We start from the raw sequence: 54,954 nt of genomic DNA, 5'->3' as shown, positions 1-54,954 counted from the left end.
CCGAACGTCTCGGTCGTCGACTTCAAGTTTGTGGCCAAGAAGGCAACGACGGTCGGCGAAATCAACGAAGCCATCAAGGCTGCGTCGAACGGCAAGCTGAAGGGCATCCTCGGCTACACCGACGAGCCGCTGGTTTCTCGCGACTTCAACCATGACAGCCATTCGTCGATCTTCGCGACCGACCAGACTAAGGTCATGGAAGGCAACTTCGTGCGCGTATTGTCCTGGTACGACAACGAATGGGGCTTCTCCAGCCGCATGTCCGATACGGCCGTCGCACTTGCCAAACTGATCTGATCATGGTCTTCCGCCCTCTCCTTCCGACGACAGTGCGCTGGCGTCCGATCGAGGGAGACGGGCTGGAGCACCTGACGATAGCCCCAATTAACGACACGGCCACTGGCGCGACCATTCGCGCCAGTGGCGTTATTGTAGGAGGTCGCGGCGGGTTGCCCTACGGCGTCTTCTACCGCATCGACTGCGCCGCCGACTGGGCCGTTCTATCCTTTAGCGTCGAAACGACGGATGGCCGACGCCTTGCCCTGCTCTCCGACGGCAAGGGTCGCTGGCGCACCGAAGACGGCCGTGCCTTGCCGCAATTCGACGGATGCATCGACATCGATCTCTATGGTTCGCCCTTCACCAACAGCCTGCCAATCCGCCGGCTCGAGCTGCAGCCGGAAGACGGAACGGCGAAGCTTTCGATGCTCTATATTCCCTTCGACAGTTTCGAGCCTGTGTGCGATGGCCAGCACTACACCTGCATCGTGCCGGAAAAGCTCTATCGCTACGCAGCGCAGGACCGAGCCTTCACCGTGGACCTGCCCGTCGACGCCGATGGTCTCGTGATCGACTATCCGATCTACTTCAGGCGCGTCGACGTCTGATTAGGAGTAGATGCCGACCCGCGCATCGTCGTAAAAACATTTCGAATCTTTTCGTACCCTGCCCTGCTATGGTCCAGATTTACCAATAAATTTTGAGCAGGAAATCTCCCAGGGTATTCCAAGCCGCTTTGCCGTTCTGGCGAGGCGCATCACACCATGACGTTGCAATCGTCGGAGCAGGTTCAATTTCAAGACCCTGCTCGCACGATACCGTGTTTGCCAATCGCTGCGGCGCAACGCCATAATGGATGACGGAGGGATTTCTTATATCCCGGGCCTCTGGTCCGGGCAGCGGCGCACGGAAGAGGGGAATGAAAAGGTGGAGGCATTTTACGTCATCGTGCTGGTCAGCACGGTCCTGGTCCTGATAGCGGCTTTCTCGAGCCTCATCGCCTTCCGTTTCGGCGCACCCTTGCTGCTGCTGTTCCTGATGATTGGCCTTGCCGCCGGCACCGATGGTCTCGGCATCGAATTCTCCAACAATTATCTCGCCTATATCCTCGGCTCGCTGGCGCTGGCCATCATCCTCTTCGATTCAGGCTACGGCACGCCGATCCAGGCCTTCAAGCTCGCAGCGGCGCCGGCATTGACCATCGCTTCCGCCGGCGTTCTGGTGACCGCAGGCCTGTTCGGCCTTGCCGCCACCTGGCTGCTCGGCTTCACCTGGCTGCAAGGCCTGCTGCTCGGCTCGATCGTCGCCTCCACCGACGCCGCCGCCGTCTTCTTCCTGCTGCGCATCGGCGGCATCAATATCCGCGACAAGGTGCGCTCGACCTTGGAAGTCGAATCCGGCACCAACGACCCGATGGCCATCTTCCTGACCTTGGCCCTCGTCCAGCTGCTGGCGAGCGGCGAAGGCTATGCCGGCATCAACATCGTCATGCTGGCGACCTTCGTCCAGCAGATGGGGCTCGGCGTCATCCTCGGCCTGCTCGGCGGCATGATGATCGTCCTCATCGTCAGCCGCCTCGATACCGATCGCGGCCTGACGCCGATCTTCGTGCTGGCGCTGGCGCTCCTCGTCTTCTCGTTTACCGGCGCGGTCGGCGGCAGCGGCTTCCTGGCCGTCTATGTCGCCGGCATCTATGCTGGCAATCGCAAGATGCCTGCTTCGGCCTCGATCAAGCGCTTCCAGGACGGCATGACATGGCTGGCGCAGATCATCATGTTCCTCGTGCTTGGCCTGCTCGCCACGCCATCGCAATTTCCCGCCATCGCCATCCCGGCGATCGCATTGGCGCTGTTCCTGATCTTCGTCGCCCGGCCGATCGCCGTCTGGCTCTGCTTGCTCCCCTTCGACTATACCCAGCGCGAGACCGGCTTCGTCGCCTGGGTTGGTCTGCGCGGCGCGGTCTCCATCCTGCTCGCCATCATGCCGATCCTCGGCAATCTCGAGAGGGCGCAGACCTATTTCAACGTCGCTTTCATCGTCGTGCTGGTATCGCTGCTCGTCCAGGGCTGGACGATCAAGCCCATGGCGCGCCGCCTCGCCCTTATCGTTCCCCGGCGCATGGGCGCGATCGACAAGGTCGAGGTCGACCTGCCGGGCGCCGTCAACCACGAGCTGATTTCCTACCGTGTCTTCAAGGACAGCGCGGTTCTGCGCGGCGAGCGTATTCCGCGCTGGGCGATACCTTCGCTCATCGTGCGCGACGGCAAATCCATGCGCTATCAATATGCCGGCCGCCTGCGCGAAAACGATATCGTCTATCTCTTCATCTCGCCCAACTATTCACGCCTGCTCGACCGTCTCTTTGCCAGCCGCGCCCCGGTCGATCCAGATGATGCCGAATTCTTCGGCGCCTTCTCGATCTCACCGTTGCGCCCCGCCGCCGATCTCGACGCGGCCTACGGGCCAGGCCTCCTGAGCGAGCAGGAAAAAGGTCTCACCATCGCCGAACTCATGCGCCAGCGCCTGGGCGGCAAGGCCGACTATGCGGATCGCATCCGCCTCGGCGAGATCATCCTCATAGTCCGCGATCTCGACGAGAACGACCATATCCAGTCTGTCGGCATGTCGCTGGAGGCGGTGGAGCCGCCGGTCATCCTGCCGATCTTCATCAATCTCTACGATATTCTGAAGAGCCTCCGCAGCTATCTGCAGAAGCGCCGCGAGCGCCCGGAAGGAGCGGTTTCAAACGATTCAACCGCCGGCAAAAACGACGCCTGAACGCCTTGCGTCTCCGATCATCCGTAGTATGGTCGGCGCGCTTCACGCCACCAACAATATTGGATCCTCCCCATGGCAGCCTTCAAGACCCTTGACGATCTCAACGACATCACCGGCAAGCGCATTCTCGTGCGCGTTGACCTCAACGTGCCGGTCAAGGATGGTAAAGTCACCGATGCAACCCGCATCGAGCGCGTCGCGCCGACGATCCTCGAACTGTCCGAAAAGGGTGCCAAGGTCATCCTGCTCGCCCATTTCGGCCGCCCGAAGGATGGCCCCTCGCCCGACCTTTCCCTCGGCCTCATCGTGCCGGCCGTCGAGGAAGTTCTCGATCACGCCGTTCTCTTCGCCTCCGACAGCATCGGCGCCCCGGCTGCCGACGCGGTTGCCAAGATGAACAATGGCGACATCCTGCTGCTTGAGAACACCCGCTTCCACAAGGAAGAAGAAAAGAACGACGCGGCCTTCACCAAGGCGCTTGCCGCCAATGGCGACATCTACGTCAACGACGCCTTCTCTGCTGCGCACCGCGCCCACTCCTCGACCGAGGGTCTTGCCCACCTTCTGCCGGCCTATGCCGGCCGCACCATGCAGGCCGAACTCGAAGCCCTGGAAAAGGGCCTCGGCAACCCGGTTCGCCCGGTCGTTGCCATCGTCGGCGGCGCCAAGGTTTCCTCCAAGATCGACCTTTTGATGAACCTCGTGAAGAAGGTCGACGCGCTCGTCATCGGCGGCGGCATGGCCAACACCTTCATCGCCGCCCGCGGCACGAATGTCGGCAAGTCGCTGTGCGAACATGACCTCGCCGCCACTGCCAAGCAGATCATGATCGAGGCCGCCGCCTCCGGTTGCGCCATCGTCCTGCCGGATGACGGCGTCGTCGCCCGCGAATTCAAGGCTGGTGCCGATAATGAGGTCGTCTCCATCGAAGCCATTCCGGCAGATGCCATGGTGCTCGATGTCGGCCCGAAGTCGGTCGAGTCGATCAAGAGCTGGATCGGCCGCGCCACGACGCTGGTCTGGAACGGCCCGCTCGGCGCCTTCGAAATCACCCCCTTCGACGCCGCTACCGTTGCAGTCGCCAAATATGCGGCCGAATGCACCAAAAGCGGCAAGCTGACCTCGGTTGCGGGCGGCGGTGATACGGTGTCCGCGCTCAACCATGCCGGCGTTGCCGATGACTTCAGCTATGTCTCGACCGCAGGCGGCGCCTTCCTCGAATGGATGGAAGGCAAGGTTCTTCCGGGCGTTGCCGTCCTTCAGGCCACCAAGTAAGCAGCTTCGCACAAACGAGTGACAGGAGCCGCGAAGGCGAAGGCTTTCGCGGCTTTCCTGTGAGTGCTAAGATGAGCCCCGAAAGTTTCAAACGGTTGAAATCATTTCAATCGTTTCAATTAGTTAGCCGACCATTTCCCTCCTTCTATACTTCTGTTATCGCCGATCTATATTGATCCTGTCGCCGACTGAAATCGCCTTGGAGAAACAAAATGAGCGAACGAATTGAAGACATTGCCGTAAAGATGGTTGCCGGTGGCAAGGGCCTCCTCGCAGCGGATGAATCCACCGCCACGAATAAGAAGCGCTTCGACACCATCTCTCTCGTATCAACGGAAGAGAGCCGCCGCGACTATCGCGAAATGCTCTTCCGCTCCGACGAAGCGATGAAGAAATACATCTCCGGCGTCATCCTCTATGAGGAAACCCTCTTCCAGAAGGCTGCGAACGGCACGCCCTTCGTCGACGTCATCAGGGCAGCAGACAGCATTCCAGGCATCAAGGTCGATATCGGCGCCAAGCCGCTGGCCGGCTTCCCCGGCGAAACCGTCACCGAAGGCCTCGATGGCCTCGCCGATCGCCTGGCGAAATATTATGACGCCGGCGCCCGCTTCGCCAAGTGGCGCGGCGTGATCGCCATTTCCGACACGCTTCCGACCTTTGGTGCCGTCAAGGCGAATGCCCATGCGCTCGCCCGCTACGCTGCCCTCTGCCAGCAGGCAAAGATCGTCCCGATCGTCGAGCCGGAAGTGCTGATGGATGGCGAACCCGGCACCCAGAGCCTCGACCGCAGTGAAGAAGTCACCCGCTGGACGCTGCAGATCGTCTTCCAGGAACTCGCCGAAGCGCGCATCAAGCTCGAAGGCATGATCCTGAAGCCGAGCATGGTCATCGACGGCAAGAAGGTCCGCAAGGCCTCCGTCGAGCAGGTTGCCGAGCGCACCGTCAAGGTTCTCAAGGAAACCGTGCCTTCGGCCGTTCCCGGCATCGCCTTCCTCTCCGGCGGCCAGACGACCGAAGAAGCAACCGCCCACCTCTCCGCCATCAACTCCGGCTATGACCTGCCCTGGAACGTCACCTTCTCCTATGGCCGCGCCCTGCAGGACAGCGCGCTGAAGGCCTGGGGCGGCAAGCCGGAAAACGTCGCCGCCGGCCAGCGCGCCTTCACCCACCGCGCCGAGATGAATTATCTCGCCGCCAAGGGCAGCTGGACCAAGGACCGCGAACAGGCTGCCTGATTTCAGCTGGCGTTTGAATGAACAAAGCCCCGATCGCCATGCGGTCGGGGCTTTTTGGTTTGATGTTGAAACGAGGTGCGCCATCCTCCAGAGATCGCCTCTGGAACTCGTCAAAATCAGTCAACTGCCTTTTGCTGGAGAACGATTTATCGCCTCGCCGATTCCTCGGCTTATGCATTGAATAGAGGGAAAATTGGTCACGCCATAATTGGAGGATTGCCTGGGTGAGACATGCGTTTCACCGATCTCTGCGCAATGGCGCAGATAGTCGAGCACGACCATGCTGACACCTGGCCTTGGAAACCTGCGGAAATCAAACCTTCCGTCCTCCGTCGGAACACCAAGAAGATGGTCAAAGCCCGCGATGACGCATGAACTGACATCGGCGGCAGTCATTGATCCCGCGGCGGGGTCGACCAATAGAAATCCGCCCTCCGACCAGCCATTTTCTGTGTAGCGATAGACAATGCACCCGTTATCTGTCGGGTGGGCATCCAGCAACATTGCACTGGTGTTACTGCGAAGGCTGTAGCCAGCTAACGCCTTTTGTCTCTCCGCCGCTGTCATATGAAGGAAGTTAGATATTACGACAATCTCGATATCGGCCAGCCCCCAAGCGCGCCGAAACAAGGAAGGACGAGCCAGCTTCAGGTCATTGATCGCTTGATCGCCCAGCGGTTCACCTGTCGCCAATCGTGATACCGGCTGGTTATCGGGGAACAAAGGAATGAGTGTATTCGGATTAAGTCCGTCTACATATTGCTTGGCGGCCATCAGATCAGCACGCGGATAGTCCCGAGGCTGCACCCGAAACCATGGGCGAAGGCCAGCAGTGCCATAAAGGCGATCGCCAACAGCGTCCCAAAGATGCGTATGCTCGTCACTTCTTCTGGTGTGTGATTACGCGCCACGCGATAACTCAGCCGACAAATCAAAGCGCGACGATTGCAGAAGCCGGCGGCATTCGCAACCATCAGCAATTCCCTGACCGACCGAACGGGATGATATTCAACGACCTCCCTAAATCGTCGGCAACATCCCGCCATCGACCCTCAGATTGACGCCGGTTATGTACGCCGCCCGTGGGCTGACGAGGAAGGAAACTGCATCGGCTATCTCCTCCAGGGTTCCCACCCGCCCGACAGGCACTTGGGCGAACATCGGCAGCACGGCCTGTTCGATCGCCTCCCACGAAGCGTCTTGCGCAAGCCCCTGCTCCATGGCGACCTCGCGAAACCGGGCATCCAGCCTGCCGCTATGTATCGTGCCGGGCGATACCGTATTGACCGTGATGCCGTCGGCCGCGACTGCTTTCGCCATCGAGGCGGTCATTGCGTTCATGGCGGCCTTGCACGCGGAATAATCCGGCCGCGAGGCTGGTGGCATCAAACCGGCCAGGCTGGAAATATTGACCACCCGTCCCCACTTGGCCTGCCGCATTCTCGGCAGCAGCAGGGTTGTTACTCTCACCGCAGCAAGAACATTGCGATCGTAGGCGGAGGCCCATGAAGCGGCGCGGCTGTTCGTCCAATCCTCCGCCTCGCCGGATCCGCCGGCATTGTTGATCACGATATCTATCGGGCCGGCAAGCGCCTGTGCCTCATCGACGAACCACCGCACCTCGTCATCGATCGTGAGATCGCCGACGACAGCATAGGCCTGCCCTCCCTCGGCGACGATGTCTCGGGCAACCCGTTCCGTCTGCGTCCTGTCGCGGCCATGGACGATAACCACCGCCTTCTCGCGAGCGAGCCCCCGGGCGATCGCCTCGCCTATGCCCTTGCTGCTACCGGTGACGAGCGCCGTCTTTCCGTCCAGTTTCAAATCCATTGCGCGATACCTATGTTGAAATCGATAGCTCACAAAAGAACAGAACGATGGTCGAGACAATTACGCACTTTAAAGTGCCTGTAGAACGAGAAGAGCGTGCGGTATGCCTTGGTCCCGACGGATCCGTGGCGCATGTCACCAGGGTGCTTCGAATGATCAGCGGGCGCTGGAAACTTCCGATCCTGTTCCGGCTTTTCGCAGAGCCATCGATGCGGACCTCGCAATTGAAACGCGACATGCCGGGCATTTCACAGAAGATGCTGACGCAACACCTGCGAGAGCTGGAGGATGATCGGCTTGTCGCAAGGCGAGACTTCGCCGAGCAGCCACCGCGCGTCGAATACCAGCTGACCGATGCCGGTCGAGCGCTGATGCCGGTCCTGATGGCGGCGCGGGAGTTCTCAATAGGCCATGTCGTCGAAGGCTAGGGCCCACCCGCGTTTGGCCTGACACGAATCGAGCTGATCATCCGAACTTGTCACCGGCACAAGTTCCGGCATTCAGCCATGCCCGGCCTGCGGTTATATCCCTAGCAGTCCTATGACAGCCATCGGGAGCCGCCATGAACACCGTCGCCTATGTCACCGTCGATGTCTTCACCTCGGAGCGCTTCGTCGGCAATCCCTTGGCCGTCATTCCAGATGCGCGCGGCCTCACCGGCGAAACCATGCAGAAGATCGCGGCCGAGTTCGGCTATTCCGAAACGACTTTCGTGCTACCACCGGCAGATCCGGATCACACGGCCCGCGTCCGCATCTTCACGCCGACGGCGGAAATCCCCTTTGCCGGCCATCCCAATGTCGGCACCGCCTTTGCGCTTGGCCAGCAACCGGAGATCTTCGGCAAGCCCGTAGGTGACAGGCTGATCTTCGAAGAGGATGCCGGCCTGGTGAATGTGACATTGCTGCGCAGTGGTGAAGGCGTCACCGGCGCCAGCATACGCGCTCCGGGGCCGCTTACGATTGGCGGGACCGTTGCCGACGAGCTGATTGCCCGCTGCGTTCAGATCGACCCGCGATCAATCCTCCGGGCAACGCATGCGCCGACATTTGTCTCCGTTGGCCTGCCCTTTGCCTTTGCCGAACTGGACGGTCTCGATACCCTAGGCAAGGCTCGCCCGAACGCTGCTGTTTTCGCCGAAGCAGCCACGCGGCATAAGGAAGACAAGACCGGTTTCTCGCTCTTTCTCTACACGCGTTCGGCCGAAAACCCGTGGCATATCCGTGCCCGCATGTTCGCGCCGCTCGACAATGTCATCGAAGACCCGGCTACCGGCAGCGCTTCGGCTGCGCTCGGAGCCTACCTGACCTCGCTGCTCTCGGCCCGCGATGCCGAGATCAGGATCACCATCGAACAAGGCGTGGAGATGGGGCGGCGCAGCCTGATCAATGTCGATGTCAGGAAATCCGCGGGCTTGGTAAACGAAGTCTTGCTCTCGGGAAGCTGCGTCCAAGCCATGCGTGGCGAGGTCCGGCTTTAAGCTGCAAGCGCACTGCACCTGGAAGGCCAAATCGAGGCTCGAAACGCGCTAAAACGTCTCGTTGATGATCAGTGCGATCGTCCAGACGGCAAAGGCGATGATGGCGATCTTCCAGAAATCCGCTCGACGCCTGAGGCCCGGCAGCCCCAATGGCTTGATGATATGCACCGCCATGGCGAGCAACAGCAGCACCGCGATGACTTTTGTCACGCTATTTTTCCCCGTTTGCGCAAGAATGAACATGGCCGCGACCAAAAACCGCTGCACAGTTTTCGCGATCATGCTCTAATCGTCATAGGACGGACATTTTTCCGCGCCAACAGACTGTTTCTACACGCCGATAGCGGCAATCCGGGACACAATCAATAGCGAAGACGGGCAGGAGGGGATTCCTGTCTTATCGGGTCCTCAAGCGGATCCGCATGAAGGTGGGGAGCATGAAAAGAAATATTTTGCCCGTATTGGCCCTGCTGTTCGGCACCCTCTTCCTGTTTACGGGAAACGGCCTGCATAGCCTGCTGCTGCCGATGCGCGGCACGGCGGAAGGCTATGCGACCACGACGCTCGGCCTGCTCGGCACAACCTGGGCGACCGGCTTCGTCCTCGGTTGCCTCACGGCCCCGAAGCTGGTCCGGCGCATCGGCCATGTCCGCGCCTTTTCGGGCTTCATCTCCGTCATCGCCATCATCGCATTGCTGACCGGCATCGTCGTCGACGCAACCTGGTGGGTGGCGCTGCGTGCCGTCACCGGCTTCTGCACCGCCGGCACCTCGATGATCATCGAAAGCTGGCTGAACGAGCGAGCCACCAACGAGAGCCGCGGCGCGATCTTTTCGCTCTATATCGGCATCACGCTGATCGGCGCCGTCGCCGGCCAGATGATGGTGCCGTTTGCCGACATTCACACGCCCATCCTCTTCATGTTCTGCGGCATCTGCTATTGCATCGCCATGCTGCCGACGACGCTGTCGACGGCCGCCTCGCCGCAGCCGCTCAAGGCCGTCAGCCTCGATTTGAAGGCGCTCTATCGAAATTCGCCGGTCGCCTCGCTCGGCATCCTGCTGGTCGGCATCGCCAATGGCGCCTACGGCACGCTCGGCGCCGTCTTCGGCTCCAAGGCTGGCCTTTCGGAGAGCGATATCGCGCTGATGATGAGCTTGACCATTTTTGCCGGCGCCGTGATGCAGCTGCCGGCGGGCCGCCTGTCGGATCGCATCGACCGCCGCTATGTGCTGGCGGGCATGGCTGCCGTCGCGGCTCTCGACGGTCTGCTGCTCTTCCTGCTGAAACCCGCAAGCCCATACTTCCTCATCGGCATGGTGGTTGTCTACGGCGCGGTTGCCAACACGCTCTATCCGATCGCCGTCGCCCATGCCAACGACTTCGCCGCACCCGAGGACTTCGTCAAGGTTTCCGGCGGCCTGCTGCTGCTCTATGGCATCGGCACGATCATCGGCCCGACGCTCGGCGGACCGGTCATGTCCTCCGTCGGCCCCTATTCGCTTTTCTTCCTCACGGCCATCGCCCACGTGCTGATAACGGCCTATTCCATCTTCCGCAGCCGCCGCCGCGCCGCAAGGCCCGCGGGTGATCGCGACGCCTATACGACCATGCCGTCAGCCAACGCACAGATGATCACGCCGGAGAGCATGTCGCTCGCACGAAGCGAGACTTCAAAAAAGGACGATATAACTGTAAATTACGGCACCTGATCCCTTTCAGGGACATGGAGGAGCCGAAATGAGCATTTTCGACGATGATCGTCCGCAGCAGCCCTCGGCACATGAGATCGGCAGCGACCTGTCGTTACTGTCGGTTGACGAGCTGAAAAACCGCATAGCCTTGCTCAACCGCGAGATCGCCAGGCTGGAAGAGGAAATCGCCACCAAGGCATCCGGCCGCAAGGCGGCGGAAAGCCTCTTTCGTTTCTGAGGCCCACTGCCGGCGCTGGATCGAGGATGACAAGCTTAAGATTGAGACATGCTCAACAGAATATTAAGCTTTACGACTTATTACTAGGATCATCCAGATTCGCTCTGGACTCAGACAGTTCCTCCACTTGGCGAATTGGTCTGATTTTTCTCCCTGTTTTACCTTGAGAGCCGCTTTTGCGGCTCTTCTTTTTTGTCGTGTATCGGCATTCCCGACGAAACTGTGGAGATTAACCCTTTCTTAAGAATCGCCTTGCGAATTTCAGTTAAAAACACCATCCTAAAGTCATAAAAGCGGATGCCGAAAGCTCTTAGGGACTTGACCGGCTTTTCCTGAACAAAAGTGTTGCGTGAAGCAGGGATTTATTCAATGTCGGAACTTGGGTTGAACACGATCAGCTTTGCTGGCCACGCCGCATCGTCGGCACAGTTCAGGGCGCTGTATTCCGAGGGCATGTCGCTGGTCGAGGAAACCGCGGGTTATCTCGACGGTCAGGGCCGCGCCGCATCGAAGGTTCTGCCGCGCATGGCCTCCGTGCTCTACGCCGCCGAATCCATGCGGCTGACGACCCGCCTGATGCAGATGGCCTCCTGGCTGCTGCTGCAGCGCGCCGTCAACAATGGTGAAATGTCCCGCGATCAGGTCTTGGCCGAGAAGAACAAGGTTCGTCTCGACGGCTTCAACGTCGACCGCACCGCGCCCGGCTGGAACGACCTGCCGGAATCCTTCCGCGACCTCGTCGAGCGCTCCCTTCGCCTGCAGAACCGCGTCGCCCTGCTCGACCGCGAGATTTACCGCCCGACGGAACCGGCGATCGTTCCGGACAACCAGAACAGCGTCAAGGCGCAGCTCACCCTGCTGCAGACCGCTTTCGGAACCAATTGAGCCGACCGAGAATCGGCAACGGACTTCAACCGGTCGTGCCTTGCACGGCCGGTTTTTCTTTGGCCTGACCCCAGGACGTGCGCCTCGATCCCGAGGCAGCCAACGGCCTGCGCTTGACGGGCTCCTTGAGGCACCTGTAGAAATAGCGGTGTTTTCCTCTCAAAAATGGAGAGGAAGGCAAGCCGAAATCAATGTGGAGGTCCCAATGCGCCGACTCACTTCTCACGAAAATCAAATCCGAAATTCTGAGAAGATGATGAGATATGCGCACATTGAATCTGGGCATTCTGGCCCATGTAGACGCAGGCAAGACTAGCCTTACGGAACGACTCCTTTTTGACATCGGCGTCATCGACAAACTCGGCAGCGTCGATAGCGGCAACACACAGACCGACAGCCTCGAACTCGAACGGCAGCGTGGCATCACCATCGCGGCCGCGGTGGTGTCGTTTACGATCGGCGACCTGATCGTAAACCTGATCGACACGCCCGGTCACCCCGACTTCATCGCCGAGGTCGAGCGCGTGCTGCGATTGCTTGATGCAGCAGTCGTGGTTGTCTCGGCCGTGGAGGGTGTCCAGCCGCAGACCCGCGTATTGGTCCGGGCATTGCGGCAGCTCGGGGTCCCATTTCTGTTTTTCATCAACAAGGTCGATCGCCTTGGCGCACGCTATGCCGAAGTCCTTGACGACATAGAGAGTCAGTTGTCGGCACGCCCCATTGCAATGTCGGCCATTCGTAATGCCGGCAGCAAGCAAGCCGAGATCACGGCTATCGATATGGCGCAAGAACCGTATTGGTCAGCTCTCTGCGAAGCCCTGGCAGCCAGCGACGAAGCGATAGTGGACGATTATGTTCTATCGCCGGATCGGTTGACCGCTCCGAGGCTTGAACATGCCCTGGCAGATCAGGTCGCACGCGGGCTGGTGCATCCCGCCTTTGCCGGGGTCGCCATGAGCGGCGCCGGCGTGCCCGCCCTGATCTCAGCTATTGCGACCTTGCTGCCGAGCCGCAAGCCCGACCCGGACGGGCCGGTCAGCGGCAAGATCTTCAAGATCGAGCGCGGATGGGGCGGCGAAAAGCTGGCCTATCTATGCCTGACCTCCGGCACGATCGCCCTCCGGGACCACCTCGATCTGCCGAAGGGCCAGGCAAAGGTGAACAGTATCCAGGTTTTCAGCAATGGCCGGATCGACAAGGTCACGCATGTCGGTGCCGGGCGCATTGCCAGAATTGGCGGGCTGACGAATGCTCAGATTGGCGATGACATCGGCAGCGAAGGCTCATCCGCCAGCAAACTGCATTTTTCGCCCCCGACCCTGGAAACCCGGGTCCGTCCATCCCGCCCCGCCGACACGGCGGCGCTGTGGCTGGCACTCATGCAATTGGCCGACCAGGACCCGCTCATCAATCTGCGCACCAACGAGGATGCATCGGAGATATCCGTCTCGCTTTACGGAGAGGTGCAAAAGGAAGTCATCCAGGCAACCCTGGCAAATGATTTCGGGCTGGACGCCGTCTTCGAGGAAAGCACGATTATCTACGCCGAAAGGCCTGTCGGAACGGGCAGCGGCATTGAGATCATATTCAGGGAGCCCAATCCTTTTCTTGCGACGGTTGGCTTGCGGGTCGAACCGCGGCCACAGGGGACAGGCAACAGCTTTGCCGTGGAAGTGGACGTCGGGCAGATGCCCGCAAGCTTCTATCGAGCCGTCGAAGAGGCGGTTTTCGAAACGCTCAAGGAAGGCATCTTTGGCTGGCAAGTCATCGATTGCCACGTTGCCATGACCGCCGCACGCCAGACCTCGCCGGCAACCACGGCCGTGGACTTTCGACGGCTGACACCTTTGGTATTGGCCGCCGCTTTCTCTGCCGCTCAAACGATCGTGTGCGAGCCGATCGACCGCTTCCATCTCGAGATACCGACAACGGCATTGACGGGAGTATCGACCCTGCTCGCGAAATCCGGCGCATCGACGAGGGAATCGGTGATCTCGGCTGGCGTGGCACGGCTGGAAGGCACGGTGGCGTCTGCGATGATCCAAGGCATTCAAAAGCAGCTGCCGGGGCTCTCAAGCGGAACGGGCACATTGGATCATGCGTTCGACCATTATGCCCCAACCGCAGGCCCGCCCCGCCGGCGCAAACGCTCGAATGCCAATCCATTCGAGCGCGCCGACTATCTGCAGCGGCTGCGATGACTTGCCGGGCAAGAGCCTAGCGGACAGACGCAAAAAAGCCCGGCGAAACCGGGCTTTTTTCAAAACAACAAATCGCGATGCGATTAGATGCCGAGACCGCCGAAGCGCTTGTTGAACTTCGAAACGCGACCGGCACGGTCCATCATCTGCTGATTGCCGCCCGTCCAGGCCGGATGGGACTTGCTGTCGATTTCGAGATTCATGACAGCGCCTTCAGAACCCCAGGTCGAGCGGGTTTCATATTCGGTGCCGTCGGTCATGACTACCTTGATGGTGTGGTAGTCGGGATGGATGTTCGCCTTCATAACAATCTTCCTGTCATGGCAGGGTCCATTTGTCGCAAGGCATTGCGGCAACCGAACCGATTGAATAAATGAAGCCGCAGTCCGGTTAGGCCACGGCTTCCAATTAAGATGGCGTGCCTATACATGAAGGCAGCAGGGATAACAAGGGGCGAAAACGTCAAGTCCCTTGCTGAGATGGGGATTGGAGAAGACTTGTCGGAAATTGGCCGCGCAGAAGAAAAAACAAACAGGTCTATCCGACCCCTTGGGCGACTGACACCCTATCTCAAGAGATACCGGGGCATGGTGGCAGGCGCGATTATTGCGCTGGTCATCGCCGCCGTCACCTCGCTCGCTCTGCCGATCGCCGTGCGGCGCATGATCGATCACGGCTTCGATGCCGCCGATCGCGGCCTGATCGACAGCTATTTCATCGCCATCATGGCCATGGCGCTCATTCTGGCTGCGGCGAGCGCACTGCGCTACTACTTCGTCATCACGATCGGCGAACGCATCGTCTCCGATCTGCGCCGTGAAGTCTTCGATCATGTGACGCGGCTGTCGCCCTCCTTCTTCGACGTCAACCAGTCCGGCGAGATCGTCTCGCGGCTGACGGCGGATACGACGCAGATCAAGTCGGCAGTCGGCGCGACCGCTTCGGTGGCGCTGCGCAATCTCATCCTCTGTCTCGGCGCCATGGTGATGATGATCTTCACCAGCCCGAAACTGTCGAGCATCGTGCTGATCGCAATCCCCATCATCGTGTTGCCCTTGGTGAGTTTCGGCCGCTCGGTGCGCAAGCGCTCCCGCGCCGCCCAGGATACGCTGGCGCAGGCATCGGCCTATGCAAACGAGACCATCGCGGCCAACCGCACCATACAGGCCTATAATGGCGAGGATGCCGCCTCTCGGCACTATGGCTCGGCAGTCGAGGACGCCTATCAGGCGGCACGCGCGGCAATCAAATCCCGCTCGCTGCTGACGGGCTTTGCCATTGCCATGGTCTTCGGCAGCATTGTCGCCGTTCTCTGGGTTGGCGCGGAAAACGTGCTTGCCGGCACGATGTCCGCCGGAACGCTCGGCCAGTTCCTGCTTTATTCCGTCATCGCCGGCACTTCGCTCGGTTCGCTGTCGGAAGTCTGGGGCGAGCTGTCACAGGCAGCAGGTGCTGCCGATCGGCTCGGCGAGTTGCTTGCCGAAGTCTCCCCGATCGCTGCCCCGCCCAATCCCCTGCCCTTGCCGGCACCGCATGGTCAGGTCGAATTCTCCGACACCCATTTCTCCTATCCGTCACGGCCGAACAGATCGGCGCTGCACGGATTATCCTTCTCGGTCACATCAGGCGAAACGGTGGCGATCGTCGGTGCCTCGGGTGCCGGCAAAAGCACGATCTTTTCGCTATTGCTGCGCTTCTATGATCCACAGCAGGGTGCTATCACCGTTGATGGCGTTGATATCAGCCAGGTTGTGCCCGAGGCATTGCGTGAGCGCATTGCCATCGTGCCACAGGACACAACGATCTTCGCCAATTCGATCCATGATAACATCGCCTTCGGCCGCCCCGGCGCCTCCCGTGAGGAGGTCCGCGCCGCCGCGATCGCCGCGCAGGCAGACGAGTTCATCGCCCGCCTCGAAGAAGGATACGACACGCAGGTGGGCGAACGTGGCGTCACGCTCTCCGGCGGCCAGCGCCAGCGCATCGCCATTGCCCGCGCCATCCTCAAGAATGCGCCGATCCTTCTGCTCGACGAGGCGACATCTGCTCTGGACGCCGAGAGTGAAACGCTCGTCCAGAAGGCGCTCGAAGGCTTGATGGAAACGCGCACTACCCTCGTTATCGCCCATCGCCTGGCGACCGTGCTGAAGGCCGACCGCATCCTGGTGCTGGATCACGGCCGCATCGTCGAGGAGGGTACGCATCAGGGCTTGATCCGCCACGGCGGTATCTATGCCAAGCTCGCGCGTCTGCAATTCGATGCCGGCATCGAGGAGCGCATGCTCATCGCGAAGTAGCGCGAACCGAGTTAAATCGCGTCGTATACAACCTTGTAGAAATAAGTTCGAAGTTGCGCTAGATTTTCAACGTTATCCCACGCTGACGCGATTCTAGGAGACGAGAACCATGTATAAATTTGAAGTCTACAAGGACAAGGCCGGAGAATTTCGCTTCCGCTTCAAAGCCTCGAACGGCGAAACCATGTTCGGGTCCGAAGGCTACAAGGCGAAAGCTTCTGCTCTGCATGCTATCGAATCGATCAAGGCTCACGTTGGCGGCGCCGTCATCGACGACCAGACCATCGCGACCGCCTGAGGCTTCGCGCCAAGCATTTGCTATAAAGACCGGCCGGTCGCATTTGAGCGTGCCGGCCGTTTTGCTTGTTGAACAATAAATTTCAAGAAATCCTCCCACAACTGTCGAATTCGTCTGGTCTCGCGGCTCATTCCATCGAAGCGGCCTGAAGTCGTTTCGCCGGCAAGCCCGCATGGTCTAGAATTCAATTTTCAGACGCTGCGCCTGCCCGGCTACCATCAACAAAGGAAGTGGGAGTTGTCTCATGCAATATGCTTTGATCATCCGAGAATCGGCCGAGGATTTTAACCGCCGCGAAGATCCGGCCTACAGGAACGGCTGGGCTGCCTACACGCAGGCACTCGTCCAGGCCGGCATCATGACCGGTGGCGCGGGATTGACGCGGCCGGAAACGGCAACGGTCGTCCGCCGCCGCGGCGAAGATCACGATGTGCAGGACGGCCCCTTCCCCGAGGGCAAGGAACAGCTTGGCGGCATCTACCTGATCGACGTGCCAGATCTCGACGCCGCTCTGGAATGGGCCGTGCGCGTGCCCATCTCCCAGGAGGGATCGGTCGAGGTGCGACCGCGACTGCAGATGTAGCGCCATGACGTCAGATGCCCGACGCGCTGCCGAACAGGCGGCGCGTCAATCCTACGGCAAGCTGATCGCCTTTCTCGCCGCGCGCTTCCGCGATGTGCCGGCCGCCGAGGATGCCTTGTCGGATGCCATTACCGCAGCGCTGACAACCTGGCCGGGGCGGGGCATTCCCGACAATCCGGAAGCGTGGCTGCTGGTTGCTGCAAGGCATAACCTTTTGCGCCGGGCCAGGCACGAGAATGTCCGCAGCGCGGCGCGGGACAGGATCATGATTGCCTTTGATGAAGCGGAGGAGCGAATGAATGCTGATCACCCCGCGTTCCCCGACGAGCGCCTGAAGCTCCTCTTCGTCTGCACCCATCCGGCTCTTGATCGATCCGCTCACACGCCGCTGATGCTGCAGACCGTGCTTGCCGTCGATGCAGCGACCATCGCCAAGGCCTTCCTTGTCTCACCGCAGGCCATGAGCCAACGGCTGGTACGGGCAAAACTCAAGATCCGCGACGCGCACATCCCTTTCGTCGTTCCGGACCGATCCGTGTTGCCAGAGCGGTTGGAGAGCGTGCTCTCAGCAATCTATGCCGCCTATGGCCTCGGTTGGGACGGGGTGGATGGCGAGACCAGCAAGCAAGGCCATCTCGCGGATGAGGCCATCTGGCTCGGCCGCACGCTGCTCGCGATCCTGCCCCAGGAGCCGGAAGCCGCTGGCTTGCTGTCGCTGATGCTTTATAGCGAGTCCCGCCGCGGAGCTCGGCGTGACGCTGACGGACAATATGTCCCCCTCGACGAGCAGGATACGGCTCTCTGGGATGCCGAAATGATCGCCGAGGCCGACAGGCTGTTGCGGCAAGCCGGAGCATCCGGCCATTTCGGCCCGTTCCAGTGCCAGGCCGCCATTCAATCCGTACATGCCGACCGACGACGCTCTGGTATCACCGACTGGTCGGCCCTGGCCAAGCTCTATGAGGCGCTCGTGATCATGAAACCGACCGTCGGCGCCCGTGTCAGCCACGCAGCCGTCACAGGCAGGGTGCATGGTCCGGCGGTCGGATTACGTCATCTGAATGAGATGGCCGAGCGCGATTTCAACAGCTACCAGCCCTATTGGGCGGTGCGTGCGCATCTGCTAGCCGAGGCGGGGGATACGAAAGGTGCCGTCGCGGCCTACCGGATGGCAATCGGCTTGAGCGAGAGCAATGTTGTACGCGATTGGTTGCAGAAGAAGCTAATTGCCCTCTGATCGCTCTTAGCTTGTCGAATGTCTAGACGGCATATTACAACCTAATGTAAACAATTGCATAGAAGGATACGACACAAACGAAGGGATAGGAAAGTGCATCGACGTTCCTTTGTCACCGGATCCGTTGCTTTCATCGCGCTTGCTTTAGTCGGTGTTGGCAAAGGTCACGCCGCAGTGACGAAAAAGGAGAACTTTCCGCCGGTTCCGCAGTGGAAACCGTCCTTTCGGCAGCCAACCGACAAGATAATAGAGCGAATCTCCTATTATTTGGACGGGAAGCGCGACTTTTCAGTCTTCGGCAATGGCACCTGTGTCGTGTTGAAGCAGGGGTTAAACGACAAAGATGCCAAGTCATTCTCGCTGACGACTCTCTCCACCATCTTTAACTCTCATCCCGATATGAATCCGCTGTCGATGGACGATGGCAACATTCTGGTCCGCTACAATCACCCAGCGATGAACGTCGTGCTACATGACGTCGCACGGGCGCATTGGCCAGAAATAGAGCAGCATCACCTTGAAGGGCTAGCGGAATCGGAAGTGCTGATCACACCGCAAGGACCGAACAAGTTCGACGACTTCGGTAAGCAAGCGCTGCTTGGCCGGGCCTATATGTTCATGGATGCTGCGGCTCCCGAGATCATTAAGATCCATCGCGCCAGCTGATTGAGCCAGCTCTGGGCCGCCGCACACTACTTCTCAGTCAGTTTCAGCTCGATGCGCCGGTTGGTGGCGCGTGCCTCAGGCGTATCGCCAGGTGCGATCGGCTGGAATTCGCCGAAGCCGGCGGCGACGAGCCTGTCGGCGGGAACGCCCTGCGCGATCAGGAATTTCACGACGGCAATGGCGCGCGCTGAAGAGAGCGCCCAGTTGTCCGCATAGCGGCCATTGCCCGACAGCGGCACATTGTCGGTATGACCGTCGACACGCAGCACCCAGTTGATCTCAGGCGGGATTTCCTTGGCGAGATCGATGAGTGCTGCAGCGAGCTTGGCCATTTCCGCCTGACCGGCCGGATTGAGATCCGCGGCGCCTGACGGGAACAACACTTCGGACTGGAACACGAAGCGGTCACCGACGATGCGGATATTGTCGCGGTCGGAAAGGATTTCCCGTAACCGCCCGAAGAAGTCGGAGCGATAGCGGTTCAGTTCCTGCACCCGTTGCGCCAGCGCCACGTTCAGGCGCCGCCCGAGATCGGCAATCTTCACCTGCGACGACTGATCCTTCGACTCCGACGCCTGAAGCGCGGCCTCGACTGCGGCGATCTGGCTGCGCAGAGCGGCAATCTGCTGGTTGAGAAGATCGACCTGGCTCAGGGCCCGGGCGCTTGCCTGCTTCTGCTCGTCGAGCTGCTGCGAGAGCGTGCCTGCGCGCGCCTCGGCCGCCTGGCTGTTGCCGGAGCCGGTGGCGAGCAGTGCCTGCAGGCGCGAACGTTCGCTCTCAGCCGATGACAGCGATGCCTGCAGATTGGCAACCGTATCCTCGAGATCCTGCTTGCCGTTCTTTTCCAGTGCCAGCTGCTCGACAAGATCGTTGATGCGGCTGTTCAACCGGGTGAGCACTTCATCACGGCCGGAAATCTCACGGCTTAGAATGAATTGGCCGACGACGAAAACCGTCAGCAGGAACATGATCGCCATCAGCAATGTCGACAGCGCATCGACGAAGCCAGGCCAATAGTCCACCGTTCTCTGGTGACGTCGGTTGCGGGCGAGCCCCATGGGTTACTTGCTCCCGGTCTTCTCGGCATGGCCGATGCGATCGGCAAGACGATCGAGCGTCCGGCGCATGGATTTCGCCTCTTCCTGCTGCGCTTCGATCCAGTCGCGCAGCATCTGTTGCTCGTTGCGCATGTTCTTGACCAGGCCCTGAATACCCTCGGCAAGGTTCGCCATCGCCGTCACCGAACGCTGTCCACCGCCCTCGTCTGCGATCTTGCGCAGATAATCCGACAGTGCCCGCACATCCTCCGAAGAGGCCCCGTCTGCACTGCCGCTCATGACCGGCGCCAGATCGGAGCCGACATCGGTGACGGAAGAGAGCCAGTTTTCGAGCTCGGTGTAGAAACGGTTCTGCGCGCGCCCGGCCTGCAGATCGAGGAAGCCGAGGATCAGCGAGCCGGAAAGGCCGAGCAGCGAGGACGAGAAAGCCGTGCCCATGCCCACAAGCGGGCCGGAGAGGCCGGATTTCAGCGCGCTCAGAATATCGCCGCTGTCGCCCGTGCCGGCATCGAGGCCCTGGATAACGTCGTTGATCGAGCCGATCGTCCCGATCAGACCCCAGAAGGTACCGAGAAGGCCGAGGAAGACGAGAAGGCCGATGAGATAGCGCGAAGTATCGCGCGATTCGTCGAGGCGCGTGGCGATCGAGTCGAGAATGGAGCGCAAGGTCGCGGTCGATAGCTGCATGGCGCGGCGGTTGCCAAGCAATGCGCTCATCGGCGCCAGAAGCCGGGGACTGCGGCCGACCTTGTCGGCGGAATTGCCGACGGCGCGAAAATGGTTGAACCAGCGAACTTCGGGTCGCAGCATCAGCACATGGTTGAAAACCAGGAGGATGCCGACGGCAAGAACACCGAGGATCAGGCCGTTGAGACCCGGGTTGTGCAGGAAGGCGACCTGAGCCTGCCGGAACAGGATGGCGACGATGAAGCCGACGATGATCAGGAAAAGCACCATCGTCCAGAAGAAAGCCATGGGGCTTGAGAGCTTGTAGGCGTAGCTGCCCGACACATTGTCTGTCGATCCCAGATCCGCCAGTTTCACATTTTCCATCATACGCTCCGCCGCCGCATTTTCCGCAGCGGAGACTAGAGCAACATTGCGCCGAATTGAAGAGACGGAAAGCACAAAACAGCCCGTTGGCAACAGACTGTTTTACTGTGTGAAAGACAGTGAAAGGCGGCTTTACTTTGCCGGGATCGGCCGCTTGACGACTTCGGCAAGCGCCTTCTGGATATGCTCGTTGCCACAGATGATCGAGCTGGTGTCCAGCATATCGGTTCCGCCATTGAAGTCGGAGACAAAGCCGCCGGCTTCGCGAATGAGCAGGATGCCAGCTGCCATGTCCCAGGGAGACAGGCCCGTTTCCCAGAAACCATCGAAACGGCCGGCCGCCACATAGGCAAGATCGAGCGATGCGGAGCCGACGCGGCGAACACCGGCAACCTCGCCCATCACGTGGCGCAGTTCGACGAGGAACTTGCCGTGATTGCCGCGTCCGAGATGCGGAACGCCGCAGCCGATGACGCTATCCGACAGCACGCGGCGGGAGGCTACACGCAGGCGGCGATCGTTGAGGAAGGCGCCACCGCCACGCTCGGCCGTGTAAAGCTCATCCGTTGCCGGATTGAAGGTAACGCCGGCGACGATTTCACCGTTGCGCTCCAGCGCGATCGATACGGCAAACATCGGAATGCCGTGCAGGAAGTTGGTCGTGCCGTCGAGCGGATCGACGATCCAGCGATGCGCGCCGTCCGTTCCCTTGATCTCTTCGCCTTCTTCGCCAAGGAAACCATAGGTCGGGCGGGCCTTCAGCAGCTCGTCGCGGATGATCTTCTGCGCCTTGAGGTCGGCCTGGCTGACGAAATCGCCCGGTCCCTTCACCGAAACCTGCAGGTTCTGCACCTCGCCGAAATCGCGGCTGAGCGACTTGCCTGCCTTGAGGGCAGCCTGAACCATGACATTGAGAAGAGCTGAACGGGCCATCGAATTTCCTTGGGTAATGCAGAAGGTGCTGACCGGACCCGAAATCAGGCCCCGGCGGAGCGGGAGCGTCAGCGCACATAAAAGATTGGCGGCCTCAAGACCATAAAATCGGGGGAATTTCAAGTGGCGAGGCGATGAGGCGTGCAAACTGGCGCCGCATCACCCTCAATAAGACCGGTTTCGCACCTGCAGCTAGTGTGCCCGGCGATATTTATTGGCGGCGTCGATGGCGGCCTTCTGCTGGAAATCCTCGATACCCTGATAGAAATCCTCAAGGTCCGGATCCTTCAATCCGGCGCGCCGGGAAATGACATACCAGGTGGCTGCGGCCACGGGGTCCTGCTTGGTGCCGATGGCATTGATATAGAGATGCGCCAGCTTGTTTTGCGCGACGACATTGCCGCGATAGGCGGCGACCCGCATCCAGTTGAAGCCGTTTTCGAGGTCCTGCTTGCCGCCGGTGCCGTTGATCAGCCAGACACCCATGTCGAGCTGCGCGGTGTCAAAGCCGGCATTGGCCGCGCGCGACAGCCATTCGCGAGCCCGCGACTTCTTTTCCGGCGGCAGGTCCGGAAGATTGAGGTAGAGCTGCGAGACCGCATATTGTGCGTCGGCAATGCCCTGCTCGGCGGATTTTTCATAATAGGGAAGCGCCAGCTGCAATCCCTTCAGCCCGGGATTTTCGGCCGTCAGCATCTGCGCAACGTTGAATTCGGCGGAAGCCTGTCCGGCCGCGGCAGCCTTCCTCATCCATTCGTCGGCCTTCTTCTGGTCGCGCGGTACGTCGCGCCCTTCCATCAGGATCAGCGCGTATTTGAACATGGAGGTCGCATCGCCACCCTCGGCTGCCTTGCTGTACCAGAAGGCGGCGTCCTTGGTGTCACGCCTCACGCCCAAGCCTTGCGTCATCAGCTCGGCAATCAGCGTTTGCGCGGAGGGATCGCCAAGCTGCGCCCGCGGAAGGGCCCTCTGAAATGCGGTCAGATAATATCCGCGCTGAAAAGCGGCATAGGCATCGTCGACCTTGCCGGTAAAGGATTTTTCCGGCGGCAGGTCCGGCAGTTTCGCGCCCATGCGCTCGAATACGCCGACGCCCTGGGACGGCTTGATATCGCCGTCGGGCTTGGGCTCGGCGCCCGGCTGAATCTTCTCGGTCTTGAAGGTGCTGGCATCAGCGCCCAGTGGCCGCGTTACGATGCTTTGGTTCGCAGGCGGCGCACCCTCGTCCGGCACGGCTGAGGAATCGTCGGATTGCCCACTGTCGCCAGTCTGCGCCGCGCCCTTATCCCCCGGTGTCGTGACGCCAGGCAGCGACGTATCACCGGTTGCCGCTTGTGCTGCAGCCAGCACCGGAAATGCCACAAGCCCCATTGCGAGCGCGGCAAAAAAGCATTGATGGCGGAATCGAGGCTTTGACGACATAAATCGCTATCAATCCTCAAACCGTGGCGCTTTTTCGTCGAGAAGCGCATTCACTTCGGCAACGATGGAAGCCGCGCTCGCGGGCTCTGCAAAGACCGCCGCGCGCAAGGCGACGAATTCCGCTCCCGTCAAAGCCACTTCGAGTGCCGATTTTGCATCGGTGCCGCCCATGATGATGCAAGGGATCTCGATCATCGATGCCCACCATTCGCCAAGCGCGAGGTTCTTCGGATGCGCTTCGGGCTTGATATCGCCGTCCAGCTTACCGAAGAAAATATAGTCGGGCCGAAGCTCGCCGATCTCGAGCGCGGTATGTCTCTCAGTCGCACTGCCGCCGCCGACGATCAATTTCGGCACGAACTTCTCAACGGCGTCCGTAAACTCGGCAAGGTTGCCCGTCATATGCAAGCCGTCGGCTTTGGCCCGACCGGCCACGCGGCTGTCGCCGGCAATCAAGGCAGCCGCACCCGCCGCCTGAACGATCGGCACCAGCTTTTCCGCATGCTTCTGGAACGTGCCGTCATCCAATCCATACTGGGGAATGATGACGGAGGCGACATCACCGCCTCTGAGCGCATCGGCAACGACCTTCGCCTGCTCCTCTATATCAGTGATATCGGGAACAATGAGAACGAGGCGGCAACGATCTTCGGGCACGGTCATGCGATCTTCCATGGTTTCGGGCTTCATCGTCAGGGATGACGCACCGGTTCGACAATCGTGAGTAAATCCGTTAGCCCAGTCTGACAAGGGGCAGTGACCGAAACTGGCCGGGGGAAGGCAAAGGTCGCAGCGCCAAGTCGCCTGCAACCAGCCCTATCGCACAATATATCCTGCACCGCACAATTAACTTGCCGCACCCTGGCGTTTGACGTAGCTTTTCGCCATGTCGACCATGGACCCTTTCGCAGCCATCGCGGATCCGAACCGGCGCTATTTGCTGGAAGAGTTGCGCCGCGCACCCAAAACGGTCAACGAACTGGCGCAGGGCCTGCCCATCAGCCGCCCGGCCGTGTCACAGCACCTCAAGGCATTGCTCGACAGCAATCTGGTTTCCGTGACCAATGAAGGCACGAAACGCATATACGCGGTCAACAGCCGCGGCTTTGACAAGCTCAATCTATGGCTTGATCAATTCTGGAGCTAAAACGCTCGCGCGAATGACTTGGAAATTTTCGGGAAAATTGCGCCAACCCCCACTTTCGACGCTATGAAGCTGGCGCATCCGTTTTTGGCGGAAATGCCCATCGATCCCGGCCGGCATATTGCCTTAGAACCTTTCGGCTGGCTCTTGTCGCCAGCCAGGATCGATGGTTTTTGATTTATGGAAGCGTTGCGATCAGTGAACCGGCGAACGCAGACGTTGGATTTCGTCCTTAACCCGCAGCTTCCTGCGTTTGATATCGGCTATCGTGATATCATTGATAGAGGGAGACGTCAGTGCAACATGCAGCTCCTCCTCAAGAGCGACATGTTTCTTTTCGAGCGATTCAAGATGAGCTTGAACAGTCATTATGACCCTTCCTTCCTCTTTGAGCGCCCTGACCATCCAGTTGCCAAGGCCCTAGGTGTCAACCCTCTCACTGTGCCATAATAACAAGCTGTTGTCGAAGGCGAAAACGTGGCCTATGGGCGGCAATTTCGTGATGAAGGATAACTTCCCGTTATCGCCAATTGATGATAGGAGCTTGCGGGATTCATGAGGCGGAACGACTGCGATTCCGCGAGATGCTGGGGAAATGAGCATGGCCGATCAGGAACAGGCGGAAATCAGGCTGATCGTGGCGCGGCTGCGTCAGGAACACGAAGATTACGATACCGCGATCAACGCCATGATCCAGACGGGCTGCGACGCCCTTCGCATCCAGCGCATGAAAAAGAAAAAGCTCGTCATCAAGGACAAGCTGACCAAGCTGGAAGACCAGATTATCCCCGACATCATTGCCTGAGGAGCACAACGCGCCGATGATGACTGAAAGACCGCCTGTCGCCATCATCATGGGAAGCCAGTCCGACTGGGAGACCATGAAGAATGCCGCGGATACTCTCGAAGTGCTTGAAATCACCTATGATGCGCGCATCATCTCCGCCCACCGCACGCCCGATCGGCTGATGAGTTTCGCCAAGGGCGCCAGGGACGAGGGTTTCAAGGTCATCATTGCCGGGGCCGGCGGCGCCGCCCACCTGCCGGGCATGGCCGCTTCGATGACACCGCTGCCGGTCTTCGGCGTGCCGGTGCAGTCTCGCGCGCTCTCCGGACAGGACAGTCTTCTCTCCATCGTGCAGATGCCGGCCGGCATTCCCGTCGGAACGCTGGCGATCGGCAAGGCCGGCGCAGTCAATGCCGCCTTGCTTGCCGCCGCCGTACTGGCGCTCAGCGATGAAGAGATCGCCGACCGTCTCGACGAATGGCGCGCCCGCCAGAGCGCTGCCGTTGCTGAATATCCGATGGACGACCTATGACCGAGAAGACGATCGGCATTATCGGCGGCGGCCAGCTCGGCCGCATGCTGGCCATGGCGGCTGCGCGCCTCAACTTCCGCACAATCATCCTCGAAGAGCAGATCAATTGTCCGGCCGCACAAGTGGCGAACGAGCAGGTTGTTGCCGCCTATGATGATGCGACAGCACTCTGCGAACTGGCGAAGCGCTGCGATGTCGTGACCTACGAGTTCGAGAACGTTCCGGTTGCCGCCGCGGAAAAGCTTGCACTTGAGGTCCCCGTCTATCCGCCGCCGAAGGCGCTGGAAATGGCGCAGGACAGGCTCACCGAGAAACGCTTCATCAATGGCTGTGGCATCCCGACCGCACGCTTCCATGCCGTCGACAGCCAGGCCGATCTTGAAGCCGCGCTTGCCGATTTCGGCGGTCGGGGTGTGCTGAAGACCCGCCGCCTAGGCTATGACGGCAAGGGCCAGCGCGTCTACCGCTCGGCTGCCGACAGCCCGGCCGGTGGCTATGCCGCTCTGGGCGGCGTGCCGCTTATTCTCGAAAGCTTCGTATCCTTCGAGCGCGAGATTTCCATCATCGCCGCACGCGGGATCGATGGAACGATCGCCTGTTACGATCCAGCCGAGAACGTGCATAGAGACGGCATCCTCCACACCTCCACCCTCCCCGCCGCTATTTCCGATGAAACAGCCGCGGCGGCGCGCGAGGCAGCGGGGAAAATACTGGAGGCGCTCGGCTATGTCGGCGTCATCGGCATCGAGTTCTTCGCACTTGCCGATGGCAGCCTCATCGCCAACGAAATGGCGCCGCGCGTTCACAATTCCGGCCACTGGACAGAGGCGGCCTGCGTCATCTCGCAATTCGAGCAGCACATCCGCGCCGTCGCCGGCCTGCCGCTCGGCAGTGCCAGACGGCATTCCGATTGTGTGATGACGAATCTGATCGGCGACGACATTCTGGCTCTGCCGGAATGGCTGCGCCTTGACGATGCGTTCGTGCATCTCTACGGCAAGACGGAAGCGCGTCCCGGCCGCAAGATGGGGCATGTTACCCAGCTTCTTGGTTAAGACTGGTGGGAAAAAGCCCTGACATGGTTGACAGGCCCCAGGCGACAGGGTATTTGCTCCCCACCCTAAAGAGCGCGCCCTGAGCGCGCTTTTGATTGTTAAAAGACACGGGCGAATGTGACATTCCCCCTCGAACATCGCGGATCAAAAAAATGAAGATCAAGAATTCGCTCAAGTCGCTCAAGGCGCGTCACCGTGACAACCGCCTGGTTCGCCGCAAGGGCCGCATTTACATCATCAACAAGCTGAACCCGCGCTTCAAGGCTCGTCAGGGCTGATTGACGCGCAGCCTGATGCTTATGGATCAGGCGCTCAGTTTTAGTTGATCGCATCAAATTTGGTTTGATCTTCGACATTGGCGGGCTACTATGCCCGCCATGCGCGTTTTTGCTTTGTCATATCTAGCCCTGCCGATTCTCCTTGTTCTGAGTGCTGCCGCGCCCCATGTGGCGATGGCTGACGAGCCGAGCGTCGTCGAACGAAAAGATCCCGGCGATTCCTCGGGCAGCCTGTCGCCCAGGCAGCAGCTCGACAATCTCTTCACAGCACTCAAACGCCAGCGTGACCCGGATCAGGCGAGCCTGATTGCCGACCAGATCAATACGCAGCTTGGTGATTCCGGCAGCGCCACCATCAATCTCCTGATGCAATGGGCCGACAAGGCCATTCAAGAGAAGCGCAACGCCGCCGCCATGGATTACCTCGATCAGGTGATCTCTCTGAAGCCCGATTTTGTCGACGGCTGGAATCGGCGCGCAACGCTCAACTACGCCATCGGCGACTATCGCAAGTCGATGGAGGATATCGATCAGGTCCTGCGGATCGAGCCGCGCCATTTCGGCGCGCTCGCCGGCATGGCAGCGATTCTGACCGAACATGGCAACGACGAACTGGCGCTGAAGGCGTGGGAGCGCTTTCTGGAAGTCTATCCCGCGAATCGCTCGGCGCAGGACGAAGCCGGCAAGCTCTCGGAAAAGATTGCCGGCAGCCGCACCTGAGGCTTGTACCGCAGCCCGGCCATGCCAGCCGCGAAACCACACACCAAAAAAGGGATGAAAAGCTGCGGGATCGCGCTAGATTAGTAGCTGACGATATTTGAATAGTGCTGCAATGATCGATTCCCTGTTTGCCACCATCGCTCTGCTTCTTCTGACTGCCGCAGGCTTTTCCGCCTATAAGACGCGCGCCATCGAGCGCACCTATCCCAATATTGGCGAACTTACCGATGTCGGCGGCTATAATATGAACGCCTTGCACCTGCCGCGCCCGGCCACGCCGGATCTCCCTGCTCTCGTTTTCATCCACGGCGCCAGCGGCAATCTGCGCGATCAGTTCGAAGCCTTTGCCGCGCCCTTGAGCTGTCGTGCGGAGATGCTGTTCGTCGACCGGCCCGGCCATGGTTATTCCGAGCGTGGAACGGCGGAAAACGCCCTTCCTTCAGGTCAGGCGGATGCCATCGCCAAACTGATGGACAGGCTTGGCATCAAGAGCGCCATCATCATCGGCCACTCCTTCGGCGGTGCCATCGCCGCCGCTTTCGGCGTGCGTCATCCCGAAAAGACCGCGGGGCTCCTCTTCCTGGCACCCGCGACACATCCATGGCCCGGCGGTGTCGACTGGTATTACACGCTGGCCGCCATGCCTGTCTTCGGTTGGCTCTTCACCAGGCTGCTGGTCATGCCGATCGGCTTGCGCCGGGTCGAGAACGGCACGCTCAGCATCTTCCATCCAAACAAGCGGCCCGCGGATTACATCGCAAAGACAGCGCCGGAACTGGTGCTGCGACCGCAGACCTTCCGCAACAATGCGGCCGATGTCGTCAACCTCTTCGCCTATGTCTCCGCCCATGCGCCGCGCTATCGCGAGATCAAGACGCCGACCATTATCATCACCGGTGACAGCGACGACATCGTATTGGAAGAGCTGCATTCGCGCGGTCTGGCACGGGACATTCCCGGTTCCGAACTCGTCACCATCCGCAATCTAGGCCACAAGCCAGACTACATCACCACAGATGTCGCGATCGCCGCCATGGAACGGCTGGCGGGCCAGCAACGCGACCTGCAGAAACTGGCGGCGCAGGCGGAAATTCGGATCGCCAACCTCGCGGGCGAGATGTCCGGACGAGAATCCTCGTCTCAGGCCGTGACGACACCGTAGTCAGGCACATCCTCGAATATCCGGCTCTGCGGCACGGCGTCGATCGTCTGCCGCACCGCCTGCAAAATGATCGATGCCAGCCGCTCCGTCGCCGGGCTCGCCTCCGCCTCGGCGCGATGCAACACGAGATCCAGCTTCGGCAAGGGGGGCAAACCCGCCTCGCCTGCCGACAATTGCCGGACCTTGCTTGGCAAGCCGAGCGGCGTGCGAATGGCCACGCCGAGCCCCGCAGCCGTTGCGGCCCAAAGGCCACCGAGGCTCGGACTGACGAAGGATATTCGCCAGCCAATGCCTGCCCGGTCGAGTGTCTTGACGGCGATATTGCGCAGAAGACAAGGCGCCTCGAGTGAAGCCAGAGGCATGATCTCACCACTATCGGCATGCCATTGCACCGCGCCTTGCGCGGGACCGACCCAGCACAACGGCACCTCGGCGATACGATCCGTGTGCTCGGTGCGAAAACCATCGCTCCATGCAAGCGCCAGATCGAGCTTGCCTGACGTTACGCGCTCTACCAGTTCCGCATTGCGCACGACGCGCGCCTCGATGCGGACCTTCGGATGCGCACGCGCGAAGCGACCCAGCACATCAGGCAGCAGCGTCTCGCCGAAATCCTCCTGCAGGCCGAGCCGCACCCAGCCCTCCAGCTCGGCACCATGGATCGCCGTCGCCGCCTCGTCGTTCAGATCCAGCAACCGGCGGGCATAGGCAAGCATGGTCTCGCCAGCTTCGGTGAGTGCCAGTCCGCGCCCGGCCTTGCGGAAGATCGGCGTGCCCGCCTGCTCCTCCAGTTTCTTCAGCTGGGCGCTGATCGCCGACGTCGAGCGCCCGAGCCGGTCTGCCGCCCTGGCAAAGCTGCCAAGCTCCATGCCCGTGACGAAGCTCCTGAGAACATCGAGATCGAAGATAATCTTCCGCATGAATAACCGTCCATATTTTCAGGACTGTTCATCCTGAATTATCCGATTTTCAGGATGATTATCCAATGGCATTCTATGCTCGTCAAGTGACACAGAAACAGGAGCGCCCCATGCCTTTCACCCGCATCACCCTTCTCCGCGGCAAGTCGCCCGAATATCTGAAGGCCCTGTCGGACAATTTTCACCGCGCCATGGTCGAAACATTCGATGTGCCGGCAGCCGATCGCTTCCACGCAATCCATCAGCTGGAGCCGCATGAACTGATCTTCGACCGGACCTATTTCGCCCCTACCCCGCGCTCGGACAATTATATCTTTTTCGATGTCACGATCGGCAAGCCGCGTAGCACCGAAGTCAAGAAGGCTTTCTACCGCCGGGCCGCCGAGCTTCTTGGCGAAGCACCTGGCGTCCGCCCGGAGGACATCATGATCACCATCACGACGGCTACGCGCGAGGACTGGTCCTTTGCAGATGGCCGTGCGCAGATGATCGAACAGAGCTGACCGCCATGCCGCAAACCATATCTCGCCAATCATCCGCGATCCACCGCGCCGGCACGAATATACGACCCTCGCCGGCCGGCATCGCTACCGCCCCCTTCTGGGTGGAAGCGCTGGTCGAGGGCAGCGAGGACGGCGACCTCACGGCCATGCGTTGCACGCTGGAACCCGGCGTCATGAGCCGCTGGCACACGCATCCGCACGGGCAGATTCTCTACGCGCTGTCCGGCGTCGGACTGGCTGAACGCTTCGGCGGCTCGGCTGAGGAACTGCGGGCCGGCGATTGCATCACCTTCGCGCCGAACGAACGCCATCGGCACGGCGCCGCACCTGAAAGCACCTTCGCCTATATCAGCATTCAGGCAGCCCAGGGCGGCAGCGCCGTCACCTGGCTAGAGGAGTGACCAATGATCGCCATGCAGTATAATTTCTCTCTTCCAGCGGATTACGACATGGCGATCATCGATCGCCGCATCCGCGACAAGGGACCCCTGCTCGACAATCTCCCCGGCCTGAAGTTCAAGGCCTATCTTACCGCCAGAAAGGGCAACCCGGCCACCAGGAGCCGGGATAACCTCTACGCACCCTTCTATGTCTGGCACGAGGAAGAGGCACAGAGCGATTTTATCTGCGGTCCCGGCTTCCAGGCCGTGACCGAGAGCTTCGGCAGACCTCAGGTGAACAGCTGGATTGCCTGGCATGCCGGGACTTCGGCGGATGTTTGCAACGCCAAGTTCGCCACAAGGGAGGTGGTGGCAATCGAACCGGATCAATCTCTTTCCGAGTTTCGCCGTAAAGAGAGCGACGTCGCCACTGCTGCGCTATCGCGCGCAGATGTGCTCGCCTCGGTCGTCGCCTTCGAGCCGACACGCTGGACGCTGGTGCGCTTCCGCCTCTTGGCCAATCCGCCGTCAGACATATCGGCATCGAGCATCCAGATTTACAATGTCGGCCATCTCTCGCTGCCGGGTGTGGACTGAAGTGTCATGGAGACAATCTCCTTGTTTTAAAGCGAAGTCGGGAGCTCTATGCATGGAAGGTCTTTCTGCAGCAGAAGAGTGATCCCCCATGGTCGATATCGCAATGATCGAAGCCGCCCGCGTTCGCCTCGGTGGCCGCGCGCGGCGCACACCGCTTCTCTCCTCGCCCTTCCTCGACGAGGTTGCCGGGCGCAAATTATTCGTGAAGGCCGAATGCCTGCAGCATTCCGGCTCCTTCAAGTTTCGCGGCGGCTGGTCGGCCGTGTCGGCACTGGAGCCTTCCGTGCGCGCCCGAGGCGTTATTGCTTTCTCATCCGGCAACCATGCGCAGGGCGTGGCGCTGGCAGCCCGGCTGCATGGCATCCCCGCCGTCATCATCATGCCGACGGACGCGCCCCGGCTGAAGATCGCCAATACTCGCGCCTTCGGCGCCGAAGTCGTGCTCTATGACCGTGTAAAGGAGGATCGCGACGAGATCGGCGCGCGCCTTTCGAAAGAGCGCGGCCTGACATTGATCAAACCTTTCGACGAGCCGCAAGTCATCGCCGGCCAGGGAACGACCGGCCTGGAGATTGCCGAGCAGGCAGCCGAGGAAGGTATCGAGGCTGCAAGCGTACTCGTCCCCTGCGGCGGCGGCGGCCTGACCTCGGGGATCGCGCTGGCGCTGGAATCCAGGGCACCGGGCTTCAAGGTGCGCCCGTGCGAACCGAAGAATTTCGACGACACCACCCGCTCGCTGGCATCGGGCAAGATCGAGCGCAATGCCGCGATGGAGGGCTCGATCTGCGACGCCATCATCACGCCGCAGCCGGGCAACATCACCTTCCCGATCCTGAAGCGCCTCTGCGGCCCTGGCCTCGTCGTAACCGACGAAGAGGCCCAGAAGGCTATGGCGCTCGCCTTCACCCGCCTGAAGATCGTCGTGGAACCGGGCGGCGCCGTCGCGCTAGCCGCGGCCCTTTTCCATGGCAAGGATATCGATGGTGACACGGTGATCGCCGTCACATCGGGCGGCAATGTGGATACCGAGGTCTTCGAGGCGGCCTTGAGCCTTGAGTAACTCAATTAGCAGCGCGGCGATAAAGCGCCAGCGATCCAGCAAGAGCCAGAAGCGCGCCACCACAGGCGCGCTCAAGCCACTTTGCTCCCGATGATTTCAGCACCCGCACGGCCTGCGACCCGAAAACCGCGTAGCCGAACATGATCGCAAAATCGAGCGAGGCGAAGATGGCGCCAAGGATCACATACTGTTGCAGCTGTGGAGCCGACGGATCGATGAACTGCGGCAAGAAGGCCGAGAAGAAGAGGTAGCCCTTGGGATTGGTGACGGCGACCATGAAGCTCTTCAGGGCGATGGAAAACGCGGTTCCCCTCAGCTGCTCCGCGCCGCTCTGCAGCATGCCGTCGATCGTCCCTTTCGAACGCAGCATCATGATGCCAAGAAAGGCGAGATAGGCAGCACCGACCCACTTCAGGGCGGAAAACCAGAACTCGGAGGCTGCAAGCAATGCCCCAAGGCCTATGGTCACCGCAGTGATCAGAACCGCATCCGAAAGCACGGCGCCGACCATGCCCGGCAGGGCGCGTCGCACCCCGTAACGCGAGCCGTTTGTCAGCGCCAGAAGCACGGTTGGCCCGGGTGTCGCGATACCAATGAAAGAGACGGCGGCGAAGGCTAGCAGCGTAGTGAGATGCATGATTTCCTCCTCTTTATGCGGGGAAGGTTGCATGCGGTGCGGCGCTTATCAAGGGGTTGCTTAAGAGAGACTCTCAGTGTGCCGCGCCTGCGACACCCCTCTCTGTCACTTCGTGACATCTCCCCCACAAGGGGGGAGATCATTGGGAGTTTGTCGCCGTCCTTTTAGAACCAACAAGCTACAGTTTCTGCGGATTCGATGTTCTTTTGAAACACATCTGTGCAACGGGTTGCCAATCTCCCCCCTTGTGGGGGAGATGTCACGATAGTGACAGAGGGGGGTATCTCTCCACAAAAACCCGACTGCCAATGGTGGCAGCCTCTTGCCCGTCAACTACTCCACCAACCCCGCATCCTTGGCGGCCAGTGCGCCGATCGCCGACCAATCGAGTTCCTCGCCGCCATGGGCAAGCAGGTTCAGGAACCGGTCGCGCAGCAGGCTCGCAAGCGGCAGCGGCACGTTTAGCGCCTCGCCGGCGGCCAGTGCCAACCGGATATCCTTCTGGCCGAGCGGCGCGGTGAAGCCGGCCGGCTTGAACTTGCGGTCGGCGATCAGCCCGCCATAGGTCTTATAGACGGGCGCGTTAAACAGCGTCGATGTCAGCAGATCGAGATAGGCATGCCTGTCGACACCACCCTTTTCGACCAGTGCCATGGCTTCGCCCAGAGACTCGATGACCGAGGCGATGAGGAAATTGCCACTAAGCTTGACAAGGTTGGCAGACTTCGGTTCCTCGCCGAGAACGAAGGTGCGCTGACCGATGGCGTCGAAAAGCGGCGTGACCGTCTCGATGGCATCGGGTGCGCCGGCAGCGGCGACAAACAGTTTCGCGGCGGCGGCGGCTTCCGGCCGGCCGAAAACCGGTGCGGCAACGAAGCGCTGACCGGCTGCTGCATGTTCCCCAGTCAGCCGCTCGGACAGAGCGACGCTGATCGTGCTTGCGGAGATGTGGACAGCTCCCTTGCCCAGGCTTGCGAGCACGCCGCCATCACCATGAACGACGGCCGAGAGCGCATCGTCATGAGCAAGCATGGTGAAGACGGCATCGCCGCCGCAGGCATCCGCAACCGTCGCCGCGACCTTCGCGCCCTCACCGGCCAAAGCCTCTGCCTTGTCGCGCGAACGATTATAGACCGTCACCTCGTGGCCAGCCTTCAGAAGATTGGCCGCCATGGCGCTGCCCATCTGCCCTAATCCGATAAATCCGACTTTCATTGGCATATCTCCTTCTCAATCCGCCTGCTCCGGGGGAATTGCAGGCAATTTGGCTTCAAGAAAAAACCCGCCGTCTTTCGACAGCGGGTTTCGGATGGCTCAGGTGCTGCCGCAATCGGATGTCGGCAATCACACGCCGGACTGGCCGTCCGAACCGATATAGGCGATGCGCAGCATATTGGTGGCGCCAGGCGTGCCAAGCGGTACGCCGGCCGAGATGATGATGCGATCGCCGGGCTTGCCGAAACCTTCCTCGGCAACGATGCGGCAGGCATTGTTGACCATGTCGTCCGGATCGGTCGCGTCATGCGTGACTACGCAATGCAGACCCCATACGACCGAAAGACGGCGCGCCGTCTGGATGCTCGGCGACAGCGCAAGGATCGATACCTGCGGGCGCTCGCGCGAAGCGCGCAGGCCTGTCGTCCCGGAGGACGTGTAACAGACGATGGCGGCAAGCTTCAGCGTTTCGGCAATCTGGCGCGCGGCGAGCGAGATGGCGTCGGCACCGGTTGCTTCGGGCTGGGCACGCTGGGCGTAGATGATGCCCGGATAATGCGGCTCGCGCTCGATGGTGCTTGCGATGGAAGCCATCGTCGACACGGCTTCAACCGGATAGTCGCCAGATGCGGATTCAGCCGAGAGCATGACGGCATCGGCGCCTTCGAAAACGGCGGTTGCAACGTCGGAAACTTCAGCGCGGGTCGGAACCGGCGAAGAGATCATTGATTCCAGCATCTGCGTGGCAACGACCACGGGCTTGCCGGAACGGCGGCAGGCGCGGATCAGCTGCTTCTGGATACCAGGAACGGATTCGAGCGGCATTTCGACGCCGAGGTCGCCGCGAGCCACCATCAAGGCGTCGGAAAGCTCGATGATTTCCTCAATGCGCTCGACGGCCTGCGGCTTTTCGATCTTCGACATCAGGCCGACGCGGCCGTGGGAGATCTTGCGAACTTCCGTCAGGTCTTCAGGGCGCTGAATGAAGGACAGGGCGACCCAGTCGACTTCGTTGGTGGCGAGAACGGCATCGAGGTCGATACGGTCCTTCTCGGTCAAAGCGCCAACGCCGAGCAGCGTATCGGGCAGGCTGACGCCCTTGCGATCCGAAATCTTCGTGCCGGAAATAACGGTTGTGACGATGCTCTTGCCGTCGCATTTTTCGGCACGTAGCGCCAACTTGCCATCGTCGATCAGCAGGCGGTGGCCAGGCTGGACCGATTCCAGAATTTCCGGATGCGGAAGGAAAACGCGGGTGTTGTCGCCGGGCGTGTCCTGATTGTCGAGCGTAAAGGTCTGGCCGGGCTTCAGATCGACCTTGCCTTCGGCAAACTTGCCAACGCGCAGCTTGGGACCCTGCAAGTCAGCGAGAATACCGATCGGGCGGCCGCAACGGCTTTCGACGGCGCGAATGCGCTGAATGACCGCACGCATCACATCATGGCTGGCATGGCTCATGTTGATGCGGAACAGGTCTGCGCCGGCTTCATGAAGCTTCTGGATCATCTCCTCCGAAGAGGAGGCCGGCCCGAGCGTGGCGAGGATTTTGACTTTTCTGTTGCGTCTCATCAGTTCTGGCTTTCCTGGCTGCCCGGGGTATCGGAGAGCTGAACCATCCAACTCGCCTGACGCCCCGTGTCGTATTCCTTGAATCCCATCTTCTGGTAGCCACGAGCGTAGCAGTCCTTCACGCCTGGGATTTTAAATTCGTTTTCCGCCACGCACATTTCGACGTCGCCCACCCATCGGCCACCGCGAGCCGCGTCTTCTGCGTAGAGGTAATAATAGCGGGACTGGAGCGGTCCCTCGATCAAAGTGGCACAGGTATTGGCCGGAATTTGCCACCAGCCCTCGGTCACCCAGCCTTCCTTTGCCCTATAGCCGATCGCCACGCCGACGAGATTCTGTGTGCCGTTGCACGTTCGGAAATCGGCGCGAGCCGCATTCGGCATGAAGAAAAACGGCGCTGCCGCAGCAAGGATGAGAAAGGCGATTCGGCTGAGCGGACCTGACCGCTTAACGAAACTTGGCGCGACTTGGCTGGACACGGCTTCCAATTGGCTCCCGGTTATTCGTCGTTGCGTCTTCTTGCGCTGCCATCCCATGAATGTCAACGCAACTCTAATCGATTATATTTTCTTCACGGGATGGTGACGGCATCCCGTGCCGCTCTTCATCCGATCGAAGCTGCGAACCTTGCACCTTCCATCCGCGCATGCAATCAAACAAAGAGTTGAAAATACAATAATCGACAATCCACATGACCGACTTCAGATCTTTTGAAATCCTATCCGGCAATCGTGACAAAGGCATGGTCATTCTCGGAGATCATGCCATGCGGCATCTGCCCGAGCGTTATGGCCGCCTGGGGCTACCGGAAACCGCCTTTTCTCGACACATCGCCTACGATATCGGCATCGAAAGCCTGTGCCGTCATCTCTGCGAGAGGCTTGATGTGCCGGGCGTGCTAGGCGGCTTTTCCCGCCTGCTGATCGATCCGAACCGCGGCGAGGACGACCCCACCCTGATCATGAAGATCTCCGACGGCGCGATCATTCCGGGCAATCACCCGATCACCGACGAGGAATGGAACTACCGTATTGAGGCCTTCCACCGGCCCTACCACCGCGCCGTCGAGGAAACAATCGCCTCGGTGGCCGAAGCGACGGGCAAGGCGCCGCTGGTGCTGTCGATGCATTCCTTCACGCCGGCCTGGAAGGGTGTCGCGAGACCCTGGCATGCGAGCGTGCTCTGGGACAGCGACGATCGCGCAGTCGCGCCGCTCCTTGCAAAACTCGGTGCCGATACCGATCTCGTCATTGGCGACAACGAGCCTTACGACGGCGCATTGCGAAACGACACCATGTTTCGCCATTGCATGAAGACGGGTATCCCACATGCGCTGCTGGAGGTTCGCCAGGATCTGATCGGCGACGAGGCCGGCATCGTCGAATGGGCCGATCGGCTCACCCAGATCTTCGCCGAGATGAATGCCGATCCGGCACTGCACGAATACAAGCGATATCCGTCGCGCACAGGTCCCTACGAGGCATGATGCGGCGAGCGAATCGAGGAGAAGAGAGATGAGCACGCTGACCAAGGAACAACAGACCGAGTTGGAAGCCGCTGCCTTCCGCCGTCTTGTGGCGCACCTGCGCGAACGCAGCGACGTTCAGAACATCGACCTGATGAATCTCGCCGGCTTTTGCCGCAATTGCCTGTCCAACTGGTACCGCGAAGCAGCCGAAGAATCAGGCCTGCCCGTCAGCAAGGACGAGTCACGCGAGATGGTCTATGGCATGCCCTATGAGGATTGGAAGAACCTGCATCAGGGCGAAGCCTCGGCTGTGCAAAAAGCCGCTTTCGAGCAGAACAAGCCGAAAGAATAGCCTCGCTTTGGCCAATACGGCTTGACCTTCCGCTTCATTCGCGGCAGTTCAACTGCCCAATCGAATTCGAAATCCCGCGCAAGCCCTGAAGCGAAGTGCAGCATCGGTAGACCCGCCGATCACATTTGCAACCGGCTTCAAGCGACCCTCTAGGACCCTTTAGGAGAAGTGCATGGAAGAGAGCAGCGTTGAGAATGTAGCCGCAGCGGAACTGCGTCAGTTCATCGAACGGATCGAACGTCTGGAAGAAGAAAAGGCCGCGATCGGCAGCGACATCAAGGATGTCATGGGCGAAGCCAAGGGTCGTGGCTACGACACCAAGGCGATCCGTACCATCATTCGTCTTCGCAAGAAGGACGCCAACGAGCGCCTGGAAGAAGAATCCATCCTGCAGACCTACATGGCCGCACTCGGCATGGAATAATCGAGGCTAACCTCAGCCTGTTTGCATGAATTGGAGCCGGCTTGCCGGCTCCTTTACTTTCTGAGGCGCAAAGATCGCCCGATACGGGATCACTGCTCGAAAAGACGATCGATCAGCGCAGCCGCACTCCCCTGCCAAAGCTCGCCCTTGCCGGTGCCGGCCCAGAGCGACAGGAAATCGGCCGACCCCTTGGCGGTCGATGCGCCCCGAATATCCCGCGTGAATTTGTTCTGCGCAGGAAAGGGAAGGATGGCAGCGCCCTTCGTCTCCATCTCATCCATGAAACGGTTTTCGAGGCCACGGGCAAAACGGCCGGAAAAGACGCGCGTCGTGCGTGTCCTGCGCTCCGGCGTTGCCAGAAGTTTCACCCGATAGGGTGCAGACGTCCCGGCTTCCGCGCAGGCCAAGAAAGCGGTGCCCACCTGCACGGCTTGCGCACCGGCCTGCAGAACCGCGCGAACATCGCTTGCCGTCATGATGCCGCCGGCCGCGATCAGGGGCACGCGGATCTTTCCGACACTTTGCGCCAGAAGATCGCGGAGGTCGATTGCCGGATCCGACGCATGGGCATCGAAGATGCCGCGATGGCCGCCAGCCTCGAACCCCTGCAGCGTGACCGCGTCGACACCGCTGTCTTCAAGCGCCTTCGCCTCTTCCGGCGTCGTTGCGGTGCCGATCAGCGGGATGCCGGCCTTCTTTGCCGCGCGGATATGGTCGGCGGGCAGCAACCCGAAGACGAAGCTGAAGCAGGCGGGCTTAATGCGCAGCACGGCTTCGAACTGCACGTCGAAATCCTCTTCATAAGGAGCGCTCAGCTGCGGCGGCGGCAACTGCAGCTCTTCACGATAACCCGCCGTCGCCTCGACGGCCCTTTCCAGCTGATCCGGCGCGACGTCGGGGATCGAATGAGGAATGAACAGATTGATCGAAAATGGCTTGTCGGTCCGCTGGCGCACCTGAGCGGCAAAGGCCTCGATCGCCGCCGCGTTGGAGTAAGCGCCTCCCATGGCGCCGAGCGCGCCCGCAGCCGAGGCGGCGGCCACGAGGTCCGAAGATGAAGGACCGCCGGCCATCGGGGCAACGATCAATGGATGCTTCAATCCGAGCTTCTGAAATAGATTGCTGTCTGTAGCGGCAGACATGTCGATCTTCCTTTCGGGAATACCTGTCTAAGTCTCAACTCAACATAGGCATTCGCAAGCTGTTTCCTAGGAGCGACCAAGCGCCGCGGTGCGCGCTTCGATGGCCTTGAGCACCGAGGACATATCGAGCCTGCCGTTGCCGAGTTCGACGCTCTCGCCATACAGTTCGCGGCATAGATCGAGCACCGGCGACGCCATGCCGGCGGTTCGTGCCGCCTGCGCAATCAGATTGGTGCTGTTGAAGGCATCGGCGGTCGCCGCCTGCACGGAAAAATCTCCGGCGATCAGCTTCGGGATCTTCACGCGTGTCAGATCGCTGGCCATCGGACCGGAATCGATCGCCGCCTGAAACCTCGAGAGATCGAGCCCGTTCTGGCTTGCGAAATGCGCCGCTTCGGCCAATCCGGCAAGCGTCGTGCAAAGATAGAGATTGACGGCGAGCTTCATGAGGAGCGCGTTGCCGACCGGCCCGCACAGGATCGTTTCGCGGCACATGGGGGCAAGCAGCGGGCGCACTTCGGCAACAGCCTCCGGATCGCCACCGAGCAGCGAGACCAGTTGGCCCATCTCCGCAGGCTTCCGCGAGCCCGAAACCGGCGCTTCCACATAGCGGCCGCCTGCTGCAACAATCTCGGCGGCAAGACCACGCGAATAATCCGGCGGATTGGACCCCATCGAAACCACGATATGGCCGGAAACCAGCTTGGCAAAGCCTGGCGTGCCGCGTTGCAGGACCTCGTCCAGCACCGCCTCGTTGACTAGCATCAGCATGACGATGCGCGTCCGCTCGAACACCTCTTCCACAATTGTTGCAACAGCCGCACCAGCCTCACGCAGCGGATCGGCGGCTGCCGGCGACCGGTTCCACACGACGAGCCGCGTGCCGGCTCTTGCGAGATTGAGTGCCATCGGCTGGCCCATGACGCCGAGACCGACAAAGCCGATCTCCTCGCCCGGCTCGGCGCCGGGACGTTCGCTTGCGTTGCTCATCATAACAACTCCGAAGTTTCGGGTGACTATGCGATCTCACATGTCAGAGCTCGGCGGGATAGTTCTTCCCGCCGAGTATCGATCCATCACCCGGTCAGGACCGGTTACGGATCTTGCGTCTGCGCCAGCTTAGAACAGCCGGTCCAGCCACTCGTTCTTGTCCGGAGCGCGGCCGAACTGGATGTCCGTCAGCGCCGCCTTCAGTTTCAGCGTTACAGGGCCGGCATTACCGTCGCCGATGATGAAGCCATGCTTGCGTCCCTTCAACTTGCCGATCGGCGTCACGACTGCTGCCGTGCCGCAGGCAAAGGCTTCGCGCAGGCGTCCGCTCTCGACATCGGCCTGCCATTGATCGATGGCATAAGGCTCTTCGCGAACGGTCAGGCCCATGTCGCGCCCGAGCTTGATCAGCGAGTCGCGCGTGATACCGGGCAGGATCGTGCCGGTCAGCGGCGGTGTCTGCAGCGAGCCATCTTCGAAGACGAAGAAGATGTTCATGCCGCCAAGCTCTTCGATCCAACGCTTCTCGACAGCATCGAGGAAGACGACCTGCTCGCAGCCCTCACGCTGGCCTTCGGCAAGCGCCGAAAGGCTTGCGGCGTAGTTGCCGCCGCACTTGGCAGCACCGGTGCCGCCGGGAGCGGCACGCGTGAAATTCTCGGAAAGCCAAAGCGTGACAGCCGATGCGCCGCCCTTGAAATAGGAGGCTACCGGAGAAGCAATGACGCAATAGAGATAGTCGGTCGCAGGCCTTGTGCCGAGCGCCGCTTCCGAGCCGATCATGAACGGCCGGAGATAGAGCGAGGCGCCCTCGGCCGTCGGAATCCACTCGCGGTCGATCTTCACCAGTTCCCGCACGGATTCGACGAACAGGTCTTCAGGCAGGGTCGGCATGGCCAGCCGCTCGGCCGAATTGTGGAAACGCCGCGCATTGGCGGTGGGGCGGAAAAGTGCCGCTCCGCCGTCAGGCAGATGATAGGCCTTCATGCCCTCGAAGATTTCCTGCGCATAATGGAGCACCACGGTCGCCGGATCGAGAGCCAGCGCCTTGCGCGGCTCGATCTTGGCGCTGTGCCAACCGCGATCCTGCGAATAATGGATCGTTGCCATGTGATCGGTGAATATGCGTCCGAAGCCCGGATTCTGCAGCAGGGTTTCCCGCTCGCTGGCCGTTGCCGGATTTGGATTTTTCTGAATGTCGAACGTCACGCCGTTACTCATGGCTCCTCCAATGCTTTGTCCATCACGGCTTTCGCCGCCCATCTCCCGAGAGAAAATCTAAACCAAATCGGGTGGTATTTGATTGCGTTTACGCCTATTGCCGCGCAAGTTTAAGAGCGCTTCGCACGAATTTTTGACGTGAATCGCTATTTTTCGCTCCGAAGCGCATCGCCTGTCCCATCGAGCTGGCATCAGAGCGCTTTTGCGACCGCTTCCGCCGCAACAACCCCGCTTTCATAGGCACCATGCGCGGTCGAATATCGCGTCTTCGAGCACGCCTCCCCGGCGAAGAACAGACGATCGTTGCAGGGCGCCGCCAAAACACCGCGCAGATCCGAAGCACCAGGTGTCGCATAGGAATAGGAGCCGCCGACAAATGGCTCGCTCGCCCAGGCCGACATGACGAGAGGGGAAAGTTTCTTGCCGATATCAGCGCCGAAAACGCGCTTCAGCTGCTCCACCGAGAAGGCGAAGGCAGCGTCCGTTCCCTGCCGTTCGAGATCGAGCGCGAGATCGGCGGCAAAATAGGCTTCGATAACAGGCGCGCCGAACGGCCTCAGCTGATAGGCTCCGGTGCGCCGGCTCTCCCGCGATCCCATGACATGCGTATCCTCGGGAAACATCTCCGGTTCGGACACATGGATGAAAAGCTTGTCCGCCAATCCGAGAGGCAGCCGCGAGGCCGCCTCGATCTTTTCCGGAAGCGGCGGCGAGAAAGTGATCCGCTCGGCGGCAAGGACATTGGTGGAGACGGCCAGGATCACCGCCTTTGCCTTCAGCTCGCCCTTATCAGTCGAAAGCACGACATGATCCGCAGCCGTATGGTCGACGCGGCGGACTTCCACACCGAGAAGGGTCGGCACCGGCAAGCCATGGGTGGCCACAAGCGTGCCGTAACCCTGCAGCACGCGCCAGTCCGGACCGGGGCCGGGATCGTAGCGGCCAAGGTCGATCACCGAGGACTTCGGCAGCTCCGCCCCGGTCATGAACGCGCCGACCGCGTAAAGCCGCTCGATCCACGGATCATCGGGCGCGAGCATGGTCGACAGATCTGTGTCGGCAACGCCGTCATAGGCGTCGACCCGCTCGAAGAATTCGGCGACGGCCCCTGCCGCCGCCTTCACCCCCGGCTCTTTGCCTTCCAGCTGCCGGCTGCCGTCGCTCCAGGGTGCGGGCGTGCGATCGACTGTCAGGCCGATCTCTTCGGTAATCTTCGTCCAGGGATTGGTGCGTGCGCCGTGCAGCCAGCCGCAGCCGAGGTCGAGCGCGGCTCCTTCGGCGCCGAAGGGATGGATCGTCCGCGCCCGCCCGCCGACCCGATCGGAGGCTTCGAGCAAAACGACCGAAAGGTCGGGCCGAAGCGCTTGCAGCCGCCGGGCAGCTCCGACGCCGGCGGCACCAGCACCGATAACGGCAACGTCGACTTCGCCGCCTTTCCAGGACACGATGGGCATTCCATTTCCTTTTCGCACAAACGCCTGGAGGCGGACTGCTTCAGAACGATGAACGACACAGCGCCTTGCCAGTTAGTCGGCTCAGGCTTTCCGACCAATCTGTAGCTGACCTGCGCGCGGTATGTAAACGGGCACACCAAGACGCATACCAAATTGCCGCATTGAGCTGCGGCGGCGAATGTCGTAGTTGCTTTGGACAATAATGGGGAGAATCGTGCGGAAGCGGATCTTTAGGACAACGCGGTTGCTGGTGCGCATTCTATGCGCCATCGCATTGCTGTCCGTCGGTTTCGCGCATCGCCCGGCTGTATCAGCCGCCGAACTCACCCCCCTCGAGCTTGCCCAATACCGTCTGCCGGATGGAACCCTGCCGGTTCTCTGCGTCACCGAAAGGACGCCCGACGGCAAGGAGCACAGCAAGGCCTATATGCCAGGATGCGAGGCATGCCGCATCTCCGCCGCCATCCTGCTTCCCACCCCGCCGACCGACATCTGCGAGCATCTCGCCTTTGTCCGGGAAGATGTCGTCGTTGCCAGAAGCGAGACATTCCGCCGGCAGCTTTATCCGCCCAATAGCGGCCCCCGCGCTCCCCCTGCTCTTCGAACCCTTGCCTGAACCTGCGTCGCGGCCTCTGCCGTAACGTTTGTCTTCAACGGCGGCCGGACCATGCACGAGAGTTGATCGTGCCGGCTGCGGGTGAGATGGCTCCTTGCCGATGTCCCGACACACGACGGATATCCTGATTGTCCGCTTCGCAAGCGACATCGGCACAAGCCGCGACCGGACAGGTCGCCACTCCCGCAGACGGGCACATCCCTCGCAACGGATCATTCCCTGCCGCCGGAGCTTCGGAGAGTTCCCAATGTCTGCCTTCACCGCGGCCGAGCCTGCCGCAACCGCATCGGACCAGATCTCGCTCTATCGAGCGATCTGGCGCTGGCACTTCTTCGCCGGCCTGCTCGTCATTCCCTTTCTGCTCAACCTGGCGATCACCGGATCCATCTATCTCTTCAAGGATCAGATCGCCGACACCTTCTATGCCCACCGCAACATCGTCGCCGATACAGGCCCGATGCTATCGCCACAAAAGATCGTCGATGCGGCACTGGCTGCCATGCCAGGCACCGCGGCGACATCCTATCGCGAGCCTGCGGCGGGAGACCGATCCGCCCTGGTGACAGTGTCGAAAGGCGGCCAATCGACGTTCGTCTACGTCAATCCCCATGATGGTGAGGTAGTCGGCTCTGTCGGCTCGAAGGAGGAATTCAGCTGGGTCGTCAAACGCATCCACAGCCTCGAATATTTCGGAACATGGACCAACCGCATCATCGAGATCGTCGGTGGCTTCGCGCTGATGCTTGTCGTGACGGGCATCTATCTCTGGTGGCCGCGACGCCAGACCGGCGGCATCCTCACCGTTCGCGGCACGCCGTCCCGCCGCGTCTTCTGGCGCGATCTTCATGCCGTCACCGGCGCAATCGCCGGCATCGTCATCTTCTTCCTCGCCTTCAGCGGCATGCCCTGGTCGGGCTATTGGGGCGCCAATGTCAATGCGTGGCTGACCGCCAAGGATCTCGGCTATCCCGCGGCCCTCTGGGACAATGTGCCCACATCGACGAAAGTCACGCAGGATATCGTCAACCGCCCCGGCTGGATCGTCGAGAACGCGCCAGTGCCGCTCTCCGGCGCGGCAGCGGCGTCGAAGTCGATCGGCCTGGACAAGGCGGTGGAGATCGCCAGGGGACTGGGCATGGCGCCCGGCTTCAGCATTGCGCTACCTTCCGACGAGACGGGCGTCTTCACCGCCTCGATCTTCCCCAAGGATCTCTCCCAGGAACGCACCGTCCATATCGACCAATATTCCGGCAAGCCGCTGGTCGATCTCTCCTTCGATCAATATCCGGCATTCGGCCAGGCGATCGAATGGGGCATCAATGTTCACCAGGGGCAGGAATGGGGCCTCTTCAACCAGTTGCTGATGCTGGCGACCTGTATCGCCATCGTCCTCAGCTGCGTCACCGCTGTCATGATGTGGTGGAAGCGCCGGCCGGCCGGCCGTCTCGGCGTGCCGCCCATGCCGCCGCAGAAGTCCGTCTATATCGGGCTGTGGCTGATTGCGATCGTCTTCGGCGCGGCCTTTCCCTTAAGCGGCCTCGCTGTCGTCGCGATGCTGGTGGTTGATCAGACAGTCATCCGTTTCGTGCCCCCACTGAAACGCTTCTTCTCATGAAAGGCTGCGCGGCAGGACCTGCCGCGCGGCACCCAGATCCCCAGAGGAAACCGATCATGAACCGATTTATCAGCTCCTTCGCCGCCGCCAGCCTCTGCCTCACGGTTCCCGGGCTGGCTTTCGCCGCCGAAACAATGCTTGGAAAGCTCAAGATCGCCGCTCCCTATGTGAGGGCCATGGTGCCAGGCGCCGAGGTCGGCGGCGGCTATGTGACCATCACCAATACCGGCGGCGCCGATGACCGGTTGATCGCAGCCAGCTCGTCGAGAGCGGTCAAGGTCGAGATCCATGAGATGAAGATGGATAACGACGTCATGGTGATGCGCAAGCTCGAGAAGGGCCTGCCGCTGCCCGCCGGCAAGAGGGTTCAGCTGAAGCCCGGCAGCTATCACCTCATGTTCATGGACGTCATCGACCCCTTCAAGCAGGGCGAGACAATCCGGGCGAAACTGACCTTCGAAAAGGCCGGCTCGATCGATGTCGATTTCCCCGTGGGTTCGGCGGTTGCAAGCAAGGCGGACAACGGGGGCGACCATGCCAACGCAGCTGAATGAACGGCGCGGCGGCAGCCGCGCATCCCTTCACGCCAAGGAGGAGAAGCCGATGTTCACGAAAGAATGGTCGATCCCCGCCATCCTGACGGTCTTCCTGCTCAGCATTTGCGGCTTGATCGCCTACTTCACCTGGAGCTTGATGCCATCAGCGAAGGGAGCGGAGGAGCACATCGGCTCCTCTTTCAACCTTATCGACGACCGGGGCCAGCCGATGACCGCGCTGGCTCTCAAGGGCCACCCGTCGCTCATCTACTTCGGCTACACCCATTGCCCGGATGTCTGCCCGACCACGCTGTTCGAAATGGCCGGCTGGCTGAAGACGCTGGGACCGGAGGCGGACAAGCTCAAAGCCTATTTCTTCTCCGTGGACCCTGAGCGCGACACGCCGGAGGTCATGCACAAATACACCGGCAATTTCACCGATCGTATCACCGGCGTTACCGGCACCCCCACGGAAATGCAGAAGGCCATCAAGGATTGGCGCATCTATGCCAAGAAAGTGCCTTCGCCCGATGGCGATTACACGATGGATCATACCGCCTCGGTTCTCCTCGTCGGCGCCGACGGCAATCTGCGCGGTCTCATTGCCTACGGGGAAGACAAGGACGTCGCCCTGCAAAAGATCCGCAATCTTCTGAAATGAGCGGCATTGGCCGCCCGCACGCACCCCATCGGTAGCAATCCGAACGGGATATAAGAGGCGACATCCGTCGCCATCAAACCTGCCGCAGCCCCCTGCGGCGCTTCAATGGAAAAGGAAGACCGACATGACTCGGATGAAGACGCTGCTACTCGTGACTGCCGCCGCCAGCATGGCCTTCGCAGGCCAGGCCCTGGCGCACGCTCACCTGAAGTCCTCCGCGCCGGCGGCCGACAGCGCCGTCAAGCAAGCCCCTTCGGAACTGGACCTCACCTTCACCGAGGGTCTGAACCTGAAGTTCAGCGGAGTGACGGTTACCGGACCGGACAAGAAGACGGTCAAAACAGGCGCCTCTTCGCTGATGGACGGTGACAAGACGCTAATGGTGCCCGTCAGCGACAAGCTTGCACCCGGCAAGTACACGGTCGAATGGCACGCGCTCTCGACCGACGGCCACAAGACCAACGGTGCCTACACATTCACCATTGCGCCTTGATCAAGCCTTTCCGGGGCGGCTTCCAGCCGCTCCGGCGACATTGGTGGCTATGGGTGGTTTAACCGAATGTGCATTTCTTGACGAAATGCAGCCAGCTGTCGTTGCGCCGGATCGTCGCGCGCGGCAGGCCGAAGGGGTCGTCTCCCGGCCGCGCCCTTCCGCGCCGTGTCGTGGTCGCGGCACTATAGCCGGCCTCATAGGCCAGCACTCGATCAAGCGGTGTCTCATCGCCATAGGGAAAGCAAAAGGACGAAACGCCCTCGTCCAGCAAGTCTTCCAGCAGACCGCGCGAATCCGAGATCTGGCGGCGCGCATCTTCCATCGGCAATTGCGGGAGATGAACGTGATCGAGCGTGTGCGAGCCGACTTCATGCCCGAGGCTGCTCCACCGGCGCAGCTGCTCCACAGACATGCAAGGTGCTGGCGCCACGCCAAGCGGCAGGTCCCAGACATTGCCGCCGCCGATCTGGTTCACGACAACGAAATTCGTGGCGGTGAAGCCGAATTCCTGCAGCACTGGCAACGCATTCTCGAAGACGTTCAAATAGCTGTCGTCGAAAGTGATGGCGGCGACCCTGCCTGCCTTCACTCCGGTGATGTAGGGCATTGCCTCGCGCAGTGACAGGCCTTGAATTCCAAGCCTCTTCAACCATTCCATCTGGCGACGGAAGGCTTCCGGATGGACGGTCATGCTTCTGAACGGCGCCTTGCTCGAAGGTGGCACCGCAATCTGATGATATGCGAGAATTGGAACGGACAAGTTTGATCTTCTTAGATGGAGCGGTGCGAGCGCAGCGCAATTCTTGCGCGATATAGCGGCCGCAGCACCTCTCTGGAAAGCCTTTCCATCAGGGTCTTCCGGCTCTTGATTGTGCTGCCGCCAAGCTGCGAAGAGATTTCATGCACGCCACCGGGAAGTACGGCGAGCGGTGCGACATGGGTAAGCCAGCTCATCTGCACCGTGGTGTCGACCGGCCTGTCGAAGAAGGCGGTTGCTTGCAGCAGACGAATGGCTGCATCACGGCTGACAAGCTGCGCCACCATGCCAAGGCCGATCCGGGTTGGCTGAATGACCTTGATATCGCCCTGCGTCAGAACGCGGGTGCCATGTTCCTTGCCCACCCGGAACGGGAAGCGAATGAACGCCCCCGGCTTGAGGCAGGCCTTGGCAGCAGCAAAGGCGGCATCAAACGAATCGTCGATCTCCACATCGTCTTCAAAAATGAGGCCGGCATCGATGTTCTGTTCGATGATGGCGGCCCATGCCTTGCGGTGCGACAGGAAGCAGGCAATCTCGCCCAGGCTCATCGCAAAGGGATAGGATGGCCTGTGGAGCTTGCGGCGATAGACGCGGTCTACTTCGGCCTCGGTCAGGCAGCGGCCGTCGACCGCTTCCACGATTTCACTCGAAACCGGCAGCTTCGCCATCAGTCTTTCGACCTGCGGCATGCGGTCTCGGGCGCGATCCAGATGGACAACGAAACCACGGATAACCGGCTCGCTCAACGCTTCCCGACTAGGGCCGAAGGGATTGGGCGTATCATCGAATCCGAATCCCGCATGCGCTCTTTCAAGCGGCGTAGCCGAGGATGAGTCGAATTCGTGAGTCTGCATTAAAGAATACCTCAGTGTTGTAGGCGCAGGCTCTAGCAACCCTGAATGAAGGCGAGCTTAGGCAGACATGAGGCGAAACTGAAAACGATGATTTTCAAGCGCATTCCACAGCCGATTATCGGCTAGACGAGCATGCTGATGCGGCCACTTGCCGTCTTCTCTTCAACCCAGCGGCGTTCATCCAGCCAGGCATGGCGCTTCCATCCCTCCCAGCTGAACCCGCAAAGCTTCACCTCCCATTCACAGGCGGGAAGGATCGACAGCACATATCGGACGCCGAAAAAGCCGGTGCTCGGGAAGACCTGATGCATCCGACACTCGGCAACCCCGAGTTCCGCACAGCCTTCGATGTAGAACTGCGGCGGCATGATGCGAATTTCCTTGCCGGCTGCACCCACCAGCTCGATGGTTCGCATCGTCCAGTCGCTCTTTCGGCCCTTCAGGCGCGAGAGGAAATTGGGCTTGGGGTGATATTTGCGGATGATGTCGGGATGATAGGCGAGCACGACCTCTTTGGCCGCCCTGAAGGTCGCGCTGGTGAAGAAGGCCGGATCGGTCAATCGCCGCTGCATCGGCTTGCTGGAGGCTGCGAGCATCAGGATATCGGTGCGTGAGCCGCTCATGCCGATGGAGGCTTTAGGCTCGTTGAAGCGCATCGCAAAATCCGCATTGTCGACGATCTCCGAGAGATCGCGCTGCAATGTGCCATTGCCAATGATGATTGCCGTCTTGCGGTTCAAATTCGGATATCCAGCCTTTCAGGCCTATCGCCCTAATTGCGCCGGATGAAACAAAACTGAGTAGAGGATGATGTGAAAATGAATAAAATCTGACAGCAACCTGAAAGCCTGCAAGGTGTCACCCACAGGCAACAACTGCTTTGATCAATCCCATCCCACCAAAATTTGCGTGAGCGATGCGAGTGATCAATCGAGCCGCAATCACCGCATGCGCCTGATCCTTGCGCAAATGAAAGGAGCCCAAATGGGCTCCCGGAAAGTTGTCTGAACTTTAAATTGTGGTCTATTCGACCGAGTTGAACTTCTTCACCTGGAGGAAATTCACCGCTGTGCCGCTGAAGCGTTCCGGGTCGATCGACGCCGTCTGCACCTTGAAACCATCGGTATAGACCGCGGTCGGCTGGGCGCGAAGCGCCGGGCTTACGAAGCGAGGCGCCTTGACCGGGCGATTGACGATCTCGACGCGGGCCTTTGCAATCGCCCACTGCGAAATCATCTTGTCCGTCAGCTTCGGCGCCGTCGTTATCGTGGCACGACCGGAATCCGCCGTCACCGCATCCTGCTTGTTCGGCCGGCCGCCCTTGGTGGCGATACCCGCAGCGATCGGACGTTCCTGCGGTGTCACCGCATCGAAACTGTCATTGAAACGACGGGTGCTGCTGGCCTTGAGTTCATTGCGAACCGGTGCCAGTGCGGCCATCTGCATCGGCATCTGCTGAGCGGGCCGCTGCTGCGGCAGAACCGCTGCAATCGCCTGCGCGGCGTCGTTGCCGGAAGCTACGCCATTATTCGAAGGCGCAAGCTGGTCCTTCGAGGCAACATTGTTCTGCGGTGAGGTCACGGCAGCCACAGCGTTGGCATCCGATCGATCGGGTCGGCTCTGCTCGAGAGCGGCGATGACCGAGGGCGAAAGCGTACCGGCATCGGCCTGGTCGTCGATCGATTCCTGATCGGCATCGGCAGAGGCCAGGAGGCTTTCGGCAATTTCAGGACGCTGTGCCGGCACCGGCACGGCAGCCAGCTGGCCCTTCATGTCTGCTTCGGCGGACGCCACTTCAGCATCGCCAGGTGCACGGCGGTCCAGCAGGGACGGCACCGGCACGTGATAGGAGCGAAGGTCGGCATATTGCGGCTGGTCGCCCGCATTCGGCATGGCTGCGGCGAGCGCATCCTGAGCGTCATTGCGCGGCGCCGATACGAGCGCGGAGGCTACGTCGCTGCCAGCGGATTGACCACCGAAGGCCGGACGAATCTGCGGTACGGGTGCGTTTATGCTCGCAACCTGAACCTGGGCAGGAGCAGAAGCGGGAGCCGCACTATCATCACCATCGTCACCCGCTGCCGGAGCCGGCTGGCTCTTGCGCGAAGCTGAAGCGACAGCGATTGGTGCGGACGAGCCTTCATCCGCATTGTCCTCTTCCTCATCCGCGCCGCCGCCGCCAAACAGACGGGCAAAGAAGCCACGGCGAGGTGACGAGGAGCTGGCGATCTGGATATCGGACGACATGCGGCGCTTGTAATCGGCGACAGCCTCCTGATAGCCCGGCAGCGGCCGGCCATCGGCAGGGATATGCATGGTCTTGCCATCCGGGAACAGGCGAACGAGATCCTGGCGATCCATGCGCGGCCAAGCGCGCACACCGCCGACGTCCATGTGGACAAAGGGCGAGCCCGAAGTCGGATAATAGCCAACGCCGCCTTCCTGGAGTTTCATGCCGAGCTCACGCAGCTTGGTCAGCTTGACGTCCGGAATGTAGAAGTCCATCGCGTTGCCGAGCATATGCTGGCTCTTCTTGGCAACGCCCGTATGTGCGTTACGCGTGCGCAGCATCTCATTGGTGCCCGGCGAACGGAATCCGCAGATGACGTAGATAAATTCGTGCGAGCCGCTCTCGCGGTATACTTCCCAGATAAGGTCGAACAGCCGCGGATTCATCTTCGTTGGCTGGTTCTTGCGCCAGTCGCGCAGGATACGGTTCAGCTTCTCCAGACCGTCCGGATCGAACTTGCCATTGCGCTTGTAGGTGATGACGGCTTTTTCGCCGGTATGGACGTAATAAATCTTCAGGCTACGGGTTTCCCCGCCGGCCTGCGAGGGAGTGCCAACGAAAACAGGCGTAGAAACAGCCAAAGCAAGGAGGCCAACGGCTACTACCTTGGCCACCTTGCTAAATAGGTCTGAGCACGCAGAATGCCAGCTCAAGCTATTAGGCTTGGTATTTCCACTCAAATTCGGCAATTCGATCCCCGTCCGACAGACAATGTCGCATCGTGTTCCAAATGGCTGTCAATTGCGGTGACACGATGGCAAAAATGCCACACATAATCGCCCTCTTCATACATGGTGAACGATGCACTAACAAGTGCTTTACGACGGGTAACAAAATATGCTTGCCTAAACGTTAAGCTTCCCTTCACGCCGCGCTTTTTTGCGGGTCATCCGGGTCTATGCCGTAATCCTTCAACTTGCGGTAGAGAGTTGAGCGCCCAATCCCAAGCTTTCTCGCCACTTGACTCATCTGCCCGCGATAGAATCTGAGGGCAAAGCGGATCAATTCTTCCTCGACATCCGCCAGTTTCCGGACATCGCCTGACATGTTGGTGCTGACGATGACGTTATCCGAAGCCGTCGCCAAGGCATCACCGACAGGAAGCGACGAGGTTGCAGCCGCATCGGATGAAATCACGCGCATCCCGCGCTCGGCGCGCTCTCCGCTTGCGGAATCCAAGGCGTGGGCCTGGGAATTATCCACAACTAAGGTCGGATGCTCGCCCGAGAAATAACCGGGCAGCTGCGCGGCGATCTGCGGAAAATCGGTATCCAGCAGTTCCGGCCCCTCGGACAGGACGACCGCCCTGAACACGGCATTTTCGAGCTGGCGAATATTGCCCGGCCAGTCGTACGCCGTCAGCAACGCAAGAGCGCTGTTGCTGATATCGAGCGAATGATCGAGCTTCTGTTCGAGCGCGAAGCGATCGGCAAAGGCGCGCGCCAGATGCGGGATATCTTCCTTGCGGCGACGAAGCGCCGGCATGGTGATCGGGAAGACGTTGAGGCGATAGTAGAGGTCCTCGCGGAAACGCCCGGCCTTGACCTCTTCGATCAGATCCTTGTTGGTCGCGGAGATCAGGCGGACATTGACCTTCTGCGCAACGCGCGCGCCGACGGTCTCGATTTCCCCCTGCTGCACGGCACGCAGCAGCTTGACCTGGACTTCCAGCGGCAGATCGCCGATCTCGTCGAGGAACAGCGTACCGCCATCGGCTTCCATGAACTTGCCGACATGACGCTCGGCCGCGCCCGTGAACGCTCCCTTTTCATGTCCGAAAAGAATGCTTTCGACCAGATTATGCGGAATGGCACCGCAATTGACCGTTATGAACGGCTTGCCGGAGCGGTCGCTTGCGGCCTGAATGGCACGCGCCACCAGTTCCTTGCCGACGCCGGATTCACCTTCCAGGACGACGGGAATGTTCGACTGTGCGGCACGATGCGCAAGGTCGATCACCCGCATCATCGCCGGGCTTGCCGAGACGATGTCGTCGAACGTGATGGCGCTGGAACGCGATTTGCGTCCCGCGCGTGCCTTTGCCTCGCGCTGATCGAGCTTGAGGGCATTGCCGATAGACGCAGCAATGCGCTCGGGCGACACGGGCTTGACGACAAAATCGAAGGCGCCGGCCCGCATGGCCTGCACCACGGTGTCGATACCGCCCTGCCCCGTCTGCACGATAACGGGCAGATCGATACCCATCTCGTTCAGCGCGCCCAGAAACTCGATGCCGTTCATTTCCGGCATCATCAGGTCGAGCACGATCACGTTGATCTGCTCGCTGTTACGCTTCAGAACCTCAAGGCCGATGCGGCCATTTTCTGCCAAATGGGCCACGTGTCCGTGCCGCTCGATGGCATTCTTCAGCAGACGGCGTTGAATCGGATCATCCTCAACAACGAGAATCTGCGCGCCCCCTTTGGCGCTATTATAAACGGTCATTGGTGCCTCACTTCATGCGAAACCTGACACGAACATTCGCAGAAAGGCTTGAACATGAAGTTTTGCCAAATCATCGCATTTTAATCATTATGACGAATGTACTACCGCCGATGGTTCAACCGTCAGCGCCGGGGAAATCAGGCTTGCAGCAGGCTTTCCGCCCGAATAAACACGAACGCATCGGACGTTCCGCAATAAAAAGCAGAGGAAATATCGCCCATGAGCCCGACCTCGCTCCGTCAATCCCTTAACTTCTCCGCGAGCCAGCCTGCCGCCGGCGGCACGCTCGGGGACCTGCCCGCCTGGAAGCTCAGCGATCTCTATCCTTCCGCAACCTCGCCTGACTTCACGGGCGACATGGAAAAGGCGGGCAAGATGGCCACCGCCTTCGAGGACAAGTGGAAGGGCAAACTTACGGAAGCGGCGGCTAGGACGGGCGATGCCGGTATCGGCGCCGCCATTAGGGAATATGAGGCGCTTGACGATATCATGGGCCGACTCGGCTCCTTTGCCGGCCTCACCTATTTTTCCAACACCAGCGATCCGGCCAACGGCAAGCTCTATGGCGATGTGCAGACGCGGCTGACGGACTATGCCGCCCACCTGCTGTTCTTCCCTCTGGAACTGAACCGCATCGATGACGCCGCGATGGATGCCTGCATGGCGAACGACCCCGCTGCCGGCCACTACCGTCCGTGGATCGTCGACCTGCGCAAGGACAAGCCGCATCAGCTCGACGACAAGCTCGAGCAGCTGTTCCTGGAAAAGTCCATGACCAGCGCCGCAGCCTTCAACCGGCTGTTCGACGAGACGATGGCGGAGCTACGCTTCGAGATCGACGGTGAAAAGCAGCCGCTGGAAGTCGCGCTGAACATGCTGCAGGAACAGGATCCCGAAGCGCGCCGCAAGGCGGCCATGGCGCTTGCCGCAACCTTCAGGGCGAACCTTCGCACCTTCACGCTCATCACCAACACGCTCGCCAAGGACAAGGAAATTTCCGACCGCTGGCGCGGCTTCGAGGATATCGCCGACAGCAGACATCTTGCCAACCGCGTCGAGCGCGAAGTGGTGGATGCACTGGCCGCGGCCGTACGCGATGCCTATCCGCGGCTCTCGCATCGCTATTACAAGATGAAGGCCAAGTGGCTCGGCATGGAGCAGATGAACTTCTGGGATCGCAACGCGCCGCTCCCAGAAACGCCCAATGCCTTGATCCCCTGGAGCGAGGCGAAGGAGACGGTGCTATCAGCCTATGGCAAGTTCGCGCCTGACATGGCCGCAATCGCCAAGCGCTTCTTCGATGAAGAGTGGATCGACGCGCCGGTGCGCCCCGGCAAGGCGCCGGGCGCATTTGCCCATCCGACCGTGCCATCGGCGCACCCTTACGTTCTCGTCAATTACATGGGCAAGCCGCGCGACGTCATGACGCTCGCACACGAGCTTGGCCATGGCGTGCACCAGGTTCTGGCCGGCGGCCAGGGCGCCCTGATGTGCCAGACACCGCTGACGCTGGCCGAAACCGCTTCCGTCTTCGGCGAGATGCTGACCTTCCGCGCGCTGCTCGACAAGACCACCGACAAGCGTGAACGCAAGGCAATGCTCGCCCAGAAGGTCGAGGACATGATCAAC

General features: G+C 60.6%; 61 protein-coding genes (2 of these 61 only partly in view). 36 read left to right on the top strand and 25 right to left on the bottom strand.

The window, feature by feature from the left end:
* The 5 genes from gap to A6U86_RS31785 all read left to right on the top strand — a co-directional run.
* Positions 1-297: the end of a type I glyceraldehyde-3-phosphate dehydrogenase gene (gene gap / locus A6U86_RS31805; RefSeq protein ID WP_068400291.1), read on the top strand. Its footprint begins 714 nt before the window's first position; 297 of the gene's 1,011 nt are visible here — the last part of the coding sequence; its start codon lies off the left edge, out of view; the stop codon is at positions 295-297.
* Positions 298-299: 2 nt separating this feature from the next.
* Positions 300-887 (top strand): putative glycolipid-binding domain-containing protein, encoded by a 588-nt coding sequence (locus tag A6U86_RS31800; protein WP_068400289.1) that lies wholly within the window; start codon positions 300-302, stop codon positions 885-887.
* A gap of 319 nt (positions 888-1,206) precedes the next feature.
* Positions 1,207-3,057: a potassium/proton antiporter gene (locus A6U86_RS31795; RefSeq protein WP_068400541.1), complete on the top strand. Its 1,851-nt coding sequence runs from the start codon at positions 1,207-1,209 to the stop codon at positions 3,055-3,057.
* 72 nt (positions 3,058-3,129) lie between these two features.
* A complete protein-coding gene (gene pgk / locus A6U86_RS31790; RefSeq protein WP_068400286.1) occupies positions 3,130-4,332 on the top strand; it encodes a phosphoglycerate kinase in 1,203 nt (400 codons plus the stop codon).
* 212 nt (positions 4,333-4,544) lie between these two features.
* Positions 4,545-5,570, top strand: coding sequence for a class I fructose-bisphosphate aldolase (locus A6U86_RS31785; RefSeq protein ID WP_068400284.1), 1,026 nt, complete (start codon positions 4,545-4,547; stop codon positions 5,568-5,570).
* Positions 5,571-5,690: 120 nt separating this feature from the next.
* On the opposite strand, the gene A6U86_RS31780 is transcribed toward A6U86_RS31785, so the two are convergent.
* Genes A6U86_RS31780 through A6U86_RS31770 form a run of 3 tightly spaced genes read right to left on the bottom strand, consistent with a single transcriptional unit; the run spans position 5,691 to position 7,400 of the window.
* On the bottom strand, positions 5,691-6,344 hold the full coding sequence (locus A6U86_RS31780) for a hypothetical protein (RefSeq protein WP_068400282.1): 654 nt from the start codon (positions 6,342-6,344) through the stop codon (positions 5,691-5,693).
* The gene (locus A6U86_RS31775) at positions 6,344-6,544 is read right to left on the bottom strand and encodes a hypothetical protein (RefSeq protein WP_068400279.1); all 201 of its coding nucleotides are present in this window, start codon (positions 6,542-6,544) and stop codon (positions 6,344-6,346) included. Before A6U86_RS31775 ends, A6U86_RS31780 begins: the two co-directional genes overlap by 1 nt.
* Before the next feature lie 46 nt (positions 6,545-6,590).
* Complete coding sequence (locus tag A6U86_RS31770; RefSeq protein WP_068400277.1) at positions 6,591-7,400, bottom strand: SDR family NAD(P)-dependent oxidoreductase; 810 nt, start codon at positions 7,398-7,400, stop codon at positions 6,591-6,593.
* Between the two features lie 47 nt (positions 7,401-7,447).
* Here A6U86_RS31770 and A6U86_RS31765 point away from each other — a divergent pair, with 47 nt between their 5' ends.
* A complete protein-coding gene (locus tag A6U86_RS31765) occupies positions 7,448-7,828 on the top strand; it encodes a helix-turn-helix domain-containing protein (RefSeq protein WP_068400540.1) in 381 nt (126 codons plus the stop codon).
* Positions 7,829-7,962: 134 nt separating this feature from the next.
* Positions 7,963-8,880: a PhzF family phenazine biosynthesis protein gene (locus tag A6U86_RS31760; RefSeq protein WP_068400274.1), complete on the top strand. Its 918-nt coding sequence runs from the start codon at positions 7,963-7,965 to the stop codon at positions 8,878-8,880.
* A 48-nt stretch (positions 8,881-8,928) separates the two neighbouring features.
* On the opposite strand, the gene A6U86_RS35750 is transcribed toward A6U86_RS31760, so the two are convergent.
* Positions 8,929-9,090: a hypothetical protein gene (locus tag A6U86_RS35750; protein WP_169055381.1), complete on the bottom strand. Its 162-nt coding sequence runs from the start codon at positions 9,088-9,090 to the stop codon at positions 8,929-8,931.
* A gap of 227 nt (positions 9,091-9,317) precedes the next feature.
* Between A6U86_RS35750 and A6U86_RS31750 the strand changes: the two genes are divergently transcribed.
* The 4 genes from A6U86_RS31750 (at position 9,318) to A6U86_RS31735 (ending at position 13,898) form a co-directional block, all read left to right on the top strand.
* Positions 9,318-10,592: an MFS transporter gene (locus A6U86_RS31750; RefSeq protein ID WP_068400536.1), complete on the top strand. Its 1,275-nt coding sequence runs from the start codon at positions 9,318-9,320 to the stop codon at positions 10,590-10,592.
* Positions 10,593-10,620: 28 nt separating this feature from the next.
* A complete protein-coding gene (locus A6U86_RS31745) occupies positions 10,621-10,812 on the top strand; it encodes a DUF1192 domain-containing protein (RefSeq protein ID WP_068400269.1) in 192 nt (63 codons plus the stop codon).
* 369 nt (positions 10,813-11,181) lie between these two features.
* The gene (locus tag A6U86_RS31740) at positions 11,182-11,697 is read left to right on the top strand and encodes a DUF1465 family protein (RefSeq protein WP_068400266.1); all 516 of its coding nucleotides are present in this window, start codon (positions 11,182-11,184) and stop codon (positions 11,695-11,697) included.
* A gap of 263 nt (positions 11,698-11,960) precedes the next feature.
* On the top strand, positions 11,961-13,898 hold the full coding sequence (locus tag A6U86_RS31735) for a translation factor GTPase family protein (RefSeq protein WP_068400263.1): 1,938 nt from the start codon (positions 11,961-11,963) through the stop codon (positions 13,896-13,898).
* 83 nt (positions 13,899-13,981) lie between these two features.
* On the opposite strand, the gene rpmE is transcribed toward A6U86_RS31735, so the two are convergent.
* Positions 13,982-14,203, bottom strand: a complete 222-nt coding sequence (rpmE, locus tag A6U86_RS31730) for a 50S ribosomal protein L31 (protein ID WP_034503571.1) — start codon at positions 14,201-14,203, stop codon at positions 13,982-13,984.
* Between the two features lie 192 nt (positions 14,204-14,395).
* Here rpmE and A6U86_RS31725 point away from each other — a divergent pair, with 192 nt between their 5' ends.
* From A6U86_RS31725 to A6U86_RS31705, 5 genes are all read left to right on the top strand, one after another.
* A complete protein-coding gene (locus A6U86_RS31725) occupies positions 14,396-16,195 on the top strand; it encodes an ABC transporter transmembrane domain-containing protein (RefSeq protein WP_068400260.1) in 1,800 nt (599 codons plus the stop codon).
* Positions 16,196-16,304: 109 nt separating this feature from the next.
* Positions 16,305-16,493, top strand: a complete 189-nt coding sequence (locus A6U86_RS31720; RefSeq protein ID WP_068400257.1) for a YegP family protein — start codon at positions 16,305-16,307, stop codon at positions 16,491-16,493.
* Positions 16,494-16,737: 244 nt separating this feature from the next.
* The gene (locus A6U86_RS31715; protein ID WP_068400254.1) at positions 16,738-17,076 is read left to right on the top strand and encodes a YciI family protein; all 339 of its coding nucleotides are present in this window, start codon (positions 16,738-16,740) and stop codon (positions 17,074-17,076) included.
* A gap of 4 nt (positions 17,077-17,080) precedes the next feature.
* Complete coding sequence (locus tag A6U86_RS31710) at positions 17,081-18,313, top strand: RNA polymerase sigma factor (protein WP_068400251.1); 1,233 nt, start codon at positions 17,081-17,083, stop codon at positions 18,311-18,313.
* 93 nt (positions 18,314-18,406) lie between these two features.
* Positions 18,407-18,979, top strand: coding sequence for a hypothetical protein (locus A6U86_RS31705; protein ID WP_141683859.1), 573 nt, complete (start codon positions 18,407-18,409; stop codon positions 18,977-18,979).
* A gap of 26 nt (positions 18,980-19,005) precedes the next feature.
* Here A6U86_RS31705 and A6U86_RS31700 read toward each other — a convergent pair whose 3' ends face one another.
* The 5 genes from A6U86_RS31700 to A6U86_RS31680 form a co-directional block, all read right to left on the bottom strand.
* Positions 19,006-20,037, bottom strand: a complete 1,032-nt coding sequence (locus A6U86_RS31700) for a peptidoglycan -binding protein (RefSeq protein WP_068400245.1) — start codon at positions 20,035-20,037, stop codon at positions 19,006-19,008.
* A 3-nt stretch (positions 20,038-20,040) separates the two neighbouring features.
* A complete protein-coding gene (locus A6U86_RS31695) occupies positions 20,041-21,090 on the bottom strand; it encodes a flagellar motor protein MotA (RefSeq protein ID WP_068400534.1) in 1,050 nt (349 codons plus the stop codon).
* A 132-nt stretch (positions 21,091-21,222) separates the two neighbouring features.
* Positions 21,223-22,023: an inositol monophosphatase family protein gene (locus tag A6U86_RS31690; protein ID WP_068400242.1), complete on the bottom strand. Its 801-nt coding sequence runs from the start codon at positions 22,021-22,023 to the stop codon at positions 21,223-21,225.
* 192 nt (positions 22,024-22,215) lie between these two features.
* Positions 22,216-23,445, bottom strand: a complete 1,230-nt coding sequence (locus tag A6U86_RS31685; RefSeq protein WP_068400239.1) for a tetratricopeptide repeat protein — start codon at positions 23,443-23,445, stop codon at positions 22,216-22,218.
* Between the two features lie 9 nt (positions 23,446-23,454).
* Entirely contained in the window at positions 23,455-24,108 is a 654-nt protein-coding gene (locus A6U86_RS31680; RefSeq protein ID WP_068400533.1) for a thiamine phosphate synthase, read from the bottom strand.
* 223 nt (positions 24,109-24,331) lie between these two features.
* On the opposite strand from A6U86_RS31680, the gene A6U86_RS31675 reads away from it, so the two are divergent.
* Positions 24,332-24,592 (top strand): helix-turn-helix transcriptional regulator, encoded by a 261-nt coding sequence (locus A6U86_RS31675; protein WP_034476040.1) that lies wholly within the window; start codon positions 24,332-24,334, stop codon positions 24,590-24,592.
* 192 nt (positions 24,593-24,784) lie between these two features.
* Here A6U86_RS31675 and A6U86_RS35050 read toward each other — a convergent pair whose 3' ends face one another.
* Complete coding sequence (locus tag A6U86_RS35050) at positions 24,785-24,958, bottom strand: YdcH family protein (protein WP_077469689.1); 174 nt, start codon at positions 24,956-24,958, stop codon at positions 24,785-24,787.
* 232 nt (positions 24,959-25,190) lie between these two features.
* Between A6U86_RS35050 and A6U86_RS31665 the strand changes: the two genes are divergently transcribed.
* The 6 genes from A6U86_RS31665 to A6U86_RS31640 all read left to right on the top strand — a co-directional run bounded on the left by A6U86_RS31665 (position 25,191) and on the right by A6U86_RS31640 (position 29,123).
* Positions 25,191-25,394 carry a YdcH family protein gene (locus A6U86_RS31665; protein WP_068400531.1) on the top strand — a complete coding sequence of 68 codons (204 nt, stop codon included), beginning with the start codon at positions 25,191-25,193 and terminating at the stop codon, positions 25,392-25,394.
* 19 nt (positions 25,395-25,413) lie between these two features.
* Complete coding sequence (gene purE / locus A6U86_RS31660; protein ID WP_068400529.1) at positions 25,414-25,908, top strand: 5-(carboxyamino)imidazole ribonucleotide mutase; 495 nt, start codon at positions 25,414-25,416, stop codon at positions 25,906-25,908.
* Positions 25,905-26,963 carry a 5-(carboxyamino)imidazole ribonucleotide synthase gene (locus A6U86_RS31655; protein ID WP_068400233.1) on the top strand — a complete coding sequence of 353 codons (1,059 nt, stop codon included), beginning with the start codon at positions 25,905-25,907 and terminating at the stop codon, positions 26,961-26,963. Before purE ends, A6U86_RS31655 begins: the two co-directional genes overlap by 4 nt.
* A gap of 152 nt (positions 26,964-27,115) precedes the next feature.
* A complete protein-coding gene (ykgO, locus tag A6U86_RS31650) occupies positions 27,116-27,241 on the top strand; it encodes a type B 50S ribosomal protein L36 (protein ID WP_003566454.1) in 126 nt (41 codons plus the stop codon).
* Between the two features lie 90 nt (positions 27,242-27,331).
* Complete coding sequence (locus tag A6U86_RS31645; RefSeq protein WP_068400230.1) at positions 27,332-27,961, top strand: hypothetical protein; 630 nt, start codon at positions 27,332-27,334, stop codon at positions 27,959-27,961.
* 112 nt (positions 27,962-28,073) lie between these two features.
* Positions 28,074-29,123, top strand: a complete 1,050-nt coding sequence (locus A6U86_RS31640; protein ID WP_068400227.1) for an alpha/beta fold hydrolase — start codon at positions 28,074-28,076, stop codon at positions 29,121-29,123.
* On the opposite strand, the gene A6U86_RS31635 is transcribed toward A6U86_RS31640, so the two are convergent.
* A complete protein-coding gene (locus A6U86_RS31635; protein WP_068400223.1) occupies positions 29,102-30,043 on the bottom strand; it encodes a LysR substrate-binding domain-containing protein in 942 nt (313 codons plus the stop codon). The two genes, A6U86_RS31640 and A6U86_RS31635, sit on opposite strands and share 22 nt — an antisense overlap.
* A 110-nt stretch (positions 30,044-30,153) precedes the next feature.
* Between A6U86_RS31635 and A6U86_RS31630 the strand changes: the two genes are divergently transcribed.
* The 4 genes from A6U86_RS31630 (at position 30,154) to A6U86_RS31615 (ending at position 32,583) form a co-directional block, all read left to right on the top strand.
* Positions 30,154-30,546, top strand: coding sequence for a tautomerase family protein (locus A6U86_RS31630; protein WP_068400528.1), 393 nt, complete (start codon positions 30,154-30,156; stop codon positions 30,544-30,546).
* 5 nt (positions 30,547-30,551) lie between these two features.
* Positions 30,552-30,947 carry a cupin domain-containing protein gene (locus A6U86_RS31625; protein WP_068400220.1) on the top strand — a complete coding sequence of 132 codons (396 nt, stop codon included), beginning with the start codon at positions 30,552-30,554 and terminating at the stop codon, positions 30,945-30,947.
* 3 nt (positions 30,948-30,950) lie between these two features.
* A complete protein-coding gene (locus A6U86_RS31620) occupies positions 30,951-31,523 on the top strand; it encodes a DUF4865 family protein (protein WP_068400217.1) in 573 nt (190 codons plus the stop codon).
* 88 nt (positions 31,524-31,611) lie between these two features.
* Complete coding sequence (locus A6U86_RS31615) at positions 31,612-32,583, top strand: threonine/serine dehydratase (RefSeq protein WP_068400215.1); 972 nt, start codon at positions 31,612-31,614, stop codon at positions 32,581-32,583.
* Between the two features lies 1 nt (position 32,584).
* Here the strand turns inward: A6U86_RS31615 and A6U86_RS31610 are convergent, their stop codons facing one another.
* From A6U86_RS31610 to A6U86_RS31595, 4 genes are all read right to left on the bottom strand, one after another.
* The gene (locus A6U86_RS31610) at positions 32,585-33,220 is read right to left on the bottom strand and encodes a LysE family translocator (protein ID WP_068400212.1); all 636 of its coding nucleotides are present in this window, start codon (positions 33,218-33,220) and stop codon (positions 32,585-32,587) included.
* A 333-nt stretch (positions 33,221-33,553) separates the two neighbouring features.
* Positions 33,554-34,435, bottom strand: a complete 882-nt coding sequence (locus tag A6U86_RS31605; protein WP_068400209.1) for an NAD(P)-dependent oxidoreductase — start codon at positions 34,433-34,435, stop codon at positions 33,554-33,556.
* A 129-nt stretch (positions 34,436-34,564) separates the two neighbouring features.
* A complete protein-coding gene (pyk, locus tag A6U86_RS31600; RefSeq protein WP_068400207.1) occupies positions 34,565-36,004 on the bottom strand; it encodes a pyruvate kinase in 1,440 nt (479 codons plus the stop codon).
* Positions 36,004-36,492: a DUF1036 domain-containing protein gene (locus A6U86_RS31595; protein ID WP_068400525.1), complete on the bottom strand. Its 489-nt coding sequence runs from the start codon at positions 36,490-36,492 to the stop codon at positions 36,004-36,006. Before A6U86_RS31595 ends, pyk begins: the two co-directional genes overlap by 1 nt.
* Before the next feature lie 203 nt (positions 36,493-36,695).
* Here A6U86_RS31595 and A6U86_RS31590 point away from each other — a divergent pair, with 203 nt between their 5' ends.
* The 3 genes from A6U86_RS31590 (at position 36,696) to A6U86_RS31580 (ending at position 38,248) form a co-directional block, all read left to right on the top strand.
* Entirely contained in the window at positions 36,696-37,490 is a 795-nt protein-coding gene (locus A6U86_RS31590) for an N-formylglutamate amidohydrolase (RefSeq protein WP_068400204.1), read from the top strand.
* A 28-nt stretch (positions 37,491-37,518) separates the two neighbouring features.
* The gene (locus tag A6U86_RS31585; RefSeq protein WP_068400201.1) at positions 37,519-37,824 is read left to right on the top strand and encodes a DUF1244 domain-containing protein; all 306 of its coding nucleotides are present in this window, start codon (positions 37,519-37,521) and stop codon (positions 37,822-37,824) included.
* Positions 37,825-37,996: 172 nt separating this feature from the next.
* Positions 37,997-38,248: a DUF2312 domain-containing protein gene (locus A6U86_RS31580; protein ID WP_068400198.1), complete on the top strand. Its 252-nt coding sequence runs from the start codon at positions 37,997-37,999 to the stop codon at positions 38,246-38,248.
* 89 nt (positions 38,249-38,337) lie between these two features.
* Here the strand turns inward: A6U86_RS31580 and A6U86_RS31575 are convergent, their stop codons facing one another.
* The 4 genes from A6U86_RS31575 to A6U86_RS31560 form a co-directional block, all read right to left on the bottom strand.
* Positions 38,338-39,390: a nitronate monooxygenase family protein gene (locus A6U86_RS31575; RefSeq protein ID WP_068400195.1), complete on the bottom strand. Its 1,053-nt coding sequence runs from the start codon at positions 39,388-39,390 to the stop codon at positions 38,338-38,340.
* A gap of 66 nt (positions 39,391-39,456) precedes the next feature.
* Complete coding sequence (locus A6U86_RS31570; protein WP_083197057.1) at positions 39,457-40,380, bottom strand: NAD(P)-dependent oxidoreductase; 924 nt, start codon at positions 40,378-40,380, stop codon at positions 39,457-39,459.
* A gap of 129 nt (positions 40,381-40,509) precedes the next feature.
* The gene (locus A6U86_RS31565) at positions 40,510-41,601 is read right to left on the bottom strand and encodes a branched-chain amino acid aminotransferase (RefSeq protein ID WP_068400522.1); all 1,092 of its coding nucleotides are present in this window, start codon (positions 41,599-41,601) and stop codon (positions 40,510-40,512) included.
* Between the two features lie 191 nt (positions 41,602-41,792).
* The gene (locus A6U86_RS31560; protein WP_068400190.1) at positions 41,793-43,055 is read right to left on the bottom strand and encodes an NAD(P)/FAD-dependent oxidoreductase; all 1,263 of its coding nucleotides are present in this window, start codon (positions 43,053-43,055) and stop codon (positions 41,793-41,795) included.
* A 202-nt stretch (positions 43,056-43,257) separates the two neighbouring features.
* Here A6U86_RS31560 and A6U86_RS31555 point away from each other — a divergent pair, with 202 nt between their 5' ends.
* The 5 genes from A6U86_RS31555 (at position 43,258) to copC (ending at position 46,976) form a co-directional block, all read left to right on the top strand.
* Positions 43,258-43,671 (top strand): hypothetical protein, encoded by a 414-nt coding sequence (locus tag A6U86_RS31555; protein ID WP_068400187.1) that lies wholly within the window; start codon positions 43,258-43,260, stop codon positions 43,669-43,671.
* A gap of 247 nt (positions 43,672-43,918) precedes the next feature.
* On the top strand, positions 43,919-45,286 hold the full coding sequence (locus A6U86_RS31550; RefSeq protein ID WP_068400184.1) for a PepSY domain-containing protein: 1,368 nt from the start codon (positions 43,919-43,921) through the stop codon (positions 45,284-45,286).
* 56 nt (positions 45,287-45,342) lie between these two features.
* Positions 45,343-45,840 carry a copper chaperone PCu(A)C gene (locus A6U86_RS31545; protein ID WP_068400181.1) on the top strand — a complete coding sequence of 166 codons (498 nt, stop codon included), beginning with the start codon at positions 45,343-45,345 and terminating at the stop codon, positions 45,838-45,840.
* Between the two features lie 49 nt (positions 45,841-45,889).
* A complete protein-coding gene (locus A6U86_RS31540) occupies positions 45,890-46,483 on the top strand; it encodes an SCO family protein (RefSeq protein WP_068400521.1) in 594 nt (197 codons plus the stop codon).
* A 124-nt stretch (positions 46,484-46,607) separates the two neighbouring features.
* Complete coding sequence (gene copC / locus A6U86_RS31535; RefSeq protein WP_068400179.1) at positions 46,608-46,976, top strand: copper homeostasis periplasmic binding protein CopC; 369 nt, start codon at positions 46,608-46,610, stop codon at positions 46,974-46,976.
* A gap of 58 nt (positions 46,977-47,034) precedes the next feature.
* On the opposite strand, the gene A6U86_RS31530 is transcribed toward copC, so the two are convergent.
* The 5 genes from A6U86_RS31530 to A6U86_RS31510 form a co-directional block, all read right to left on the bottom strand.
* Positions 47,035-47,736, bottom strand: coding sequence for a polysaccharide deacetylase family protein (locus A6U86_RS31530; RefSeq protein ID WP_068400175.1), 702 nt, complete (start codon positions 47,734-47,736; stop codon positions 47,035-47,037).
* Positions 47,737-47,747: 11 nt separating this feature from the next.
* Positions 47,748-48,590, bottom strand: a complete 843-nt coding sequence (locus A6U86_RS31525; RefSeq protein ID WP_068400173.1) for a glycosyltransferase family 25 protein — start codon at positions 48,588-48,590, stop codon at positions 47,748-47,750.
* 122 nt (positions 48,591-48,712) lie between these two features.
* Complete coding sequence (locus A6U86_RS31520; RefSeq protein WP_068400171.1) at positions 48,713-49,330, bottom strand: glycosyltransferase family 29 protein; 618 nt, start codon at positions 49,328-49,330, stop codon at positions 48,713-48,715.
* 283 nt (positions 49,331-49,613) lie between these two features.
* On the bottom strand, positions 49,614-51,569 hold the full coding sequence (locus tag A6U86_RS31515) for a DUF882 domain-containing protein (RefSeq protein WP_068400168.1): 1,956 nt from the start codon (positions 51,567-51,569) through the stop codon (positions 49,614-49,616).
* 175 nt (positions 51,570-51,744) lie between these two features.
* On the bottom strand, positions 51,745-53,325 hold the full coding sequence (locus A6U86_RS31510) for a sigma-54 dependent transcriptional regulator (RefSeq protein WP_068400166.1): 1,581 nt from the start codon (positions 53,323-53,325) through the stop codon (positions 51,745-51,747).
* A 219-nt stretch (positions 53,326-53,544) separates the two neighbouring features.
* Here A6U86_RS31510 and A6U86_RS31505 point away from each other — a divergent pair, with 219 nt between their 5' ends.
* Positions 53,545-54,954: the 5' portion of a M3 family oligoendopeptidase gene (locus A6U86_RS31505; RefSeq protein WP_068400163.1), read on the top strand. The gene runs 438 nt beyond the window's last position; the window shows 1,410 of its 1,848 coding nt (coding positions 1-1,410); the start codon lies at positions 53,545-53,547; its stop codon lies off the right edge, out of view.

The sequence above is a fragment of the Rhizobium sp. AC27/96 genome (assembly GCF_001692325.1).
Classification (GTDB): Bacteria; Pseudomonadota; Alphaproteobacteria; order Rhizobiales; family Rhizobiaceae; genus Rhizobium.
Note: the sequence above shows the minus strand (reverse complement) of the source record. Positions and strands in the feature narration are given on the sequence as shown.

Bases quoted from the DNA above. Each gene is read 5' to 3' on its own strand.
- A6U86_RS31800 (WP_068400289.1), top strand. From the start codon at position 300: ATGGTCTTCCGCCCTCTCCTTCCGACGACAGTGCGCTGGCGTCCGATC.
- pgk (WP_068400286.1), top strand. From the start codon at position 3,130: ATGGCAGCCTTCAAGACCCTTGACGATCTCAACGACATCACCGGCAAG.
- A6U86_RS31785 (WP_068400284.1), top strand. From the start codon at position 4,545: ATGAGCGAACGAATTGAAGACATTGCCGTAAAGATGGTTGCCGGTGGC.
- A6U86_RS31780 (WP_068400282.1), bottom strand. From the start codon at position 6,344: ATGGCCGCCAAGCAATATGTAGACGGACTTAATCCGAATACACTCATT.
- A6U86_RS31775 (WP_068400279.1), bottom strand. From the start codon at position 6,544: ATGGTTGCGAATGCCGCCGGCTTCTGCAATCGTCGCGCTTTGATTTGT.
- A6U86_RS31770 (WP_068400277.1), bottom strand. From the start codon at position 7,400: ATGGATTTGAAACTGGACGGAAAGACGGCGCTCGTCACCGGTAGCAGC.
- A6U86_RS31765 (WP_068400540.1), top strand. From the start codon at position 7,448: ATGGTCGAGACAATTACGCACTTTAAAGTGCCTGTAGAACGAGAAGAG.
- A6U86_RS31760 (WP_068400274.1), top strand. From the start codon at position 7,963: ATGAACACCGTCGCCTATGTCACCGTCGATGTCTTCACCTCGGAGCGC.
- A6U86_RS31750 (WP_068400536.1), top strand. From the start codon at position 9,318: ATGAAAAGAAATATTTTGCCCGTATTGGCCCTGCTGTTCGGCACCCTC.
- A6U86_RS31745 (WP_068400269.1), top strand. From the start codon at position 10,621: ATGAGCATTTTCGACGATGATCGTCCGCAGCAGCCCTCGGCACATGAG.
- A6U86_RS31740 (WP_068400266.1), top strand. From the start codon at position 11,182: ATGTCGGAACTTGGGTTGAACACGATCAGCTTTGCTGGCCACGCCGCA.
- A6U86_RS31735 (WP_068400263.1), top strand. From the start codon at position 11,961: ATGCGCACATTGAATCTGGGCATTCTGGCCCATGTAGACGCAGGCAAG.
- rpmE (WP_034503571.1), bottom strand. From the start codon at position 14,203: ATGAAGGCGAACATCCATCCCGACTACCACACCATCAAGGTAGTCATG.
- A6U86_RS31720 (WP_068400257.1), top strand. From the start codon at position 16,305: ATGTATAAATTTGAAGTCTACAAGGACAAGGCCGGAGAATTTCGCTTC.
- A6U86_RS31715 (WP_068400254.1), top strand. From the start codon at position 16,738: ATGCAATATGCTTTGATCATCCGAGAATCGGCCGAGGATTTTAACCGC.
- A6U86_RS31710 (WP_068400251.1), top strand. From the start codon at position 17,081: ATGACGTCAGATGCCCGACGCGCTGCCGAACAGGCGGCGCGTCAATCC.
- A6U86_RS31700 (WP_068400245.1), bottom strand. From the start codon at position 20,037: ATGGGGCTCGCCCGCAACCGACGTCACCAGAGAACGGTGGACTATTGG.
- A6U86_RS31695 (WP_068400534.1), bottom strand. From the start codon at position 21,090: ATGGAAAATGTGAAACTGGCGGATCTGGGATCGACAGACAATGTGTCG.
- A6U86_RS31690 (WP_068400242.1), bottom strand. From the start codon at position 22,023: ATGGCCCGTTCAGCTCTTCTCAATGTCATGGTTCAGGCTGCCCTCAAG.
- A6U86_RS31685 (WP_068400239.1), bottom strand. From the start codon at position 23,445: ATGTCGTCAAAGCCTCGATTCCGCCATCAATGCTTTTTTGCCGCGCTC.
- A6U86_RS31680 (WP_068400533.1), bottom strand. From the start codon at position 24,108: ATGACCGTGCCCGAAGATCGTTGCCGCCTCGTTCTCATTGTTCCCGAT.
- A6U86_RS31675 (WP_034476040.1), top strand. From the start codon at position 24,332: ATGTCGACCATGGACCCTTTCGCAGCCATCGCGGATCCGAACCGGCGC.
- A6U86_RS35050 (WP_077469689.1), bottom strand. From the start codon at position 24,958: ATGACTGTTCAAGCTCATCTTGAATCGCTCGAAAAGAAACATGTCGCT.
- A6U86_RS31665 (WP_068400531.1), top strand. From the start codon at position 25,191: ATGGCCGATCAGGAACAGGCGGAAATCAGGCTGATCGTGGCGCGGCTG.
- purE (WP_068400529.1), top strand. From the start codon at position 25,414: ATGACTGAAAGACCGCCTGTCGCCATCATCATGGGAAGCCAGTCCGAC.
- A6U86_RS31655 (WP_068400233.1), top strand. From the start codon at position 25,905: ATGACCGAGAAGACGATCGGCATTATCGGCGGCGGCCAGCTCGGCCGC.
- ykgO (WP_003566454.1), top strand. From the start codon at position 27,116: ATGAAGATCAAGAATTCGCTCAAGTCGCTCAAGGCGCGTCACCGTGAC.
- A6U86_RS31645 (WP_068400230.1), top strand. From the start codon at position 27,332: ATGCCCGCCATGCGCGTTTTTGCTTTGTCATATCTAGCCCTGCCGATT.
- A6U86_RS31640 (WP_068400227.1), top strand. From the start codon at position 28,074: ATGATCGATTCCCTGTTTGCCACCATCGCTCTGCTTCTTCTGACTGCC.
- A6U86_RS31635 (WP_068400223.1), bottom strand. From the start codon at position 30,043: ATGCGGAAGATTATCTTCGATCTCGATGTTCTCAGGAGCTTCGTCACG.
- A6U86_RS31630 (WP_068400528.1), top strand. From the start codon at position 30,154: ATGCCTTTCACCCGCATCACCCTTCTCCGCGGCAAGTCGCCCGAATAT.
- A6U86_RS31625 (WP_068400220.1), top strand. From the start codon at position 30,552: ATGCCGCAAACCATATCTCGCCAATCATCCGCGATCCACCGCGCCGGC.
- A6U86_RS31620 (WP_068400217.1), top strand. From the start codon at position 30,951: ATGATCGCCATGCAGTATAATTTCTCTCTTCCAGCGGATTACGACATG.
- A6U86_RS31615 (WP_068400215.1), top strand. From the start codon at position 31,612: ATGGTCGATATCGCAATGATCGAAGCCGCCCGCGTTCGCCTCGGTGGC.
- A6U86_RS31610 (WP_068400212.1), bottom strand. From the start codon at position 33,220: ATGCATCTCACTACGCTGCTAGCCTTCGCCGCCGTCTCTTTCATTGGT.
- A6U86_RS31605 (WP_068400209.1), bottom strand. From the start codon at position 34,435: ATGAAAGTCGGATTTATCGGATTAGGGCAGATGGGCAGCGCCATGGCG.
- pyk (WP_068400207.1), bottom strand. From the start codon at position 36,004: ATGAGACGCAACAGAAAAGTCAAAATCCTCGCCACGCTCGGGCCGGCC.
- A6U86_RS31590 (WP_068400204.1), top strand. From the start codon at position 36,696: ATGACCGACTTCAGATCTTTTGAAATCCTATCCGGCAATCGTGACAAA.
- A6U86_RS31585 (WP_068400201.1), top strand. From the start codon at position 37,519: ATGAGCACGCTGACCAAGGAACAACAGACCGAGTTGGAAGCCGCTGCC.
- A6U86_RS31580 (WP_068400198.1), top strand. From the start codon at position 37,997: ATGGAAGAGAGCAGCGTTGAGAATGTAGCCGCAGCGGAACTGCGTCAG.
- A6U86_RS31575 (WP_068400195.1), bottom strand. From the start codon at position 39,390: ATGTCTGCCGCTACAGACAGCAATCTATTTCAGAAGCTCGGATTGAAG.
- A6U86_RS31570 (WP_083197057.1), bottom strand. From the start codon at position 40,380: ATGAGCAACGCAAGCGAACGTCCCGGCGCCGAGCCGGGCGAGGAGATC.
- A6U86_RS31565 (WP_068400522.1), bottom strand. From the start codon at position 41,601: ATGAGTAACGGCGTGACGTTCGACATTCAGAAAAATCCAAATCCGGCA.
- A6U86_RS31560 (WP_068400190.1), bottom strand. From the start codon at position 43,055: ATGCCCATCGTGTCCTGGAAAGGCGGCGAAGTCGACGTTGCCGTTATC.
- A6U86_RS31555 (WP_068400187.1), top strand. From the start codon at position 43,258: ATGGGGAGAATCGTGCGGAAGCGGATCTTTAGGACAACGCGGTTGCTG.
- A6U86_RS31550 (WP_068400184.1), top strand. From the start codon at position 43,919: ATGTCTGCCTTCACCGCGGCCGAGCCTGCCGCAACCGCATCGGACCAG.
- A6U86_RS31545 (WP_068400181.1), top strand. From the start codon at position 45,343: ATGAACCGATTTATCAGCTCCTTCGCCGCCGCCAGCCTCTGCCTCACG.
- A6U86_RS31540 (WP_068400521.1), top strand. From the start codon at position 45,890: ATGTTCACGAAAGAATGGTCGATCCCCGCCATCCTGACGGTCTTCCTG.
- copC (WP_068400179.1), top strand. From the start codon at position 46,608: ATGACTCGGATGAAGACGCTGCTACTCGTGACTGCCGCCGCCAGCATG.
- A6U86_RS31525 (WP_068400173.1), bottom strand. From the start codon at position 48,590: ATGCAGACTCACGAATTCGACTCATCCTCGGCTACGCCGCTTGAAAGA.
- A6U86_RS31510 (WP_068400166.1), bottom strand. From the start codon at position 53,325: ATGACCGTTTATAATAGCGCCAAAGGGGGCGCGCAGATTCTCGTTGTT.